Here is a 57439-nt window from a genome sequence, read left to right on the forward strand (position 1 = left end):
CTTTTCCAGCGTGCTACAAATACTCAGGCTTTCCTCAAAGCCGGAATCATGGGGTTTGCCGGAGACGGCAAAACCTACACTGCCAGCGAGCTGGCGATCGGCCTCGTTCTCCTGATGCGCCAGCGTGGGCTTGCGCTGGGTGATAAGCCGGTAATGTTCCTTGATACCGAAACCGGCTCTGACTGGGTCAAGCCCCGTTTCGATGCCGAGAACATTGAGCTTTATACAGCTAAAACGCGTGCTTTTGTGGATCTGCTTGCCGCCGTTAATGAAGCGGAACAAAGCGGTTCAGCACTCATCATCGACTCTATCAGCCATTTCTGGATGTGCTTGTGCGATGAGTACGCAACCCGCCGCAAACGTAAGCGTGGCCTTGAATTCTCGGACTGGGCATGGCTGAAACAGGAATGGCGACGCTTCACCGATCGTTTCGTTAACAGCCAGGCACATATCATCATGTGTGGCCGCGCGGGCTATGAGTATGACTTTTTCGAGGGCGACGACGGAAATCGCCAGTTAGAGAAAACCGGTATCAAGATGAAAGCCGAAACCGAGACGGGTTATGAGCCTTCAATTCTGATCCAGATGGAAAAGCAGATGGATCTGGAGACCGGTCAGGTATGGCGCAACGCACGCATTCTGAAAGACCGCTCTACCCGCATTGATGGCCAAACATTCGCGAACCCAACCTTCAAACATTTTCTGCCGCACATCGAGTTCCTGAACCTGGGAGGGACACATTTAGGCGTGGACACCACCCGCGACAATGGCGAGCTGTTTGCCGACGACGGCCAGCCTACCTGGCAGAAAGAGAAGCGTGCCAAAGAGATCGCCCTCGATGAGATTGTTGAGCTGCTGAACAAACATCACGGCGGCACCAGCAACGACGCAAAACGCGCCAAAGCCGACATTCTGGAAGAGGTATTTTGCTCTCGATCATGGGAACGCATTAAGGGCATGGACTGGCCGACCATTAAAGCCGGTCGTGATGCCCTCTGGTTAAAGCTGGAAAACATGCCGTACCAGTTCCCTGAGCCTTCCACAAAACCGCAGGAAGAAACGGCCCGGGAATTTAATGAGGATGACCGCAATGAGCCTTAAATGCCGACTGAACCATATCCATGAGCGAAATGAAACGCTCTCTTATGTGGTGGCGAGTCGCGGGTTCAACGGTCCGTTGAGCCCATACTGAAACGGGGGGATGTCTCCCTGCTGGTACGTTATGGAGGGCGGCCTACTGGCCGTTGATATTATGGCGCTTACAACGAAGCAAAAAATTATCAATTTTCTCTATTACTTCCCGAAATCCACCATTACGGAAATCTCAGAAAACACCAGCCTTAACGGGCACGCCTGCTACAAGCATGTTTCATCTCTGATCAAGGCGGGCGACGTCACGCTCACAAAAGAGGGGCGGAAATACTTCTATCAACTGGCGCCCGGCTGCGGGCCGGTTCACGCCGGGGCAATGCGATTTCCGGCCGCGACGTCACGAAAAAAAATCGCTGAGTGTGAAGAGAACATACAGAGGCTGCTGGATCGCGGGTTACGCCGTCGCGCTCTGACTGAAATGCGCCGCCTCTCGGCAATGCAGATAACCACACGGGGTGTGGAAAAGGTCGCGCATGGCATCAAAAGTCTGACCACCGTCAGATGATTTTTATGAATCACCGTTGACCGACCGGCATCCATAAAATTACAGCCGGTCATGCAGAGAGAATGATTTATGCATGAACTGACCTTATCACCGCGAGAGATTCAGGAAATTACCGGATATAAGCGGTATACGCGACAACAGGAGCAACTCCGCTGTCATGGCATTCCCTTCACTACCGGCCCGAGGAACGAGCCAATAGTACTGCGCCGGGATTTACAGTCGGGCATTCAGCAAATGCCCAAAATGAACGAGTACATCGCTTTTGAGCCTGATTATGGAGCACTGAGTAATGGGAAGACCACGTAAGAATAAACAGGACAACAGACTTCCTCCCCGAGTCTATAAGTACAAATACAGCTATGTGTGGAAACCTAAAGAGACGGGTTCAAGCGTCACACTTGCCCCGGTAAAGGGAACAACCATGTCAGCGCTCTGGGCGAAATACGAAGCGGAGAAAGCCAAAAATCACGACGTCATGACCGTCGCCAAATTATGGAACCTGTTTCTATCCAGTCCTGCATTCACAGAACTCGCACCGCGCACACAAAAAGACTATCGCCAGCATCAGCGGGCATTGCTTGCCGTGTTCGGCAAGATGAAAGCCGATGCGGTAAAAATCGAACAGGTAAGGGTTTTTATGGATAAGCGAGGACTGCAAAGCAAGACTCAGGCAAACCACGAACTGGCAAGCCTTAGCCGTGTTTATGGATGGGGTTTCGAGCGAGGGTATATAAAAGGAAACCCATGCAAGGGGGTACGTAAATTCACTGCCAAAGCCCGCTCAGTTTATATCACTGATGAGCAATACGCAGCCATTTACCATGAGGCTATACCGGCTTTAAAAATTGCGATGGAGGTGTCGTATCTTTGCGCAGCACGTCTGGGAGATGTACTGGATCTCCGCTGGCGAGAGGTTATGGAAAACGGGATATTTATTGAGCAAAACAAAACCGGAACCAAGCAAATTAAGGAATGGTCGCCGCGACTACGGGCAGCAATTCAGTTAGCACGCAACACCTTCGGCACCTCAGGAGGTTTTGTAGTGTCCACCAGCAAAGGCGGCAAGGTCACAGCTAAAACGCTTAACAACTGGTGGAATGAGGCAAAACGAACCGCCGAGAAAAAAGCCGGGTTAGTCTTTGGTTGCAATTTCCATGACATCAAAGCGAAAAGCATTTCAGACTATGAGGGGTCGAGTCGCGACAAACAGCTTTTCTCAGGTCACAAAACGGAAAGCCAGGTGCTGATTTATGATCGAAAAGTGAAGGTAACCCCCTCACTGGATGCACCACTTCTGACGGGAAACGACTGAAATTTCGAAGGGTAAAGTTCAAAAATATTCCAACAAAATATTCCAACAGTATTCCAATAGCCCCAAAAGGAAAGGGGCTACCTTTCGGTAACCCCTTGAATTGGTTGGCGGAAGCGCAGAGATTCGAACTCTGGAACCCTTTCGGGTCGCCGGTTTTCAAGACCGGTGCCTTCAACCGCTCGGCCACACTTCCGCAATGACGCGAACTATAAACATCCCCCTGCGCCGTGTAAAGCCCGAATGTGTTCGATTGCCTTAAAAACAGCCAAAAGCGCGCTAATTGACTGAAATACCGGCACAACGATCACAAATACAGCAGTTTTACGGGCGATAACGGCACCGCGTTTCGGTTAATGCTTTTTGATGTACATATCTTTGGTGTAGTAAAAGCCCAGGTTATTGGAGTAAAAACCGCCAATCCAGGGTTTCACCATATGGGTGCGCACGTAGTGATAGACCGGAATGGCAGGCACGTCTTCCGCCAGGATAGTCTCCGCCTGCTGGTAATACTTGCCGCGCTCGGTGACATTGGCGGCTTTCGACGCGTTCGCCAGGGCCTCGTCGTACGCTTTGTTGGTATAGCGCGAGGTGTTCTGACTGTCGCCCGTGCGGTAGTTGTTCAGGAAGGTCGAGGCGTCGTCGTAATCGGCGTTCCACGCGTAGCGCACCACGTCGAAATTGCCGGTGTGTTTGTTATCCAGCATGGTTTTCCACTCCTGGTTCTGGAGTTTTACCACTACGCCGAGATTTTTCTGCCACATGGAGCTTGCCGCGATGGCGATGCGCTGGTGCGATTCCAGCGTGTTATAGAGCAGATTAAACGTGAGCGGATGCTGAGCGTTGAAGCCTGCCGCCTCCAGCAGTTTTTTCGCCTCGCCGACGCGTTTTTCCAGCGGCCAGCTCGCATAATCCGGCGGCGCGATTTTCACGCCGCCGATTTCAGGCTGGCTGACCACCCACGCCGGACGTTGCCCCTGCGCCAGCACTTTCTGCGCGATGATGTCTTTATCGAGCGCCATGCTGAGCGCGCGGCGCACGCGCGGATCGTTAAACGGCGGTTTGGTGGTGTTAAATTCATAGTAATACGTCGCCAGCAGCGGCGAGACGTTAACCTGATCGGGTACCGTTTTTTTCAGCTGGGTGAACTGGTTGAGCGGCACGGTGCTGGTGATGTCGATTTCGCCCGCTTTATAGCGATTCAGATCCGCCGTTTCGGCGGCGATTGGCAGGTAAGTGACTTTATTGATGACCGTCTCTTTATCGTTCCAGTAGCGTTGATTACGCTCGGCCACGATCTTTTCATTCACCACCCAGTCGGTGACTTTATACGCGCCGCTGCACACGAAATGTTCCGGCCGCGCCCATTTATCGCCGAAACGCTCAACCGCGGTTTTATCGACAGGCACCAGCGATGGGTGCGCCAGCATCGACAGGAACGCCGCGGTGGGCTGCGTCAGCGTCACCTGAATGGTATTGTCATCCAGCGCCTTCACGCCCAGGGTGTCCGTCGGCTTTTTGCCGTTAGCGATGTCGGCGGCGTTTTCAATGTTCATGTTGCCCGGAAAGGTGGCGTACGGAGAGACGGTTTTCGGATCGACCAGGCGCCGCCAGCTCCAGACCACATCCTCCGCCGTGATTGGCTCGCCGTCAGACCAGGTCACGCCCTTGCGCAGATGAAACGTCCAGACGGTGTTGTCTTTGTTCTCCCAGCTTTCGGCGAGACGCGGCTCGATAGTGCCATCTTTACGCACCGCCACCAGCCCTTCAAAAACGTCGCTGATGATGTTGAATTCGACGTCGCTCTCCACTTTATGCGGGTCGAGCGAGGCAGGCTCGCTGCCGTTGTTGCGCACCAGTTCCTGTTTTGCCGCCAGCTCAACGCCTGCCGGCACCTGCGCCGCATACGCCGTCGCGCATGCGCCGGAAATGACGGCAGCGAGAAGAGAAAAAGCCAGAGCCTTATGATTCACTTTCATTGTCCACGCCTTGTGTGTTGTTGTGATAGTTGTTAACACAGATAGACGCGCGACGGGTTTCACGCAACGGTTTTACGTCATATATAAGAGGGGGATCTGAAAGCACGCCAGCATAGCCCGCTTTTTATGATATAAACGCCTTTTCTGAGTCCTTGTTTTTAGAGAAATAAAGCAGCGTAAAGATGGGTAAAAGCCCTTTTCCCGTTGCGTGCAACCTTCTATGCTCGGAAACTAAACACCTGTAATGAGAGACTACTCATGGATCGCTTAATTACCTCTGCGCGCGACAGACAGTCGCTGCTTAGCACCCATAAGGTTCTGCGTAATACCTATTTTATGCTGAGCCTGACGCTGGCGTTTTCCGCGATCACCGCGACCGCCAGCACCGTACTCGCGCTGCCGTCGCCAGGTTTGATTCTGACGCTGGTCGGCATGTACGGCCTGATGTTCCTGACCTACCGTCTGGCGGATAAGCCAAGCGGCATCCTGGCGGCGTTCGCCTTTACCGGTTTCCTGGGCTATATCCTCGGGCCGATGCTGAATGCGTATCTCTCCGCCGGTATGGGCGATGTTATCGCGCTGGCGCTTGGCGGCACCGCGCTGGTGTTCTTCTGCTGCTCCGCCTACGTGCTGACCACCCGCAAGGATATGTCCTTCCTGGGCGGTATGCTGATGGCGGGCGTGGTGGTCGTGCTGATCGGCATGGTGGCGAACATCTTCCTGCAGCTCCCTGCGCTGCACCTGGCGATTAGCGCCGTGTTTATTCTGCTGTCTTCAGGCGCCATCCTGTTTGAAACCAGCAATATCATCCACGGCGGCGAAACCAACTACATTCGCGCCACCGTCAGCCTGTATGTGTCGCTCTACAACATTTTCGTGAGCCTGTTGAGCATTCTGGGCTTCGCAAGCCGCGACTAACGGTTAGCCGAAACTGCCTTTAAGCCCCGCCCCGTGCGGGGCTTTGTTTTTTCTGGCAGCCGGAATTTGCTACACTGCGCGCTGTTTTAATCAGGGCAAGACTGCGTATGTTAACGTTTGAAGGTAAAGAGTTTGAAACCGACGCCGAAGGCTATCTGAAAGTCTTCGACGCCTGGAGCGAAGGGCTGGCGGAAGCCATCGCCGAAAAAGAAGGCATTACGCTGACGCCGGAGCACTGGGAAGTGGTGCGCTTCGTGCGCGAGTTTTACATCGAATTTAATACGTCGCCGGCGATCCGCATGCTGGTCAAAGCCATGGCGACGAAATTTGGCGAAGAGAAAGGCAACAGCCGTTATCTCTATCGCCTCTTCCCGAAAGGCCCGGCGAAACAGGCCACTAAAATCGCCGGTCTGCCGAAACCGGTGAAGTGCATTTAATAGCGGATGCGGAACTCCCGGTGATCTTCAGCGGGCGAATGCGGCTCCGTCAGCACCTTTTCCACGTGGGCGCTGCGCGGCCCGCCCGCTTTCAGCCAGGCGATAAGTTTCTCCACCTGTTCAGGCTCGCCGCAGGCCAGTACCTCCACGCTGCCGTCGTCCAGATTACGCGCATAGCCGGTCAGACCCAGCCGCATTGCTTCATGCTGCGTGGTGTAGCGAAACCCGACGCCCTGTACCCGGCCGTGTACCCAGGCCATCGTGCATTGTTGAGCCATAGCTGTTCTCCTTTGCGGTAGCGTTGCATTTCCCGGCTGAAGTCGGGAGAATGGCGCCCATTTTCTTTGATTCACAGAATAGCAAATTATGAGCGTACGTTTAGTGTTAGCCAAAGGGCGCGAGAAATCTCTCCTGCGCCGCCATCCCTGGGTCTTTTCCGGCGCCGTCGCGCGCATGGAAGGTAAAGCCGCGCCGGGTGAAACCATCGACATCGTCGACCATCAGGGAAAATGGTTAGCACGCGCCGCCCTCTCCCCGGCCTCGCAGATCCGCGCGCGCGTCTGGACATTCGATCCGAATGAAACCATCGATATCGCCTTTTTCACTCGCCGCCTGAATCAGGCACAGCAGTGGCGCGACTGGCTGGCGAAAAAAGACGGGCTCGACAGCTACCGTCTTATCGCCGGAGAATCCGATGGCCTGCCGGGCGTGACGATTGACCGCTTCGGCAACTTCCTGGTGCTGCAACTGCTCTCGGCGGGCGCGGAATATCAGCGCCCGGCGCTGGTTTCGGCATTGCAGGCGTGCTATCCGGAGTGCTCCATCTATGACCGCTCCGACGTCGCGGTGCGTAAGAAAGAAGGCATGGAACTCGCGCAGGGCCCGGTTAGCGGCGAACTGCCGCCGGATCTGCTGGCGATTGAAGAGCACGGCATGAAGCTGCTGGTGGATATTAAAGGCGGCCATAAAACCGGTTATTACCTCGATCAGCGCGACAGCCGTTTCGCCACCCGCCGTTACGTGGAAGACAAACGCGTGCTGAACTGCTTCTCCTACACCGGCGGTTTTGCCGTTTCTGCGCTGATGGGCGGCTGCCGCCAGGTCATCAGCGTCGATACCTCGCAGGATGCGCTGGATGTCGCGAGGCAAAACGTCGAACTCAACCAGCTGGATTTAAGCAAAGCGGAGTTTGTGCGCGACGATGTCTTTAAGCTGCTGCGCAAATACCGCGACCAGGGCGAGACGTTTGACGTCATCGTGATGGACCCGCCGAAATTCGTGGAGAACAAGAGCCAGCTTCATGGCGCGTGCCGCGGCTATAAAGATATCAATATGCTGGCGATCCAGCTGCTTAACCCTGGCGGCATTTTGCTGACGTTTTCCTGCTCGGGGCTGATGACCACCGATTTATTCCAGAAAATTGTCGCCGACGCCGCAACAGATGCGGGTCGTGATGTACAATTTATAGAGCAGTTCCGTCAGGCCGCCGATCACCCGGTGATCGCGAGCTACCCGGAAGGTCTTTATCTGAAAGGGTTTGCCTGTCGCGTCATGTAACTTGAAAAGGAATACTCCGCCCTTATATACAGGGTATGAATGTTTCCCCGGAGGTGACAATGATTGCCAGCAAATTCGGTATCGGCCAGCAGGTTCGTCATTCTCTTTTAGGGTATTTAGGGGTTGTGGTGGATATCGATCCTGAATACTCGCTGGAAGAACCTGAAGTCGATGAAATGGCGGTTAACGCCGAGCTGCGCGCCGCGCCGTGGTATCACGTCGTGATGGAAGACGACGACGGCCAGCCCGTGCACACCTACCTTGCAGAAGCCCAGCTGAGCGGCGAAATGCAGGAGGAACATCCGGAGCAACCCTCTATGGATGAACTGGCGCGAACCATTCGCCAGCAGCTCCAGGCGCCCCGTCTGCGCAACTAAAAAAACCCGGCAACGCCGGGTTTTTTATTACTGAAAAAGACCGAGGCGCGGAATTTCTATCGCCGGGCAGCGATCCATCACGACCTTCAGCCCTGCATCGCGCGCCAGTACGGCAGCCTCTTCGTTGATGACGCCAAGCTGCATCCAGAGCGTTTTCGCGCCGATGGCAATCGCTTCCTGCGCAACCCCCCACGCGGCTTCGGAGTTGCGGAATACATCCACCATATCGACTTTTTCCGGCACGTCGGCAAGCGTGGCGTATCCCTGCTGGCCGAGCAGCGTTTTGCCCGCCACTTTCGGCGAGACGGGGATCACGTGGTAGCCTTTATCCAGCAGATACGCCATCACGCGATAGCTCGGGCGGTCTGGTTTGTCGCTCGCGCCCACCAGCGCGATCGTTTTGGTGCTCTGCAAAATCTCTGCGATATCAGATTCTTTCATTTTACCTCCCCGTTAACTCAGTCCTTCAAGTGTATGCCAAAGGCGTCGGGCGCACCATGCGAAGCCCGCCTGCGCGGTTTCGCAATGCGAGCACGCAGTTTTGACCGGCTTCGCTTGCAGCCGCCATCACTTCCAGTAATCTGTAGGCAGTTATTTAATCCGGAAAATGATATGGAACTGACAACCCGAACCCTGCCAGCCCAAAAGAAAATCGCCCTCGTGGCGCATGACCACTGCAAATCGATGCTGATGAAATGGGTGGAGCGCCATAAAGCGTTGCTGGCGAACCATACGCTGTATGCGACCGGCACTACCGGCAACCTGGTACAGCGCGCGACGGGCCTTGACGTCAACGCCATGCTGAGCGGCCCGATGGGCGGCGATCAGCAGGTGGGCGCGATGATCGCCGAAGGCAAAATCGACGTGCTGATTTTCTTCTGGGATCCGCTGAACGCCGTGCCGCACGATCCCGACGTCAAAGCGCTGCTGCGTCTTGCCACCGTCTGGAATATCCCGGTAGCGACCAACCTCTCGACCGCGGATTTTATTATCCAGTCGCCGACGTTTAGCGACACGCTGGATGTGTTAATCCCCGACTACCCGCGCTATCTCGCCGATCGCCTGAAATAAATAAATCAGGGCTTACGGGCCGTCGGCACGCCGAGACGCGTCAGCGCCTCGACAAACGCCGACGGCGCCGCTTTGTCATACAGCAGCCAGACGCGGTGCCGCGCGCGGGTCAGCGCCACATAGAGCAGGCGACGCTCTTCGGCATCCGGGAAATCCTCCGGCTGCGGCAGCAACGCCTGCTCCATGATGGATTCCCGCGCCGGGGCCGGAAACCCTTCCCGCCCCTCGTTCAGCCCAAGAATAATCACATAATCCGCCTGCTGCCCTTTGCTGGCATGGATAGTCATATACTCCAGCTGCAGTTTCGGCCAGCGCGTCGCGGCCATCTCCAGCGCCGCCGGGCGCAAATGATGGTAACGCGCCAGCACCAGGATGCGCTCGTCAGGGCGCACGTAGCCGCTCATTTTGTCGAGCAGCGCCTCCAGGTGTTCCTGCGCGAGCAGCGTCACGGCTTTATTGTCGCCCGCGCGCAGGCTGTTAAGCGGTTTCTCACGCTGGTGCGGGTTTTGCTGGATGAAGCGATTCGCGATATCGCCGATACGCCCGTTAAAGCGGTAGGTGGTATCCAGCGCGCATTGATCGCCCTCGCCAAAATGCGCCTCAAACGCCGTCGTCAGTGAAAGCTGCGCGCCGCTAAAGCGGTAGATTGCCTGCCAGTCGTCGCCCACTGCAAAGAGGCTGGTGGCGGAATTCTGACGACGCAGCGCCGCCAGCAGAGCCGCACGCTGCGGTGAGATATCCTGGAATTCATCTACCAGAATATGCTTCCACGGGCTGACGAACCGGCCTTTTTCCAGAACGTTGATGGCCTGATGGATAAGCCCGGAAAAGTCGACCGCCTCTTCGGCTTTCAGCGCGGCTTTCCAGGCTTTCAGCAGCGGCGCCATCAATTTAACGCGCTTCTGGAACTGTTCGCGCACCTCTTCGGGCGCGGCGGCTATCATCTCGGCCTGCGAGCCGCCATGCATGCGCATCAGCCCAAGCCAGCGATCGAGCCGGCTCGCCAGCCGTTTGCCCAGCGCCTCGTCTTCCCAGAAATCACCATCATCGACGTCCCATTCCAGTTCGTCGTTAAGCCACTGACGCCACCCCTTCGCCTGCGCTTTTTTCTCGCGGCACTGTTCCCGCCAGGCGTTCAGCAAAAGCTCATGGCGCGCCGCCGTATCGTTTTCCAGTTCGCTGACGCGCGGCGTTTTCCGCCCGCCCTGGCCGATAATCTGCAACGCCAGCGCATGAAACGTGCGCGCGGTAATGGCATCCGTATGCAGCCGGGTTTGCAGGCGCTCTTCCATCTCTCTGGCGGCCTGACGCCCGAAGGCCAGCAGCAGGATCTGCTCCGCCGTCGCCTCGCCGCGCTCGATAAGCCAGCCTGCGCGCGCCACCAGCACTGAGGTTTTGCCGCTCCCCGCGCCCGCCAGCACCAGCAGTGAACTTTCGCCGTTGACGACCGCCCGCGCCTGCGAGGGATTAAGCGGCGAGCTTTCAATATGCGAGAAGAAATCGGCGTAGCGCGTCAGCATGGCGTCGGTATAGGCCTGATTATGCACCAGACGCTTCGCCTCGCTGTCGGCAAGCCAGGCCTGACATTCACGCCAGGCATCGCGGCAGTTATCGAACGCCTCAAGGCGCGATGTCGGCACCGGCAGCGCCTGCAACGCCCTGCGCAACGCGTGACACAGCGCCTCGCTCTCGTCGCGCTTAAGCCATTTCTCCTGGCATTCGCTACTGCGGAGCTTCTCCTGCCAGGCGTTAAGCACGCCTGCCGCCACCTCGCTCATCTCCTGGCTCCACGCCTGCCAGAGGGTCGTCAGATGGTGATAAAAGCGCTGGGTTTCAGCCCACTCGGTGCCGTGCAGGCGCACCACTTTGTTATCCGGGAGCGTAAATCCCAGCTCCCCCCAGACCAGCCCACGGCGGCATTCGATGCCCAGCAACTGATTAAACGGGATCAGATATTCATGCTTATCGCCGGAGACTTTCACCCCGGCGGTGAGGATTTCCGCACGATCATAGGGGTGCTGCGCCAGACGTTTACCCAGAGAGGTTGCTTTCAGTTCCATGAGGCTGCCAGTAAATGGTGTTATGGCGCTAAGTTTACCCGCCTGCGATATCACGCTCCAGACCCAAAACGCGTTACAATTGTTGTGGTTATCATTCCGGCGCTTTGCCGATGCTTTTGAGGTTTTATGCGTACTGTTTTAAATATTCTGAATTTCGTTCTGGGCGGCTTCGCCACGACGTTCTCCTGGCTTGTGGCGACGCTTGTTAGCATCCTTCTGGTGGTGACGCTGCCGCTGACCCGCTCTTGCTGGGAAATCACAAAGCTTTCGCTGCTGCCGTACGGTAATGAAGCGGTGCATGTCGACGAGCTCGATCCGGCAGGGAAAAACGCGCTGCTGAACACGGGCGGCACGCTGCTGAATATTTTCTGGCTGGTGTTTTTCGGCTGGTGGCTGTGCCTGCTGCACATCGCGGCAGGTATTGCGCAGTGTCTGACCATTATCGGCATTCCGGTCGGCATCGCGAATTTTAAAATCGCCGCGATTGCGCTGTGGCCGGTGGGCCGTCGCGTCGTCTCCGTCGAAACGGCCAGGGCCGCCCGCGAAGCTAACGCGCGCCGCCGTTTCCAGTAATTCCGGATGCGCTCATGATGCTCAACCCTTTGCTTCACCGCCACGCCTGGAACAGCGCGTGGCTGACCAACGTGCGCATTTTTATCGCGCTATGCGGGACGGCGGCGCTGCCCTGGTGGCTTGGCGAGGCGAAGCTGACTATCCCGCTGACGCTTGGCGTTGTGGCCGCGGCGCTCACCGATCTCGACGACCGCCTGACGGGCCGCTTGCGCAATCTGCTCATAACGCTGGTCAGTTTTTTTATCGCCTCCGCCTCGGTGGAGCTCCTCTTTCCGTGGCCGTGGCTGTTTGCTATCGGGCTGACGGTCTCGACTATCGGTTTTATTTTGCTGGGCGGTCTCGGCCAGCGCTACGCCACGATCGCCTTCGGCGCGCTGCTGATCGCCATCTACACCATGCTCGGGGTTTCATTGTATGAGCACTGGTATCAGCAACCGCTGCTGCTGCTCGCGGGCGCAGTCTGGTACAACCTCCTGACGCTTACGGGCCATCTGCTCTTTCCGGTGCGCCCGCTCCAGGAAAACCTCGCCCGTTGTTATGAACAGCTGGCGCATTATCTGGAAATCAAATCGCGCTTTTTCGACCCGGACATTGAAGATGAAAGCCAGGTGCCGATGATGGAGCTGGCGATGGCGAACAGCCAGCTGGTCGCGACGCTGAATCAGACCAAAGCTTCACTACTGACCCGTCTGCGCGGGGATCGTGGACAGCGCAGCACGCGGCGTACCCTGCACTACTATTTCGTCGCGCAGGATATTCACGAACGCGCCAGCTCGTCGCATATCCAGTACCAGACGCTGCGCGACACCTTCCGCTACAGCGACGTGATGTTTCGCTTCCAGCGGCTGCTTTCGATGCAATCGCAGGCGTGTCAGCAACTGGCGCGCTCTGTCCTGCTGCGCGCGCCCTACCAGCACGATCCGCGTTTCGAACGCGCTTTTACGCATCTCGACGCGGCGCTCGATCGCACCGCGGCGGCGGGCGGTTCGGCATCGGAAATCAAAGCCGTGCGCTTTCTGGTCGCTAATCTGAAAGCGATCGACGCCCAGCTCGCCACCATTGAATCAGAGCAGCCGTTTACGCAGCCCGTCGCCAGCGAGAGCGAGCACAGCCTGTCGGATGACGGTCTGAACGGCTTCAGCGATGTCTGGTTTCGCCTGACCCGCAACCTGACGCCGCAGTCCGCCCTCTTTCGCCATGCGGTACGCATGTCCGTGGTGCTGTGCGTGGGCTACGCCTTTATCCAGTTCACCGGGATGAATCACGGCTACTGGATATTGCTGACCAGCCTGTTTGTGTGCCAGCCGAACTATAACGCCACGCGCCATCGCCTGACGCTGCGCATTATCGGCACGCTGGCGGGTGTCGCGGTCGGCATTCCGGTGCTCTACTTCGTGCCTTCGCTTGAGGGGCAACTGGTGCTGATCGTTATCACCGGCGTGCTCTTCTTTGTCTTCCGGACCGTGCAATATGCGCACGCCACGCTGTTTATCACGCTGCTGGTATTGCTGTGCTTTAACCTGCTGGGCGAAGGGTTCGAGGTGGCGCTGCCGCGCGTGGTGGATACGATAATCGGCTGCGCTATCGCCTGGTGCGCGGTGAGCTTTATCTGGCCTGACTGGCGGTTTCGCCGGTTGCCCGTGGTGCTGGAGCGCGCGCTGAACGCTAACTGCCGTTATCTCGATGCGATCCTTGAGCAGTATCACCAGGGCCGCGATAACCGTCTGGCGTATCGTATCGCCCGTCGCGACGCGCATAACAGCGATGCGGAGCTGGCGTCAGTGGTATCCAATATGTCCAGCGAGCCGCGGGTGAGCGCGCAGATGCGCGATATCGCCTTCCGGTTTCTGTGCCTGAACCATACGCTGACCAGCTATATTTCGGCGCTTGGCGCGCACCGTGAAAAACTGACGCGTCAGGAGATCCTTTCTCTGCTCGACGACGCCGTCTGTTATGTCGACGACGCGCTGCATCATCAGCCCGCGGATGAAACGCGCGTGGAGAAATCATTGACGGAGCTGGCGCAGCGCATCGAACAGATTGAGCCGCGCCAGGAGAGCAAAGAGCCGCTGGTGCTTCAGCAAATCGGGCTGTTGATTTCCCTTTTACCGGAAATCAGCCGTCTCCAGCGTCAGCTCGCTCAGGAGTGATTCTGTACAGAGAGCTGCATAAACCACTCCAGCAGCTCTTCGCGGATATGGACGGGTAATGCCGCTTCATGGGTGCCGATAATGGCGCCCTGTAGCGCATAGAGCACTTGCAGGCTGAGGTTTTTCCGTGCTTTACGCAGCTTCAGCCAGCACTCTTTCGCGCCATATGCGCAGAGCGTCTCCACATCGCGGATCCCGGCTTCCCATAATGACACCTCAAGCTGAACATTAAGGTTGGGCATATCTTTAACCCGCCGCTCTCGGGCGCGCTCGGTTTTCTCCGCCTGCGCGCAGGCCAGCGCCGTTCGGGCGTGTTCGCGCAGCAAGGGCGGCGAATTCCATAACGCTTCATCCACCAGATAATAATTGAGGCTGATGTGACGCCCGCGTCGGGTACAGACCAGCATCGGCGGGTTATGGGCGAGCTGATAGTCGCGACTCTGGTTGCTGGCGCGCAGGTAAAACCGCCCTTCGACGAGCATAGCGAACACGGCGTCATTAATGGCGAGGCTGTAGCCGCCGAACAGTGAACGATGGGTGACATTTCCCAAAGATGAAAGAGTATTCTGCACCCGAACAAGAGTGTCAGACGAGGATTTATCCATGATTATTCCTTTTATATCAACAAGTAACGGATAAAAAATTCCATTAGCTTTTCCCTTAACAGGAACATATGAAAGTTGTGCCCCATGAGCAATCCGAATTTCGTTTTCCGCCGATCGAGATGCAAAATTTGCGAGATGCTTTCCGAAATTTCGATTGATCTTTGGTCGCGCCAGCATTACTGTATATGCATACAGTAACTAGCGAGGCTGGACCTTTATGTACTTTTCTCATCAAAATCGCGCGCATGGCTCACGTCGTCTGGCAAAAGAAACGGCTGATGCTTTGGCTCAGGCTGAAACAAGAGGCCTGATCAGTGAAGTGATGTACAACGAAGACCAGCCGTGGATGACGCAAATGGTGTTGCTGCCGCTCCTGCAGCAGCTCGGATTGCAGTCCCGCTGGCAGCTGTGGCTGACCCCGCAACAGCGTCTGAGCCGCGAGTGGGTCGAATCCGCGGGTCTGCCGCTGACGAAAGTAATGCAGGTCAGTCAAATGAACCCACAGGTGACGCTGGATTCCATGATCCGTGCGCTGGAGACCGGTAACTACAGCGTGGTGATCGCCTGGCTGCATGATGATTTAACGGATGATGAGCATCGCCGTCTGACGGAAGCGGCGGAGAAAGGCAACGCGATGGGTTTCTTAATGCGCCCCGTTCAGCCCTCGCTTCCCGGTGACCGACCACGTTCTGGCTTAAGAATTCACTCAAGAATGGTGCATTAATCCTTTTTAGGATAAATCCTGGCAAAAATTTGTTCGTGTCTCTTTAGCAGAAGCGATAGTGGCGAATGAACGGCCAGACGGGCGCTAATGTCCGGTTCTGCACTTTACGAGTGTTTAAAATTGACGCAAAAATGTTAAATTTTGCTTTCGCAAGTTGTTTTTTTTCATATGCCTGACGGACTTCACACTTGTAAGTTTTCAACTACGTTGTAGACTTTACCTCGCCAGGGTGCTCATCAATAAACCGACAATATCGGTAGAGTAACCATTGAGCTATACCCCGGTGAAGGATTTAACCGTGAACTTTTCCTCAGGAAAAGCGCATGGCCTTTTTGGATGATAACGAGGCGCAAAAAATGAAAAAGACAGCTATCGCGATTGCAGTGGCACTGGCTGGCTTCGCTACCGTAGCGCAGGCCGCACCGAAAGATAACACCTGGTATGCAGGTGGCAAACTGGGTTGGTCCCAGTTCCACGATACCGGCTTTATCCCTAACGACGGCCCGACTCACGAAAGCCAGCTGGGCGCAGGCGCGTTCGGTGGTTACCAGGTTAACCCGTACGTTGGTTTCGAAATGGGCTACGACTGGCTGGGCCGCATGCCGTATAAAGGCGACACTGTAAACGGCGCTTTCAAAGCACAGGGCGTACAGCTGACCGCTAAACTGGGTTACCCGGTAACCGACGATCTGGACGTTTACACCCGTCTGGGCGGCATGGTATGGCGTGCTGACTCCTCTTCTAACATCGGCGGCGACGACCACGACACTGGCGTTTCTCCGGTATTCGCTGGCGGCGTTGAGTGGGCAATGACCCGTGACATCGCTACCCGTCTGGAATACCAGTGGGTTAACAATATCGGTGACGCGCAGACTGTTGGCGCTCGTCCGGACAACGGCATGCTGAGCGTAGGTGTTTCCTACCGTTTCGGTCAGCAGGAAGATGCAGCTCCGGTTGTAGCTCCGGCTCCGGCTCCGGCTCCGGAAGTACAGACCAAGCACTTCACTCTGAAGTCTGACGTTCTGTTCAACTTCAACAAAGCGACCCTGAAACCGGAAGGTCAGCAGGCGCTGGATCAGATGTACTCTCAGCTGAGCAACCTGGATCCGAAAGACGGTTCCGTCGTGGTTCTGGGCTTCACCGACCGTATCGGTTCTGACTCTTACAACCAGGGTCTGTCCGAGAAACGTGCTCAGTCTGTTGTTGACTACCTGATCTCCAAAGGTATCCCGTCCAACAAGATCTCCGCACGTGGTATGGGCGAATCCAATCCGGTCACTGGCAACACCTGTGACAACGTGAAACCTCGTGCAGCTCTGATCGAGTGCCTGGGTCCGGATCGTCGCGTAGAGATCGAAGTTAAAGGCGTTAAAGACGTTGTAACTCAGCCTCAGGCTTAAGTTAAACGTTAAGAAAAACCCCGCCACGGCGGGGTTTTTTGTTTTCTGGAAGCGTTATGACAGGGATGGGTTTCATAAGAAGCGCGTGTAATCCTTGTTACCTTTGGCCTGAACCGTGCGGTTCAGCCAGCAGAGCGTTATCAACGAGCAGTAAAACGAATAACTGCATTACACCTTTCAAACCCCGCTCGGGTTACTCTTTCTTGCCCAGCAATGCCTGTAAATCCTGCTTCAGCGTCGACATGTGGTTTTCATATTTCTCTTTACGCTCGGCGTCTTCTATCAGCTGAACAATCGTTTCTGAAAGCGTGACGCCGCGACGCTGCGCGAGCCCCGCGAGCCGCTGCCAGACCATAAACTCCAGGTCGATGGACTTTTTACGGGTATGCTGATGCTCAGCATTAAAATGCCGCTTACGACGGGCGCGAATCGTCTGCTTCAGGCGGTTTTGCAGCGCCGGATTCATATGCTGATCAATCCAGCCCAGCACTCTTACCGGTTCGTTTTCCATACCCAGCAAGAGATCCACCGCCTCTTTCGCCGCGCTGGCTTCGACATAACGGGTAATGAGCTCGCCTTCACGATGCTTCTTCACCAGATATTTCCACTTCCAGCCGCTTTCGAGGTTTTCGAGTTGTTGGTATTTCATTGCGATCTCAGGATGACCGTGTAACTCATTTCAGGATAACAGTTTTTTTTCGTTTCGCTGAGGGGAAATAATCGTCTGTGACGCATGGGGAGATTCTGCAGGGCAATATTGGCTTTTCCGGTGTGTTGACCCGCCCATTACGCTATAATCTCGCCTTTTACATCTGACTAAAAAACCTCGACATTGACCATTAACAGACTTACATCACAAGCGCTTGTACCCGATACGGAGACCTTCCAGTCCCGGTTCGCTGAAATGGATGCCGGTTTTGCGGCCGCGCTTGATTTTGAGGCGCTTCAGCCTCGCCTTTACGACGGACTGAGCCAGCTATGCGCTCCACGTCCTTTAAATGATTTCATGCTGGTAAAGGCTGACGAAGAGAAGCCTTTACTGGAGCTTATCGCCAGCACCGCGAAAGCCCTGTTGCCGCCCCAGCCAGAGCTGGTCGGCGGTCACTATCTTATTGAAAACCAAAATATCACCCTGACACCACCCACCGGAACGCCGGGCGATTTCGCAGTGCTTCGCGACGTGGTTGTCGCCAACTGGGCTGAAGCAGGCGAGCTGTTCGGTTGCGTCAGACAGTTTGCTGGCCAGATTTCACTTGAGCCCGGCCTCGTGCATAAAGCGAACGGCGGCATTCTGGTCGTGTCGCTGAAAACGCTGCTGCTGCAACCGCTTTTGTGGCTGCGCCTGAAGCAGATGGTCATCACTAAACGCTTCGACTGGGTCGCGCCGGACGAGACGCGCCCGCTGCCGGTGTCTGTCCCTCCCCTGCCTCTTAATCTTCGCGTCGTGCTGGTAGGCGATCGCGAATCGCTGGCGGATTTCCAGGAGATGGAGCCTGTGCTCGCGCAGCAGGCCATCTACAGCGAATATGAAGACGATCTGCAAATCAGTGATGAAGAAGATATCACGCTCTGGTGCAACTGGGTCTGCGCGCAGGCAGCGGAGCAGCAGTTGCCCGCGCCGGCAAGCGACGCCTGGCCCCTGCTCATCCGGGAAGCCGTGCGCTACACCGGCGACCAGGAAACGCTGCCGATCGACCCGCTCTGGATGGCGCGTCAGTTAACGGAAGTCGCCGCCTTCTGCGACGAGGCGACGTTCAGCGCGGCGCAATTTTCCGACATGCTGGCGCGCCGCGCCTGGCGTGAAGGCTATCTTGCAGAGCGTATGCAGGATGAAATTCTGCTCGGACAGCTTCTGGTTGAAACCGAAGGCGAACGTATCGGTCAGATTAACGCGCTCTCGGTGGTTGAATTTCCGGGGCATCCGCGCGCGTTCGGCGAGCCGTCGCGTATCAGTTGCGTAGTGCATGTCGGCGATGGCGAATTTACCGATATCGAACGCAAAGCGGAACTCGGCGGGAACATTCACGCCAAGGGCATGATGATCATGCAGGCGTTTCTGATGGCGGAGCTGGATCTTGAGCAGCAGATGCCCTTCTCCGCCTCGCTGACGTTCGAGCAGTCCTACAGCGAAGTGGACGGCGACAGTGCCTCGATGGCGGAACTGTGCGCGCTTATCAGCGCGCTGGCCAATGCGCCGCTTAACCAGCAGATTGCCATTACCGGCTCGGTGGATCAGTTTGGCCGCGCGCAGCCGGTCGGCGGGCTTAATGAGAAAATCGAAGGCTTCTTTACCGTCTGTCAGGCCCGCGGCTTAACAGGCAAACAGGGCGTGATTATTCCTTCCGCCAACGTGCGTCATTTATCGTTATGTCAGGCGATTCTGGACGCAGTCGATGAAGGGCAATTTTCCATCTGGGCCATTGATGATGTCACAGATGCGCTACCCTTATTAACCACTCTCCCGTGGGATGGCGAAGGCCAGACGACGCTGCTTGGGATTATTGGCGAGCGAATCGCTCAGGCGACGCAGCAGGATATCCGCCAGCGTCCGTGGCCGTTACGCTGGATGAACTGGTTTAACCACAACTGATCGGACTTGTTCAGCGTACACGTGTTAGCTAACCTGCGGGCTTCACTAAAATAAGGCATACTGAGAACATGGTAGACAAACGCGAATCCTATACGAAAGAAGACCTTCTTGCCTCCGGGCGCGGCGAACTGTTCGGCGCGAACGGCCCGCAACTGCCGGCACCCAACATGTTGATGATGGACCGCGTGGTGAAAATGACCGAAGCCGGCGGTAACTTTGATAAGGGTTACGTGGAAGCGGAACTGGATATCAATCCTGATATGTGGTTCTTTGGTTGCCATTTTATCGGCGATCCGGTGATGCCGGGCTGCCTCGGTCTCGATGCCATGTGGCAGCTGGTCGGCTTCTATTTAGGCTGGCTGGGCGGCGAAGGTAAAGGCCGTGCGCTGGGCGTGGGCGAAGTGAAATTTACCGGCCAGATACTGCCGACGGCGAAAAAAGTGACCTACCGTATCCACTTCAAACGCATCGTAAACCGTCGTCTGGTGATGGGCATTGCCGATGGCGAAGTGCTGGTGGACGGCAAACAGATTTACACCGCGACTGACCTGAAAGTGGGCCTATTCCAGGACACGTCTGCATTCTGATAGCCTCTCACGGCTCCTCAGAAAGGCGAAACCTCCGCAGTGCGGAGGTTTCTTTTTAAAGAGACAAGCTCACGCAATCTGAGCCCTGTCCTCCATGGCTTCTCGCCAGCCTCCCAGCCAATAAGACCTCTGATTCAGGGTCTGGTAAGGACACATTTCTTTGGAGCGTCCGGTGATACCGGCCTGATAACCACGATGATGTGCCCGTTCCAGGCGATCTCTTTTTTGTCTCTTCATGCCTCGTTTCCCTCATTTCAGGTCTGGTGGAAAAGAAAACAGTGATTACATTTTGCGCAATCACCCTTTACGAATACCTGCAAAGTCCAGGAACGTCAATGCGCAAAATTCACGCCAATGTCATATTTGTGAGCTACTTTGGATAACATTTATACAAAAAATGAGGGCGCGATGAGCTTATCTGACTGGCATAAAACAAAAAGCCGCCGCCCTCTTTAAGAAGAAGACGACGGCTTTTAACATCATTCAAATTTTTTATGGCTGACGAGCAACCTCATCAGCAATAGTTTTCGCCTGCTGCTGCCAGGCTTGTGCGAGGGTTTTCACCATCGCGTCATAACCATCCTCTTGCTGCTTAAGTTCGGTATAGAAAGGCCGCTTAATGAGCTGCCCCTTATGCTTAAGCAACCATTCCCCGCTCACGATCACCCGCCCGTCATACCGGCCATGAAAGCCGGTCACGTTGACGTTCAGCGTATCCTGCTCCGCCCCCAGCGGCTGAGCGGAAACCACCCAGCCCGGCAGCGTGGCGCTCAGGTTGGTCACCAGCGTATTGCGTAGTTGCTGATCCAGCGGGCTCGCCCACAAGTTCTGACTGGCAATCACATACTGCACGTCGGTGGTCTGATAGACCACGCCGTTACCTGCCAGGTAATCGGGCACCGATACCTGTTCCACCCACAGCAGGTGCTGGCTGTTCATTGAGGCACTGTGCGCCACCGGCGCGGTAGACGCCGGGAGCTGATACCAGGTGGTTTCCTCTGTGCTGCTACAGGCGCTCAGTAGCGCAACGGCGACAAGCGGGAGCCATTTTTTCATTCTTTCGCCCTCTTCGGCTGCGGGTCCTTTTTCTCTTTCGATTCGAATACCAGCGCGTTGCTCTTCTCATTAAGCGTACGCAGTACCGGCTGAAGCTCACGCAACACCTGATCCAGACGCTGCATATCCGCCACCATTTTGTTATAGGCGGCAGAGCCTGGCTGGAAGCCCTGCATGCTGCGATTAAGCTCGCGCAGCGTTTTTTGCATGTCCGCTGGCAAATCCTGCGCCGACTGGCTGGACGTCAGTTGGTTCAGGTTATCAAGCGTCGTCTGCAGACGGCGCATGGTGCGCTGGCTTTCCGAGAGCGTATTCGTGGCCTGTTCAATCATCGGGTTGAGCGGCAGATTGTTTATCTTATCCAGCGTATCCATCAGACGCTGCTGGATCTGCGCCAGTCCGCTACTTACCGTCGGGATCACCGGGTAGCCGTTGAATGTCGCCATGTCAGTGACCGGCGGCGCTTTCGGGTAGAAATCCAGGTCGACAAACAGTTGCCCGGTCACCAGATTGCCGGTTTTGAGCGTCGCGCGAAGACCTTTCTTCAGCAGATCGTGCATATGGCTGGCGATATTCGGGTCTTCGCCAATCTGATTCGCCAGCCGTTCCGGCTCAATGCGTACCAGTACCGGAATACGGTAATCGGTCGTCACCGCCTGATGCAGGCCAGGCACAAAGAACGGCACCTGCGCGACAGTCCCGAGACGAATGCCGCGGAATTCCACCGGCGCGCCGGGCTGCAGGCCGCGAATGGTATCTTTAAAGAACATCAGATAGTCGATATGTTCGGTATAGAGCGATTCCTGAATGCTGCGCTGGTCATCATAGAGGGTAAAAGCGGTTTTCTCAGCTACCGGCTGCCCGAGTTCCCAGCCATCCGGCACGTCAAAGCTGACGCCGCCGCTAAACAGCGTACTGAGCGAGCCCATCTCCACGCGCATACCGGAAGAACTGAGATCGACCGCGATCCCGCTGTCTTTCCAGAAACGCACGTTGCTGGTCACCAGACGATCGTTCGGCGCATTGATAAAGAGCTGATAACTGATGGAGCGTTTTTGCGGGTCGAACGTGCTGGTTTCTACCGAGCCGACGCGATAACCACGGAACAGCACCGGATCGCCAGGATTAAGTTGTCCGGCTTTGCTGCTGTCGAGGATAACCCGAATGCCTTTAGCATCCGGCGGCGCCAGCGGCGGCGCATCCAGCAGTTTGTAGGACTCCGGCGCGCTGCCTTTCGAGCCCGGCTGAAGTTCAATGTAGGCGCCGGACAAAAGCGTGTTCAGCCCGGTAACGCCCTCGCGTCCGATCTGCGGCTTGACCACCCAGAAGGCGGTATCGCCGTACAGGAGTTTTTCCATGCCAGGGTTCATACGCGCTTTGATTTCGACGTGATGTAAATCGTCGGTCAGTACGGCGCTTTCCACCACGCCGACATCCACGCTGCGGCTCTTGATGGTGGTTTTCCCGCCTTCGATGCCTTCTGCGTTGGTGGTCATCAGCGTCACCACCGGCCCCTGATGGCTGTAGTGATAAAACAGGATCCAGGCGCCGATAAGCGCGGTAATTATTGGGAAGATCCAGACCGGCGACCAGTTTTTCACCTTCTTAATCTTCGCTTCCCCGCGATTATTTTCCATGTTCGGGTAACTCCTCATAACTTGAATCAGGCACACGGTCCCAGGAAAGACGCGGGTCGAAGGTCATGGCGGCGAACATGGTGATAATCACCACCATCGCAAACATAACTGCTCCCCAGGCCGGGTAAATATTCATCAGCGCGCCCATGCGCACCAGCGCGGAGAGCACGGCAATCACAAAGACGTCGATCATCGACCAGCGGCCGACGAACTCCACTACTTCATACATCAGATGCATTCGTTCGCGCTCCTGACGCCCGTAACCTTTGGCGTCAAGGCACAGCCAGCCGAGGGCGATCATCTTAAGCGTCGGCACCATAATACTGGCGATGAAAATCACCAGCGCTACCGGGTAAGAGCCTTCATTCCAGATGAGGATCACGCCCGCGATAATGGTGGAGGGCATTCTGTCACCCAGCAGATCGGTAATCATGATGGGCAGCAGATTCGCGGGCAGATAAAGCATGATGGAGCAAATGAGCAGCGAGACGGTCCACTGCAGGCTGTGTTTACGGCGTACATGGGCGTGGGTATGGCAGCGCGGGCAGCGGCCCTCATCGCCGGGAAGGATGGCGGTGCAGCACGGACAGGCCCGCAGTCCCTGACGGATACCGGCGACGCCCACTTTTAGCGGCTGAGCCACCGGCGGCATCGGCGCGATATCATCCCAGAGCCAGCGGCGATCCACGCACTGGAAAGCGCGCAACTGTAATATGCAGAACAGACACCAGGGGATAAAGCTGCTGCCAATGCCGATATCGCCATAGGCAATCAGCTTCACAAAGCTCACCAGCACGCCCGCGAGGAAGATTTCGGCCATGCCCCAGCTACGTAGCTGAAACAGCACGCGGGCCATGGCGATTTTAAGCCGCGGCGGCAGCGTGACGCGGTTGACCAGCAACAGGATTGTGACCAGACAGAACGCCGGCACGAGCTGGACAAACAGCATGAACAGCGAGCCAAGGCTCGCATAGTCTTCATTAAACAGGACGCGAGGGATTTCCAGCAGCGTCACTTCGCTGCTAACGCCCGCCGCTTCCATATTGACGAAGGGAAAAAGGTTAGAGAGCAGCAGCATGAACAGCGCGGCCAGCGCATATGCCGTAGGGCGCTGGCGGGGTGCCGCCCACTCGACAACCAGCGTCGTGTCGCAGCGGGGGCAATGCGCCTTTTGCCCCGGCGCCAGCGCCGGGAGCTTTACCAGAAGATCGCATTGCGGGCAGAGCATATGCTCGCCCGCATGATGACGTTCACGCATGCGGGTTCCTGAATAATCAGCTGTTTTTAAGTGATTCAAGATATTCCCAGCGCTCGAACGCTTCTTCCAGCGCGGCTTCGGCGGCGCTCAGCTGCGCCAGCACATCCTGCGTAACGTCATGAGGCTGGTTAAAGAACGCCGCATCGCTGACTTTCGCCTGCAGGGCCTCAAGCTCTGCCTCCAGCGTCTCCAGACGGGCGGGCAGCTGTTCCAGTTCGCGCTGCAAGTTATAGCTTAGTTTGTTGCTGCCTCGTTTAACAGTTTCTGCCTTCGACTCCGCAGCGGGCTCCGCTTTTTTCGCTGTCGACTGCTGCATCGTGCGCGATGAGGCCTGCTGGCCGCGGGCGTCGTGATAGCCGCCTACATACTGACCGATGCGGCCTTCGCCTTCGAAAATCCAGCATTCGGTTACGGTGTTGTCCACAAACTGACGGTCATGGCTCACCAGCAGTACGGTGCCCTGATAACTGTCGATAAGCTCTTCCAGCAGCTCGAGCGTTTCCACGTCGAGGTCGTTGGTCGGTTCATCGAGGATCAGCAGGTTGCTGGGCTTGAGGAACAGACGCGCCAGCAGCAGGCGGTTACGTTCACCGCCGGAGAGCGCGCGCACCGGCGTCATGGCGCGCTTCGGATGGAACAGGAAGTCCTGCAGATAGCCAAGCACGTGGCGCGGCTTGCCGTTCACCATTACTTCCTGTTTGCCTTCGGCGAGGTTGTCCATCACCGTGCGTTCCGGATCCAGCTCCGCGCGGTGCTGGTCGAAGTACGCGACTTCCAGCTTAGTGCCGCAATGCACCCGGCCGCTGTCGGCCTTAAGCTGGCCGAGCATCAGTTTGAGCAGCGTGGTTTTACCACAGCCGTTCGGCCCCACCAGCGCGATTTTATCGCCGCGCTGCACCTGGGCGGAGAAATCGCTCACCAGCACTTTCTCGCCGACACGGTAGTTGACGTTTTCCATCTCAAAGACGATTTTGCCGGAGCGGGTCGCCTCTTCCACCTGCATCTTCGCGCTGCCCATCACTTCACGGCGCTCGCCGCGTTCGCGACGCATCGCCTTGAGCGCGCGCACGCGGCCCTCGTTACGGGTACGACGCGCTTTGATGCCCTGGCGGATCCACACTTCTTCCTGCGCCAGCTTGCGGTCGAACTCCGCGTTTTGCAGATCTTCGACGCGCAGCGCTTCTTCCTTCGCCACCAGATACTTATCGTAGTCGCCCGGATAAGAAACCAGTTTGCCGCGGTCGAGATCGACGATGCGTGTCGCCATGTTGCGAATAAACGAACGGTCGTGCGAGATAAACACGATGCTGCCGGAGAACGATTTCAGGAAGTTCTCCAGCCAGTCGATAGTCTCGATGTCCAGATGGTTAGTCGGCTCGTCGAGCAGCAGCACGCGCGGCGCGCTGACCAGCGCCCGGCCCAGCGCCGCTTTACGCAGCCAGCCGCCCGAGAGCGACGCCAGCGGCGTATCGGCATCCAACTCCAGCTGCGCGAGGACTTCGGTGATGCGGTTTTCAAGCTGCCACAAGTCGTGGTGCTCCAGCATCTCCTGCACTTTTGCGAGTTCTGACAGGTTTTTATCGCTTGGATCGCTCATGACCAGATGCGAAATCTGATGATAACGCTTCAGGTATTCAGCCTGCTCCGCCACGCCTTCCGCGACGAAATCATAAACGGTGCCCGCAACGTTACGCGGCGGATCCTGTTGCAGACGCGCCACGACCAGATCCTGCTCATAGATCAGGCGGCCATCATCCAGCGGCAACTCATGGTTGAGGATTTTCATCAGGGTCGATTTACCGGCCCCGTTGCGCCCCACCAGGCAGACACGCTCATTTTCTTCGATATGCAGTTCGGCATTATCGAGCAGCGGCGCATCGCTGAAAGAGAGCCAGGCGCCATGCATACTGATTAACGACATAATTCTTTATTCCTTGGTCTGGTGAGTAACAAGCCAGCAGTTGTGGATCTGGCGGTTGCGCGCGAAGTCCTGAGAGAGCGTTTTTTGTGTGATGTCTTGCGCTTTCAGGCCCAGGGCCGCAAGCCCTTCGTGATCCATCTTGAACCCACGCTTGTTATTGGAAAACATAATCGTCCCGTCGCGACGCAGCAGACGCTTGAGATCTTTCATCAGACGCAGATGATCGCGCTGCACGTCGAACGTCTCTTCCATACGTTTGGAGTTAGAGAACGTCGGCGGATCGATAAAGATCAGGTCGAACTGCTCATCGCTCTCGGCAAGCCAGCTCAGGCAGTCGGCCTGAATCAGACGATGCGCGCGGCCGCTCAGCCCGTTAAGGCGTAAGTTGCGCTCCGCCCACTCCAGATAAGTGCGTGACATATCCACCGTGGTGGTAGAGCGCGCGCCGCCGAGGCCCGCATGGACGCTGGCGCTGCCGGTGTAGGAGAAGAGATTCAGGAAATCTTTGCCTTTGCTCATCTGGCCGAGCATCCGGCGCGCGATGCGGTGATCGAGGAACAAGCCGGTATCGAGATAATCCGTCAGGTTGACCAGCAGGCGCGCGTTAAACTCATGCACTTCCATAAACTCGCCCTTCTGGGCCAGTTTCTCATACTGATTTTTGCCTTTCTGGCGTTCGCGGGTTTTCAGCACCAGCTTATTCGGCGCCAGGCCAAGCACCGACAGCGTGGCGGCAATCACGTCAAACAGACGCTGACGCGCTTTTTCGGGCTCAATGGTTTTAGGCGGCGCATATTCCTGAATCACGACCCAGTCGGCGTAGCGGTCTACCGCCACGTTGTAGTCCGGCAGGTCGGCATCATACAGGCGATAACATTCAATGCCTTCCTGTTTCGCCCACTTATCCAGCTTCTTCAGATTTTTACGCAGGCGATTGGCGTAATCTTCCGCCACCTGGGCTGGCGCGGCGCCCGGCTGCGTCGGCGCCAGACGATAGTTTTTCTGTACGCAATCAAGCGGGCCGTTTTTCGCTTTGAACTGGCGGTCAGCGCGCAGTTGCAGGCAGCTCAAGAGCTCCGGCGAGGCGCTAAACAGCGACAGGTTCCAGCCGCCGAACTGGTTTTTCATGATGCGGCCCAGCAGGCTGTGCAGCGCAATCAGCGCCGGTTCGCTCTCCAGACGCTCGCCGTAAGGCGGGTTGCTGATAACGGTGCCGGTCGGCCCTTCCGGCAGCGGGTTGGTCAGATTCGCCACATCCTGAGCTGAGAACGCAATGATGTCGGCAAGCCCGGCGCGACGGGCGTTGGTGCGGGCGCGCTCAATCACGCGCGGATCGTTATCGGAGCCATAGAAGCGCGAGGCGTACTCGCTGAGGCCGCGACGCGCACGCACCTGCGCCTCGGTTTTCACTTCTTTCCAGACGCTCTCGTCATGCTGCGCCCAACCGTTAAAGCCCCAGTGGGTGCGGTGCAGTCCTGGCGCGCGATCGGTGGCTATCATCGCCGCCTCAATCAGCAGCGTGCCGGAGCCGCACATCGGGTCAAGCAGCGGGGTGCCTGGCTCCCAGCCGGAGCGCATCACAATCGCCGCCGCCAGGTTCTCTTTGATGGGCGCCTGGCCGGTGCGATCGCGATAGCCGCGCTGGTGCAGGCCTTCGCCGCTAAGATCGATAGCGATGCTGGCGGTGTCTTTATTCAGCCAGACATTAATACGCAGATCCGGCAGCTCGCGATCGACGCTCGGACGCGGCAGATTTTTACGGGTAAAGGCGTCGACAATCGCGTCTTTAACCTTCATGGCGCCATACTGGCTGTTGCGAATGGTGTCGTTAAGACCGCTGAAATGAACGGCAAACGTGGCGTCGGGCGCGAAAATGCTCGTCCAGTCGATAGCCTGAACGCCCAGATAAAGATCCAGGTCGCTGTAAACCGCGCATTCGCCAAGCGGCAGCAGGATACGCGACGCCAGGCGACTCCACATCAGGCTTTGATAAACCAGAGCCGCATCGCCCTGAAAATGCACGCCTCCCTGAACCACCTGGCACTCTTGCGCGCCCAGGTTTTCCAGTTCAGTTTTTAACAGCTCTTCGAGCCCACGCGCCGTACTGGCAAACAAAGCATTCATATCGTCACTTCAGTAAAAAGAAAATAGTGGCGCATTATAGCCAATCCCGCACGCATGTCATAAAGTTGCCCTTCTATTTCTTATGCCGGGAGGGCATACGCCATGGTTTTATCGCAGCTTTTTATTCATCCGGTGAAATCGATGCGTGGGTTGCAGGTCTCCCACGCGCTGGCGGACGTGAGCGGCCTCGCCAGTGACCGCGCGTTTATGGTGACGGAAACCGATGGCACCTTTATTACCGCGCGCCAGTATCCGCAAATGGTGCTCTTCACGCCCGCACTGCTGCCGGACGGGCTGCACCTCACGGCACCCGATGGCAGCTGCGCCGCGGTTCGCTTCAATGATTTTGAAGCCGCCCCCGCGCCGACGGAAGTCTGGGGCAACCATTTCACCGCGCTTATCGCGCCTGCGAGCATCAACCAGTGGCTGAGCGGCTTTTTCGGCCGTGACGTGCAGTTGCGCTGGGTTGGCCCGTCGCTCACGCGCCGCGTGAAACTCCATCCCGGCGTGCCGCTCGGTTTCGCCGACGGCTTCCCGTATCTGCTCGCTAACGAGGCCTCGCTGCGCGATCTGCAAAAGCGCTGTCCGGCGGGCGTGGCGATGAATCAGTTTCGCCCGAATCTGGTCGTTTCTGGCGTTGAGGCGTGGGCGGAGGATACCTGGAAAGTGATCCGCATCGGCGAAGTCGTGTTTGACGTCGCCAAACCGTGCAGCCGCTGCGTCTTTACCACCGTCAGCCCCGAGCGCGGGCGTAAACACCCGAGCGGCGAACCGCTGGCGACGCTGCAAAAATTCCGCACGGCGCTGGATAACGGCGATGTCGACTTCGGCCTGAACCTGATTGCCCGTAATAGCGGCGTGATCCGCGCAGGCGATCGCGTTGAAGTCCTTTCGACCGGCCCGGCACGGCTTTATGGCGCAGGCGACGTGGAAGAGAGCGTCATGCCGGTAACAAGCGCGGCGGCGCAGGTGTCTGTCGAATGGGAAGGCAAGTGCTTTAACGGGAATAATCAGCAGGTGGTGCTGGAGCAGCTTGAACAGCAAGGCATTCGGGTGCCCTACTCCTGCCGCGCCGGGATTTGCGGCAGCTGCCGCGTGACGCTGCTGGAAGGGGAAGTGACGCCGCTTAAGAAAAGCGCGCTGAGTGACGATGGCACCTTCTTAAGCTGTAGCTGCGTGCCGGCAGGCCCGGTACGGCTCGCGCGTTAAACGGCCTGATCGAGGCTCAACGATGGCGCGCTCGCCAGCGGTTTGAGCCTGTCGTTCATCACTTTAATCGCATCTCCTAACTGCATCGCGCGGCCCGCGAGCGTCAACCCAGGCTGCGCCAGAAGGCAGAGCGTGGCGTTATCGCCAGGTTCAACCACCAGCAGATTCACGGCCTCGCCGCTGTCGCTCAGCCACACGCACGCGGCATCGCCGCAGCCAGGCGACCATTCAGCGTCGTCATGGGCTAAGAAGTGCCAGCTTTTCGGCATCTGGGGTTTAAGAAAACGGATAGCGACGAGGGCGTTCAGTACCAGTTCGGCGCGCTGTTCAGCGGCAAGGGGAAGGTCACGGCATTTTTCATCGAAGGAGAACCAGAGCGCGGCGTCATCCACGCAGAATCCAGCAGGATCGAACGCGTCGGGGGTCAACATTTTGCGGGCAAAACGCGAGCGAAACAGCATGCCGTTGGCCAGATCGAGCATCATCCGGTCGTGCTCATCATCGTAATACCATCGCCAGTTATCGTCCGGCTTTATGCGCATCATTACCCCCTGGTGCGATGAAACTCAAAATTATTTCCCTTATTTTGCCGCTTCGTTTATTCCCTCATTACGCTAATGACAATGACGTTTAAATTAGCAACAACCGCGGAATATAAAACAACCAGGGCTGAAAATAAAGCCCTGGTGGTCTCATATAGGGAAATGCTTAAAGGTGGGTCACAATTTCTTTAACGAGCGGCGGGCCTTTGAAAATAAAGCCGGAATAGATCTGAATAAGCGAAGCGCCAGCCGCCATTTTTTCGCGCGCGGCGATGACGGAATCAATACCGCCGACGCCGATAATCGGCAGACGCCCTTGCAGCTCCTGATTTAACAGGCGAATGATTTCCGTACTTTTTAATTGCAGAGGACGACCGCTTAATCCGCCCGTTTCATCGCAATATTTCATGCCCTGCACCAGACTGCGATCCAGCGTGGTATTGGTCGCAATAACCCCATCAATATTATGGCGCACCAGGCTGTCAGCCACCTGGATCAATTCTTCTACAGAAAGATCCGGCGCGATCTTTACGGCTACCGGCACATATTTATGGTGCTTTTGCGAAAGCACTTGCTGCTGATTTTTAATGGCGGCGAGAAGATCGTCCAGCGCTTCGCCATATTGCAGCGAACGCAGACCGGGGGTATTCGGCGACGAGATATTGATTGCGATATACCCGGCATAGGGAAACACCTTCTCCATACAGATCAGGTAGTCATCTTTTCCCTGCTCTACGGGCGTATCTTTATTTTTCCCGATATTAATGCCGAGCACGCCGTCAAAATGCGCTTTTTTGACGTTCTCCACCAGGTTGTCCACGCCGAGATTATTAAAGCCCATGCGGTTAATCAGCCCCTCCGCCTCGACCAGACGGAACAGACGCGGCTTGTCGTTGCCCGGCTGCGGACGCGGCGTCACAGTGCCTATCTCAACGGCGCCAAACCCCATCGCGCCAAGCGCGTCGATGCACTCGCCGTTTTTATCAAGGCCAGCGGCGAGCCCCAGCGGGTTCTTAAACGTCAGCCCCATGCAGGTAACCGGTTTTGACGGCACTTTCTGGCGCAGCAGCGCTTCAAGTGGCGTGCCGGTGATGCGGCGCATCTGCTGGAAGGTAAATTCGTGAGCGCGCTCGGGGTCGAGCTGAAACAGGGCTTTTCGAACGAAGGGGTAGTACATGAACTCTCCTGGATTCCCGGTGTGCAAACCGGGGCGCTATTATCTGCGATCCGCTTCACAAAGGGAATTGACCTGCGGCAAAAAAGGCCCTGAGAAAGCAAACGTTTTCCTTTTTCTGCCCGAATATGCGTTTTTCGGCAAAGCATCGCCGATATTTTTAGTTTCTCACGGCCAGCCCCTCTGCCACTATCCTCTCATATTGTTATTAATGTTAATTAAAAACCGTATTTTGGTTATAAGGAGGTGGTATGCGGGTTATTACTCTGGCGGGAAGCCCACGCTTTCCTTCACGCTCCAGCGCCCTGCTCTCATATCTGGCGGGTGAACTTACCCGGCTGGATGTCGAAGTCTGTCACTGGCATATCCAGAATTTCGCGGCAGAGGATCTGCTCTACGCGCGCTTCGACAGCCCGGCGCTGCAGACGCTTATTGAACAGCTTCAGCAGGCCGACGGCGTCATCATCGCCACCCCTATCTATAAAGCGTCGTTTTCCGGCGCGCTGAAGACGCTGCTCGATCTGCTGCCCGAACGGGCTCTTGATAAGAAAGTGGTGCTGCCGGTCGCGACCGGCGGCTCGGTAGGCCATCTGCTGGCGCTGGACTACGCGCTCAAACCCGTGCTCAACGCGTTGAAGGCGCAGGAGATCCTGCATGGCGTCTTCGCCGATGACAGCCAGGTGCTGGATTATCACCACCAGCCGCGCTTTTCCCCCCTGTTACAAACGCGTCTTGACGACGCGCTGGAGACTTTCTGGCAGGCGCTGACACGCCGCCATCTGGCGACCCCTGCGCCGCAATCCACAAGGAGAACGTTACATGCTTAATCTTTTGCGCCGCCGCGCCGCGCCGCTGTTGGCAGCCAGCCTCACGCTTTTCGCCGCGGGCGTCAGCGCCGCTGCGCCGCAGCCGGAAGCGCTGCGCATCGGTTATCAGAAAGGGTCCGTCAGTATGGTGCTGGCGAAAAGCCATCATCTGCTTGAGCAACGTTATCCGCATACCACAATCACCTGGGTTGAATTCCCGGCGGGCCCGCAGCTGCTTGAGGCGCTGAATGTCGGCAGTATCGATCTCGGCAGTACCGGCGACATTCCGCCGATCTTCGCCCAGGCGGCGGGCGCAGACCTGGTCTATATCGGCAGCGAGCCGCCGAAGCCGAAAGCCGAGGTGCTGCTGGTTGCTGAAAACAGCCCGATTAAAAGCGTCGCCGAACTGAAAGGCCATAAAGTCGCGTTCCAGAAAGGCTCCAGCTCCCACAACCTGCTGCTGCGCGCGCTGCAAAAAGCCGGGCTGAAATTTACCGATATTCAGCCGGTGTACCTGACGCCCGCCGATGCGCGCGCCGCGTTTACGCAGGGTAATGTCGACGCCTGGGCTATCTGGGATCCTTACTACTCCGCCGCGCTCATTCAGGGTGGCGTGCGGGTGCTGACCGACGGCACCGATCTCGATCTCACCGGATCGTTCTATCTCGCCTCTCGCCCCTACGCGCAGAAATATGGCGAATTCCTGACCGGCGTGCTGGAGAGCTTCAGCGAAGCGGACGCCCTGACCCGCAGCCAGCGCAAAGCGAGCGTGAAACTGTTCGCGCAGAGCATCGGGCTGCCGGAGCCGGTGATTGAGCTCTATTTCGATCACCGTCCGCCGACGCGCATCACGCCGGTCAATGAAGAAACGGCCGTGCGCCAGCAGCACACCGCCGATCTGTTTTATGACAACCATCTGGTTCCAAAGAAAGTTGATATCCGCAGCCGCATCTGGTCCGGCGCTACTGAAGGAGCGAAATCATGAGTCTGAATCTGTTCTGGTTTTTACCGACCCACGGGGATGGCCACTATCTCGGTAGCGACGCGGGCGCCCGCCCGGTGGATCACGGTTACCTGCAACAAATCGCGCAGGCCGCCGACCGTCTTGGATTTACGGGCGTGCTGATCCCGACCGGGCGTTCCTGCGAGGATGCGTGGCTGGTGGCAGCCTCCATGATCCCGGTGACCCAGCGGCTGAAGTTTCTGGTCGCGTTGCGCCCGTCGGTGGTGTCGCCGACCGTCGCGGCGCGTCAGGCGGCGACGCTGGACAGGCTTTCCAACGGCCGCGCGCTCTTTAACCTGGTGACCGGCAGCGATCCGCAGGAGCTCGCCGGTGACGGCGTGTTCCTCGATCACACCGCGCGTTATGAGGCGTCGGCGGAGTTCACCCGCGTCTGGCGCCGCCTGCTTGAAGGCGAAAAGGTCGATTTTGAAGGCAAGCATATCAAAGTGCGCGGCGCGCAACTCTTGTTCCCCCCGGTACAACAGCCGCGTCCGCCGCTCTACTTCGGCGGCTCGTCCGATGTGGCGCAGGATCTGGCCGCCGAGCAGGTCGATCTCTATCTGACCTGGGGCGAGCCGCCGGAGCAGGTGAAGGAGAAAATAGCCCAGGTGCGCGCCAAAGCGGCGGCCCACGGGCGCACGGTACGCTTCGGCATTCGCCTGCATGTGATTGTTCGTGAAACCAGCGAAGAAGCCTGGCAGGCCGCCGACCGGCTGATCGCCCATCTCGACGATGACACGATCGCCAAAGCGCAGGCGGCGTTCGCGCGTCAGGATTCGGTCGGCCAGCAGCGCATGGCGGCGCTGCACGGCGGGCGCCGCGACCAGCTTGAGATAAGCCCTAATCTCTGGGCGGGCGTAGGGCTGGTGCGCGGCGGCGCAGGCACGGCCCTGGTGGGCGATGGCCCGACGGTGGCGGCGCGCATTAATGAGTACGCGTCGCTTGGCATCGACAGCTTTATTCTCTCCGGTTACCCGCATCTCGAAGAGGCGTACCGCGTAGGCGAGCTTTTATTCCCGCATCTCGATGTCGCCATCCCCGACGTGCCGCAGCCGCGCGCACTGACGGCGCAAGGCGAAGCGGTAGCCAATGAATTTATACCGCGCCGGGTGGCGCAGAGTTAAGGAGGCCGCATGACAAGCGCTTCGCAAAAATGGTTGCAGCGCGCCGCCCCGTGGGTGGTGCCGGTGGGAATTATCGCCGTCTGGCAGCTCGCCTCCCAGACGGGCTGGCTGTCGACGCGCATTCTGCCGTCGCCGGAAAGCGTGGTGGAAACATTCTGGCGGCTGACGGCGAGCGGCGAGCTCTGGCAGCATCTGGCGATCAGCAGCTGGCGCGCGCTGGTGGGCTTTTCCATCGGCGGTTTGATTGGGCTGGCGCTCGGGCTTATCAGCGGGCTGTCGCGCTGGGGCGAGCGGCTGCTAGACAGCTCCATTCAGATGCTGCGCAACGTGCCGCATCTGGCGCTGATCCCGCTGGTGATTTTGTGGTTCGGCATCGACGAGAGCGCCAAAATTTTTCTGGTGGCGCTCGGCACGTTGTTCCCGATTTATATCAACACCTGGCACGGCATCCGCAATATCGATAGCGGTCTGCTGGAGATGGCGCGCAGCTACGGGCTTTCGGGCTTCAGTCTGTTCCGGCAGGTGATTTTACCAGGCGCCCTGCCCTCGATTATGGTCGGCGTGCGCTTTGCGCTCGGGCTGATGTGGCTGACGCTTATCGTGGCGGAGACGATTTCGGCGAACTCCGGCATTGGCTATCTCGCGATGAACGCGCGCGAATTTTTGCAAACCGACGTGGTGGTGGTGGCGATTATTCTCTACGCCCTGCTCGGCAAGCTCGCGGATCTCAGCGCCCGCCTGCTTGAGCGCGTCTGGCTGCGCTGGCACCCCGCTTACCAGATTAAAGAGGCGAACGCATGACGACATCACGACTCAACCAGGGAACGCCGCTGCTGCTGGAAGGCGTGACCAAGCGCTACGGCGAGAAGACTATCCTTAACGCGCTGGATCTGCATGTTCCCGCCGGGCAGTTTGTGGCGGTAGTCGGGCGCAGCGGCGGCGGCAAGAGTACGCTGCTGCGCCTGCTCGCCGGGCTTGAAACGCCAGAGGACGGCGAGCTGCGCGCCGGAAACGCGCCGCTTGCCGACGCGCGCGAAGATACCCGGATGATGTTTCAGGATGCGCGACTGCTGCCGTGGAAAAAGGTGCTGGATAATGTCGGGCTGGGGCTTAGAGGCGACTGGCAGCCTGCGGCGCGCCGGGCGCTGGAGGAAGTGGGCCTGGCCGACCGCGCGAACGACTGGCCCGCCGCGCTTTCCGGCGGGCAGAAACAGCGCGTGGCGCTGGCGCGCGCGTTGATTCACCGCCCCGGCCTGCTGCTGCTTGATGAGCCGCTGGGCGCGCTGGACGCCCTCACGCGTCTTGAGATGCAGGAGTTGATTGTATCGCTGTGGCGCGAGCACGGGTTTACGGTGTTGCTGGTGACGCATGACGTGAGCGAGTCGGTGGCGATGGCGGAACGGGTGTTGTTAATCGAAGACGGGAAGATCGGGCTCGATATGGCGGTGGATCTGCCGCACCCGCGTCATCACGGCACGCCGCGGCTGGCGGAGCTGGAAGCGCGAGTGTTGAACCGGGTGATGCGTAAAACGCCCGCGCCGGTACGCGCAATGAAAGTTGGGTGAGGCGTTATCGTCAAAAGAAAGGCGGGTGCGCTGTGCTTACCCGCCCTACAAACCTTGCCAGGGTGTTATGTGGGGTCGGTAAGCGCAGCGCACCCACCATCACAATGCCACCGTAGGGCGGGTAAGCGCAGCGCACCCGCCATCACAATGCCACCGTAGGGTGGGTAAGCGCAGCGCACCCACCGCCCCATGTCAGCACATCACGCCAGCGCCTTGCTCACTTTCTCGTACAGATCGCCGGACAGCTTCGGCAGCGCTTTGAGCTCCTCCAGCGCCGCGCGCATCAGCGCCTGACGTTTTTCGTCATAACGCTTCAGGCGGATCAGCGGCTCAATCAAGCGCGACGCCACCTGCGGGTTGCGGGTGTTGAGCTCAATCAGCATATCCACCAGGAAACGGTAGCCGCTGCCATCCTCGGCATGGAACGCCGCCGGGTTGTTGGTGGCGAACGCCCCCACCAGCGCGCGCACGCGGTTCGGGTTGCCCAGCGTGAAAGCGCGGTGCTCCAGCAGCGCGCGGACATTGCTGACCACCGCTTTCGCCGGACTCATCGCCTGCAACATAAACCACTTATCCATTACCAGACCGTCGTGGTGCCACTTGTCGTCATACTCGGCAAGCAGCGTATCGCGGCACGGCAGTTGCGCCGCCACGGCGGCCGCCAGCGCGGCCAGCGCGTCGGTCATGTTGTCCGCGTCGTGATACTGGTTTGAAACCAGTTTATCCGCCAGCTGCGCATCGCCAAACGCCAGATAATGCAGGCAGGTGTTACGCAGCGCGCGCTTGCCGATATCGGCGTGATCGATACGGTAGCCGGTAAGTTTATGCGCGTTGTAGACCGCCAGCAGTACATCGGCAAGTTCGGTCGCCAGCGTGCGGGTCAGCGCGTCGTGCACCGCCGCGATGGCCTGCGGATCGATGGTCTGGAACAGCTCGGCGATTTCGTTTTGCGACGGCAGCGTCAGGATCTCCGCCGCCAGCGCCGGATCGATGGTCTCGTCAAGCAGGATCGCGCGGAAGGCGTCCGCCACGTGCAGCGGCAGCGACAGCGGCTGTTGCTGCTGGTAGCGCGCGACGTTGAGCTTGATATGGGTGGCGAGCAGGCTCTGCGCCGCATCCCAGCGTGAGAAATCGTTCCGCGCATGGCGCATCAGGAACGTTAACTGCTGGTCGCTCCATTTATATTCCAGCTTCACCGGTGCGGAGAATTCGCGCAGCAGCGACGGCACCGGCTGGAAGTAAACATTATCAAAGACGAACGTCTGCTCCGCCTGCGTCAGGTTCAGCACGTGGTGCACCGGATGACCGTCTTTTTGCAGCGGGATAACCTTGCCTTCGTTGTCATACAGCTCGATATCGAACGGAATATGCAGCGGCAGTTTTTCCGGCTGGTCCGCCGTCGGCGGCGTGCGCTGGCTTAATGTCAGCGTGTACTGCTCGGTCTGCGGGTTGTAATCATCCTGCACGGTGACAATCGGCGTGCCGGACTGGCTGTACCAGCGGCGGAAATGGGAGAGATCGACATTCGACGCGTCTTCCATCGCCTGTACGAAATCGTCGCAGGTCGCGGCGCTACCATCGTGACGTTCGAAGTAGAGCTGCATCCCTTTCTGGAAATTCGCTTCGCCAAGGAGCGTATGCAGCATGCGGATCACTTCGGAACCCTTCTCATACACGGTCAGGGTGTAGAAGTTGTTCATCTCGATGACCATGTCCGGGCGAATCGGGTGCGCCATCGGGCTTGCGTCTTCGGCGAACTGCATCGCGCGCATGGTACGCACGTTGCTGATGCGGTTGACCGCGCGGGAGCCGAGATCGGAGCTGAACTCCTGATCGCGGAACACCGTCAGCCCCTCTTTCAGGCTCAACTGGAACCAGTCGCGGCAGGTGACGCGGTTGCCGGTCCAGTTGTGGAAATATTCGTGGCCGATAACGCGCTCAATGTTGAGATAGTCTTTATCCGTCGCGGTTTCAGCGCGCGCCAGCACGAATTTGGAGTTGAAGACGTTAAGCCCTTTGTTCTCCATCGCGCCCATGTTGAAGAAATCCACCGCGACAATCATATAGATGTCGAGATCGTACTCCAGGCCGAAGCGCTCTTCGTCCCACTTCATGGAGTTTTTCAGCGAGGTCATCGCCCAGCCGGCGCGGTCCAGATTGCCGCGGTCCACATAGAGCTCCAGCGCCACATCGCGGCCGGAACGGGTGGTGAAGGTATCGCGCAGCACGTCGAAATCGCCCGCCACCAGCGCAAACAGGTAGCACGGTTTCGGGAACGGATCTTCCCACTGCATCCAGTGGCGGCCATCGTCCAGCTCGCCCTGCGCCATGCGGTTGCCATTGGAGAGCAAATAGGGGTATTTCGCTTTATCGGCGATGATTTTGGTGGTGAAGCGCGCCAGCACGTCCGGGCGGTCCAGATACCAGGTGATATGACGGAACCCTTCAGCTTCGCACTGGGTGCAGAGCGCCTCGCCTGACTGATACAGGCCTTCCAGCGCGGTGTTCGCTGTCGGGTTGATGTCGTTGACGATTTTAAGCGTGAAGCGCTCCGGCAGGTTTTCCAGCACCAGCGCGCCCTCTTCCAGGCGGTGATGCGTCCAGGGCTGTCCATCCACCTCGACCGAAATCAGGGTAAGGTCTTCGCCATCCAGACGCAGCGGCGCGTTTTCCGCCACGCGGCGGTTGATCTGACTGACAGCGGTGACCCGCGTTCTGGCGGCGTCGAGGTCAAAGGTCAGATCAATGTCGGTAATCAGGTAATCCGGCGCACGGTAATCGTGGCGGTATTTTGCTTGTGGCTGTTGAGTCATAAAAAACCTTATCCAGGGTCCGTATGGTTACGACTCCAGTCTATTCCTGTTGCGTTAATGTTGCCACGCAGAATCTTTCACTTTTCAGCGGCTACCGCGCAGATTGTTACATTTTTTGAACATCATTATTCGCGGCGCGCGGCGCAAATCTCGAACGCTTGGCTTTACACCGCTGGGCGCCCGTTTGGTGGTGACAGCTCAGGAGTCTACCGCCGTGGTGATGTATAAGGATCTTCGCCGCATCCGTGCGGTTTCGGCCCCCCTTCTTAGCGCATTCGACTGTTTTGATTACAGGCGAGCAGGCCGCCATCCCCCCACACGGACTGCCAGTCACATGGCCTGCTTCATCAGAAAGCAAAAATAGCTGTTTTTACCTGAAAATCGTGCCATCTCTCTTCTCCGTATTAAGAAAGCATTATCACCGTCCTCTTATGAGCCTTAACAGGCAAGCAACGCCGCGGTGTGATATATACAGGCATGTCTGAGGCATCCACGTTATATGCCAGAGTGTCTTATTTACACGTTGTACTATGAATGATTGATCGCCTCTGAATATTCAATCGACTTGGTTGCGCAGGCGACGCAATTATTACCCGTAGCATTAAACCCGAAATTTGACAACATGACTTAAAACTATGTTTAGTAGGTTCGCGCGTTGTGAGGGCTTGCTACACTGCATTCCTCTGTTTGAATTTTTCTGATAACAGCGATAAAAAGCGATTATGAACAGTAAAGCCTTCAGCGCCATCATTCCTCTTTATGAGAAACATGCCTCCGCGTTTGCCAAAATGCGCCCTACGAATTTGTCAGAAAAAGTATGGCTGGACAAATTCATAAGCCATCTTCCTCCGGAAGGGCATATTCTTGATCTGGGTTGTGGCAATGGCTCACCGATTGCAGAATACCTGCTTAGTCAGGGAGTTAACGTCACTGGCGTTGACTCATCACCGTCTATGATTGCCCGATGCAAAGAAAAATTCCCTCAGGGAACCTGGCGGGTCGCCGACATGCGGGAGCTGCGCCTGGACATACAGTTTGACGGCCTTCTTGCATGGGATAGTTTTTTTCATTTATGTCATGCCGATCAACGTAAGATATTTGCGCTTTTCTCTGCTTATACAAAAGAGGGCGCGCCTCTGATGTTCAATGCCGGGCCAGAAGAAGGTGAAGCTATCGGCGAGTTTCAAGGCGAACCACTTGCTCACTCCAGTCTGTCGTCCCTTGAATACGAATCGTTGATGCAAAAATATAACTTTCATTTAATTGAGCATGTTGTTGAAGATAAACAATGCAATGGCCGCACCATATGGCTTGCGGCAAAAAATAACACCTGACCAGGGGCATTATTTTTACCAGCACAAGGCGTCATCAAATTATAATACCTTCAGAGGCATCAATAGCTGATGTATTAATAACGAGGCAACCTGAACATCATTTTTATCAGTGGTGATGGAATCGCTGTTGATAAAGGGTGAAGCCGTAAGGGGGCCGTTTGCCCGTTGCCATCCCCGTATATCAGGAAGGCCCGTTTTCAGCCAGACCATAATGCCAGGTCGCTATGCTCCACCCAAAACTGGCTGCTTGCCCCCACTCATGCCAAAAGCGGAACGGGAGGAGAGAAACACGTGTCGGATCCACCGTGTTACAGGGCCTGTTGCTACATTTAAGTAACATGCGGCACAAATTGCCCTCGACCCGCCTCGTCGGTTGTGTTGTGATCCTGCTTCAATAAACCGATAATCAGGGTATACTCCTGCGTCTTTATCTGCTTATGCCACTGATAGATACGCGCCTGTGAGAGGATGCCAGTTCGCACCATGACACAATACGCTTCCCCCCTATTGCAAACGCTGCTGGATACGGACGCCTATAAGCTGCATATGCAGCAGGCGGTTTTTCACCACTATTATGACGTGCATGTCGCAGCGGAATTTCGCTGCCGGGGTGACGATCTGCTGGGCATCTATGCTGACGCGATTCGCGAACAGGTAGATGCCATGCAGCATCTGGCGCTCTCTGACGCGGAGTATCAGTGGCTCTCCGGCCTGCCGTTTTTCCGGGCCGACTATCTGCAGTGGCTGAAAACGTTCCGTTATGATCCGACGCAGGTGCAGATCCGCAACGACGGCGGCAAACTGGACATCCGCTTAAGCGGCCCGTGGCGCGAAGTGATCATGTGGGAAGTGCCGCTGCTGGCCGTAATCAGCGAGCTGGTGCACCGCTACCGCACCCCGGAGGCGAGCGTCGATCAGGCGCTGGCGCATCTCGACGTAAAACTGAACGATTTCCGCGCCATGACCGACGGGCTGGATTTAAGCGCCTTCCGTCTGATGGATTTCGGCACCCGCCGCCGCTTCTCTCGCGATGTTCAGCAGGCGATTGTTGAACGCCTTAAGCTGGAACCGTGGTTTATCGGCACCAGCAACTACGATCTCGCCCGCCGTCTCTCTCTCACGCCGATGGGCACGCAGGCGCATGAATGGTTCCAGGCGCATCAGCAAATCAGCCCGGATCTCGCCAACAGCCAGATTGCGGCATTGCAGGCGTGGCTTGACGAATACCCGGATATGCTCGGCATTGCGCTGACCGACTGCATTACGATGGACGCCTTTCTGCGCGATTTCGGCCCGGAATTCGCGGGCCGTTATCAGGGCCTGCGCCACGACTCCGGCGACCCGGTGCAGTGGGGCGAGAAAGCCATCGCGCACTATCAGCAGCTCGGCATCGATCCGCTCAGCAAAACACTCATTTTCTCCGATAACCTCGATTTCGCGAAAGCGATTGAGCTCTATCGCCACTTTGCCGATCGTGTGAAGCTGGGCTTTGGCATCGGCACCCGTCTGACCTGCGATATCCCACACGTGAAGCCGCTCAACATCGTGATTAAGCTCGTTGAGTGTAACGGTCGCCCGGTGGCAAAGCTCTCCGACAGCCCCGGCAAAACGATTTGTCACGATAAGGCGTTTGTGCGCGCGCTGCGCAAAGCCTTCGATCTTCCTCAGGTGCGTAAAGCAAGCTGATGTTTTCTCAAAGGGAGCCGCGCGCTCCCTGCTTTTCCCTCTCCTTTGCGATTTCTTTTTCCCGCACCGCGAATTCTGCTTGTCTGATGGCGTATGCCAGGTAACATAGATATCCCCCCGTCGGGGTGGAAAATGTTATTTTTGACCATTAACCAGAGAGAAAATTATGAGCGTTGTGCCTGTAGCCGACGTACTCCAGGGCCGCGTTGCCGTTGACAGTGAAGTCACCGTGCGCGGGTGGGTGCGTACCCGAAGAGATTCAAAAGCTGGCATCTCCTTCCTCGCCGTTTATGACGGTTCCTGCTTTGATCCGATACAGGCTGTCATTAATAATTCTCTGCCCAATTATAATGAAGAGGTTTTGCACCTCACGACGGGCTGCTCAGTTATCGTCACCGGCAAGGTGGTTGAATCCCCGGGCGAAGGCCAGAGCTTCGAACTGCAGGCAACGCAGGTTGAAGTGACCGGCTGGGTGGACGATCCGGATACCTACCCGATGGCGGCCAAGCGCCACAGCATCGAGTATCTGCGTGAAGTGGCGCATCTGCGTCCGCGCACCAACCTGATTGGCGCCGTGGCACGCGTACGCCACACGCTGGCGCAGGCGCTGCACCGTTTCTTCCACGAGCAGGGCTTCTTCTGGGTCTCCACGCCGCTTATCACCGCGTCTGATACCGAAGGCGCGGGTGAAATGTTCCGCGTGTCGACGCTGGATCTGGAAAACCTGCCGCGCGACGATCAGGGCAAAATCGATTTCGATAAAGACTTTTTCGGCAAAGAAGCGTTCCTGACCGTTTCCGGTCAGCTGAACGGCGAAACCTACGCCTGCGCGCTGTCGAAAGTCTATACCTTCGGCCCGACCTTCCGCGCTGAAAACTCCAACACCAGCCGCCACCTGGCGGAGTTCTGGATGCTGGAGCCGGAAGTGGCGTTCGCCAACCTGAACGACGTGGCAGGCCTCGCGGAAGCGATGCTGAAATATGTCTTCAAAGCGGTGCTGGATGAACGCATGGACGACATGAAGTTCTTCGCCGAGCGTGTGGATAAAGAAGCCATCGACCGTCTGGAGCGTTTCATCTCCGCAGACTTCGCGCAGGTGGACTACACCGACGCGGTCGCCATTCTTGAGAAATGCGGCGAGAAATTCGAGAACCCGGTTTACTGGGGCGTTGATCTGGCGTCCGAGCATGAACGTTATCTCGCCGAGAAACACTTCAAAGCGCCGGTGGTGGTGAAAAACTACCCGAAAGACATCAAGGCGTTCTATATGCGCCTTAACGAAGATGGCAAAACCGTGGCCGCGATGGACGTCCTCGCGCCGGGCATCGGTGAAATCATCGGCGGCTCCCAGCGTGAAGAGCGTCTCGACGTGCTGGATGCGCGCATGGAAGAAATGGGCCTTAATAAAGAAGACTACTGGTGGTATCGCGATCTGCGCCGTTACGGCACCGTGCCGCACGCCGGTTTTGGTCTCGGCTTTGAACGTCTGATCGCCTACGTAACCGGCGTTCAGAACGTGCGTGACGTTATCCCCTTCCCGCGTACTCCGCGCAACGCGAACTTCTAATCCTCAGAGGGCCAGCTTGCTGGCCCTTTTTTCTGTCAGCCTCTTATTGTTCATTTTTTATTACGGTTTCGATGAATCTTGCCGTGCGTAAAAATTCATCAATTATCTAATGGCTTTTTTGACGCCGCTTCGCTATAGCATATTTGCACACAACTTCCACAGACTTCTGGACTTCCATCCGTCCCATCCTGAAAAAAACAGCTGTTGCTTACAATTGTATAAAAATGCGTCTTATCTAAATTAATGATAAGTTTTTCATATATATAAGAAAGGAATGAGCAAAATTTATTCACCTAAGTAATAAATTTGAGGTCTCTCACAAAGTTCCCTTCCATTAATAAATTCTTACACAATATTTCTTTTTGTTACTCGATTTAGACATTTGTAGCACTTTCAGGGTAGCGAAACGATTATATGAATGGAAAGATGCCAGACAGACACAGAAAGACACCAAACTCTCATCAATAGTTCCGTAATGAATTATTGACGGCAGTGGCAGGTGTTCAAAAAAACCAATGAGGGTAATAAATAATGATGAAGCGCAATATCCTGGCAGTGGTTATCCCTGCCCTGCTGGTAGCCGGTGCAGCAAACGCTGCTGAAATCTATAACAAAAACGGCAACAAACTGGATCTTTACGGAAAAGTTACTGCTGAACACGATTTCGTGACTTCAGGCGATAACACCAGCAACGGCGACGCCACCTATGCGCAGCTGGGCTTCAAAGGTGAAACTCAGATCAACGATCAGCTGACCGGTTACGGCCAGTGGGAATACCGTGCCTATGCAAGCAGCGCTGAATCTGAGCAGGGTGAAAATAACTCTAACCGTACCCGTCTGGCCTTTGCTGGTCTGAAAATTGCGGACGCGGGCTCCATCGATTACGGCCGTAATTACGGTATCGTTTACGATGTTGAATCTTACACCGATATGGCACCGTCTTACTCCGGTATGACCTGGGCTAACTATTCTGATAACTTCATGACCGGCCGTACCACTGGCGTTCTGACCTACCGTAACACTGGCTTCTTCGGCCTGGCTGATGGTCTGAACTTTGGTATCCAGTATCAGGGTAAAAACGACCGTGATAACGCTGCCACTTCTAACGGCGATGGCGTTGGTTACTCACTGGGTTACGATTTTGGCGAAGGCTTCAGCGTTATTGGTGCTTACAGCAATGCTGACCGCACCACTCGTCAGGAAAATCTGATTCACGAAGTTAAAGATTCACAAGACAGAGTCATTGGTACTCGCGGCAGCGCGCGTGGCGGTGATGCAGAAGCCTGGGCGGTTGGCGCTAAATACGATGCTAACAACGTATATCTGGCAACCGTGTATGCAGAGACCCGCAACATGACCCGCGAAGCTGATAACACCTTCGCCAACAAAACTCAGAACTTTGAAGCGATCGCTCAGTACCAGTTCGATTTCGGTCTGCGCCCGTCCATCTCTTACGTGCAGTCCAAAGGTAAAGATCTGGCTGCATCGTACAATGGCAAGTTCTCTGGCGGCGATGCTGACCTGCAGAAATATGTTGAAGTTGGTGCTTACTACTACTTCAACAAAAACTTCAACGTATACGTTGACTACCAGATCAACCTGATCGACGACGACGCTTACGCTCGTAACGTGGGTATCGTTAACGGTCGTGACGACCAGGTTGCACTGGCTGCGACCTACCAGTTCTAATCAGCACAACCGTGTTGTCTGATAGCGAAAAAACAGGGCTTCGGCCCTGTTTTTTTATGCGTAAAAGAAAATTCTGCCAACTTTTGCGATCCACATAACTTTTCCGGGCAAACGGTTGGCATTTTGTAAATCTCCCGTTAACCTGATAGCGAATTTCCCTTCTGAAATCACAATGGAACCTCGTCATGTTTGAGAACATTACCGCCGCCCCAGCCGACCCGATCCTTGGCCTGGCCGATCTGTTTCGTGCCGACGATCGCCCAACCAAAATTAACTTAGGCATTGGTGTTTACAAGGATGAAACCGGTAAGACCCCGGTTCTGACCAGCGTTAAAAAAGCAGAACAATATCTGCTGGAAAATGAAACCACCAAAAACTACCTCGGCATTGACGGTATTCCCGAATTCGGCCGCTGCACGCAGGAACTGCTGTTCGGTAAAGGCAGCCATATTATTAGCGATAACCGCGCCCGCACGGCGCAGACCCCAGGCGGCACCGGCGCGCTGCGTGTCGCGGCGGATTTCCTCGCCAAAAATACCGACGTCAAACGCGTCTGGGTCTCTAACCCGAGCTGGCCGAACCATAAAGGCGTGTTCAATTCCGCCGGGCTGGAAGTGCGTGAATACGCTTACTATGACGCCGCGAACCATACGCTCGATTTCGACGGCCTGTTAAGCAGCCTGCAGGAAGCGCAGGCGGGTGACGTGGTGCTGTTCCACGGCTGCTGCCATAACCCGACCGGCATTGACCCGACGCTGGATCAGTGGGAACAGCTGGCGAAGCTGTCTGTCGAAAAAGGCTGGCTGCCGCTGTTTGACTTCGCCTACCAGGGCTTTGCCCGCGGTCTGGAAGAAGATGCTGAAGGCCTGCGCGCGTTTGCCGCTCTGCATAAAGAACTTATCGTCGCGAGCTCTTACTCCAAAAACTTCGGCCTGTACAACGAGCGCGTCGGCGCCTGTACGCTGGTGGCGGCAGAAGCCGACGCCGCAGACCGCGCGTTCAGCCAGATGAAATCCTGCATTCGCGCCAACTACTCCAACCCCCCGGCACACGGCGCGTCGGTCGTGGCGACCATTCTCAGCAACGAGGCCCTGCGCACCATGTGGGAGCAGGAGCTGACCGACATGCGCCAGCGCATCCAGCGTATGCGTCAGCTGTTTGTGAACACGCTGGCGGAGAAAGGCGCAAACCGCGATTTCAGCTTTATCACCAAACAGAACGGCATGTTCTCGTTCAGCGGCCTGACCAAAGAGCAGGTGCTGCGTCTGCGTGAAGAGTTTGGCGTGTATGCGGTGGCGTCCGGACGTGTGAACGTGGCGGGCATGACGCCGGATAACATGGCGCCGCTGTGCGAAGCTATCGTCGCTGTGCTGTAATGACGACGTAAAAACAAAAGGGCCGCACTGTGCGGCCCTTTTTTATTGGCAAGACATTACCAGACCGGCATTTCATCCTGCAGGAAAGGATTGTGCAGGCGCTCGTGACCGAGCGTTGACATCGGGCCGTGGCCGGGAATAAAAGTGACGTCATCGCCGAGCGGCAGCAGCTTACGCTTGATGGCGTCGATAAGCTGGCTGTGATCGCCGCGCGGGAAATCGCTGCGCCCCACCCCGCCTTTAAATATCACGTCGCCGGAAACCAGCAGACGGGACTGCGCGTCGAAAAAGACGATATGGCCCGGCGTATGACCAGGACAGTGCAGCACGGCAAGCGTTATATTGCCGACATTCACCGTATCGCCTTCATTAAGCCAGCGATCCGGCGTGAGCGGCTGGCACTCATCAAGGCCAAACATGCGGCTTTGCGCAGGCAGGCCCTGCAGCCAGAACTCATCTTCTTTTTCCGGGCCGATAATGGGGATGCCGTAGTGCGCCGCAAGCTCCGCCGCCGCGCCGACATGGTCGAGATGACCATGCGTCAACAGGATCTGCTGCAGCGTCACGCCCATCCGGGCGACTTCTTCCTTGATACGCTGCGCATCGCCGCCGGGATCTACCAGCGCCGCCTGTCGCGTCCCCTCACACCAGATTAACGAGCAGTTCTGGGCGAACGCCGTTACCGGAATAATATGATAGTTCATACCGCTCCTTTTACCCGGCACGCTGCCGGGGTCGTTAATTACCAGTGCCTTAGCGGCCCGGTATCAATATGCACAAAGTTACTGCTGGGGTAGTATCCTACACCACCGGCGCGCAGAGATAACGCCGCTTTGCGAATATTGCTTAACGAAATGCCTTCGATATGAAAATCCATGGCCTGGCCTTTGGTGTGGTAGCTGTGCTTCGCCACGCCGCGGCTTTTGGATCGCAATTCGTTATTGGTATCAACGGAGCGATAGCCGGAAATCAACTGTACCGGTTTACGGGTGCCGAGCAGCCCCTGCAAACGGAAAAGCTGATCGAATAATCGGGGGTCAATCGCTTTTACCTTATTTGCCCGGTAATCACGAAAGAAATGGTTTAGCTTTGCTAATTCATCCTGAATATAGCCCCGGCCATCAAAAAACTCGGCCTTAATGGATTCGCCAGTATGTAAATTATTGAGCGTAAGAATACGCGGTCGTGGCGTCGACAGGGTTGCAAATGCAGGCGTGGGCAGTATCGCAGCGCCTAAAGCGGCGCCGCCGAACGCCAGCAGTTTGCGGCGATGAGCGTCAATTTTATCCATGATATTCAGGTCTACAATCAAATGAACAATAACTATGCACTTCTGGCGCACGAGTGGCACCTTAACCGCCAGCCGGGGGGGAGTCAATACAGGTCAAAGCCGCGAATAACGGGCCTTTTTTTACGTTTGGCCCGTTTTCGCTTCACATTGAGCAGGTTAAGTCCGCGGAATTAAACCTGTTAGCGGATGAGTTGTTCCACTTTTGGGAGGATTTGTGCGCCCGATCGCGCGGTGTGATCGTAATTGTAAATATCTGTACGATATTGCGGACGCCCGTCTTCACCGATAAAGGCGGTCAGATAATAGAGGTTCACCGGAATGGTCTGCGGAATATTCACATAACGCGTATTCCCCTCTTTCAGCGTCTGCGAAATACGCGAATCGTTCCAGCCTGCATCCTGCAGCAGCATATTAGCCAATTCAGACGCCTTATTCACACGCACGCAGCCGGAGCTGAGCGCCCGGGAATCACGCTGGAAGAGATTGTGGTTCGGCGTATCGTGCAGATAGATAGCGTCAGAGCTTGGCATATTGAACTTATACCGCCCCAGCGAGTTATGCGCGCCAGGCGCCTGCTGGAAACGGAAAGGCAGGTTAGACGGCGTGATCGTCGCCCAGTCCACCATCCACGGATCCACCACGTCAGCGTTGCCCCCCCAGCCGTTCAGCACTGTATAGCCGTGGCTTTCCAGATACCCCGGGTCATTCCAGACTTTCGGCAGAATATCTTTGCGCGCCAGCGTCGGCGGCACATTCCACGGCGGGTTCACCACCACGTTATTGAGCGCGCTGCTCATCAGCGGCGTTTTACGATCGGGCCTGCCGACAATCACGCGCGACGCCAGCACCGGGTTCCCGTTCTGGTAATAAACCAGCGAATACTCGGGAATATTCACCATAATGCCGGTGCTGAGTTTGCCAGGCAGCAGGCGCAGACGCTGGATATTGAGCGCCAGCAGCGCGGCGCGCTGCGCGGGCGTCACGTTCAGCCAGTCGCGCGTCGACTGACCAATCACGCCATCGGCGCCCAGCCCCTGCCACTTCTGAAAACGTTTCACCGCCGCGACGAGGTCTTTATCGTAGACAGCGCGCGCCGGTTTTGGCGTGCTGGTCTGGCTTGCGGATTGCGGAGCCGCGGACGGGCTTACGACGCCGTTGTTATCGCCCGGCAGCACAATATCCGGGCCGCCGTCCAGCATCCCGGTGCGCTGTAAAATCTCTTTCAGGGCCGGAACATCGCTGCTCCACTGACCAGGGCGCAATTTTTCTTTGCCGGTCATCTGCGGCCACGGGCGGGTATCCGCCACCAGTTGCAACAGCGAGGCGTGCATCGCGGCATAGTGCGGGTGCACAGGCGCCAGCGAACGCACGAACGCCGGTACCGAGCCATTATCCAGCGCGACCTGCCACTGGTTAAGCACGTTCAGCGCGGGCATTTCCGGTTTGTACGGTTTTTCGCTGTAGAGCCAGCGGTTGCCCTGGCTTGGGATACCGGAAATAAACTGCAGATACCCGACCATCGCGTCGCTCAGCACGATATCGCGCGCGAGCCCGGTGACGGCAGGATCAGTAAGCTGTTCCACCCAGGCGGTAAACTGCGGCTGGAAACCGGCCAGCGCCACTTCCGCGAGCTGCTGCTGGAAGGCCTGTACCGCGTCGCGGTTCTCCCACATCGGTTTAAGATCGCGCGCAGCGTAAAGCCCTACCAGCGCGTTCATATACACAGGCGTAAAGCCCGCCGGCAGCGCCGCCTGTAACTGCGTACGCACGCTCGCGAGGCGGCTTGCGGCATCGGGCGCCGCATTCGCTGCGAGGAACACCATGCCCGGCGACAGCGCCAACGGCTGCGCGCTGAGCGTCGTGACGCTGTCAGTGGTGATCAGTTCTGGTTCGTCGGCATACGCGTTAAACAGTGGAGCGATACTGAGAGCCAGGCACAAACTCAGCGCTGACCGTCGAAAACCATGCATATTAAGCACCATCCCTTGCCCCCTGTTTTTCAGAATAGTTCGGCACTCAGGCTTATTGTGAGTATATAAAGAGAAAAAACCATTTGCCTGACCGAATGTAAAGAAGTTTAAAGATTTACCGGCCAAAAAGAAAGCGGGCCGAAGCCCGCTCTTTTAGGTGATGACGTTACGACACTTCCGCCGCGCCCGGCAAGGCCTCAACCGGCGGAGCGGCAAAGCCGCGCAGGCCAACCACATGCACATGCTCATGGTTCTGGAAGACTTTACGCACCAGCTTGTAGGTCGTGCCTTTTTCCGGGCTGATGTTTTCCGGCGCCGCGATGATGAGCTGCATCTGTAAACGTTCGCAGAGCTCAAACAGCGTGGCGATGGAACGGGCGTCAAGACGCGCCGCTTCGTCGAGGAACAGCAGACGGCATGGCGAAATATCTTTACCGCGCAGACGGCTCGACTCATCTTCCCAGCTCTGCACCACCATCACCAGGATCGACATCCCGGTCCCGATCGCCTCACCGGTCGAGAGCGCGCCGCTTTCCGCGCGCAACCAGCCATCAGAGCCGCGGTTGACCTCAACTTCCATCTCCAGATAGTTACGGTAGTCGAGCAGCTCTTCGCCGATGGTCTGCGCGGTGCGCTGGCCCATGTCGATCTGCGGATTCAGGCGTTGCCAGAGTTTCGCCAAGGCTTCCGAGAACGTCAGGCGGTTGCTGTTAAACAAGTCCTGATGCTGCTCATGCTGCTCGGCGAGCACTTCCAGCAGGGTCGCATGGCTTTCACGCACGTTGACGTTGAGGCGCACGCTGTTGACCTGGCCGAACGACACGCTTTGCAGGCCCTGGTTGAGCATGCGGATACGGTTCTGCTCGCGCTGGATCGTCTTGCGAATAATGTTCGCCACGCTGCGGGAGCTGATGGCAAGCTTCTGTTCGCGTGAGGTGAGCTCTTCCGTCAGACGGCCAAGCTCAATTTCCATCTGTTCAATCGCCTCGACCGGATCGTCGGTGCGGATAATATCCTGGCGGATACGCTCGCGCAGATGCTGATAAACCGCCACGAAGAACTGGATTTTACGCTCCGGACGTTTCGGATCTTCGGACAGGCGCAGCACGTCGCGCAGGTGCTCGTTATCCGCCACGGCCAGACGCAGCGCGCCGAGGGCTTTATCCGACATCGAACGCAGATCGTCGCCGGAGTGATACGCCAGCTCGCGACGGTGCAGGCGGCGCTCCACTCCGTTGTCTTTCACCATACGCATCACCGCGCACCAGCCCGCTTTCGCGCTGACGACCTGCTCGCGCATCTCGTGGTAGTTACGCTCAAGGCGCTTCAGGCTGCGGGTCAGGTTATCCATCTCCGCTTCGCACAGCGTCAGCTGTTTCTCCAGCTGATTGCGGCGAGAACGGTTATTGCTGAGGCGCATATGCAGTTCGTCGCGACGCTGACGCGCGCGCTCTTCAGCCCCGGCATCGGCGCGCACGCCGATATCCTGCAGTTCACGTTGCAGATCGCCCAGCAGCTCTTTCTTGGTGTCGAAGGAGCTTTTCAGCGACGCCAGCACCTGATGATACTGGCTGAGCTTCGCGGCATGGGTGCGCAGCGCTTCGCGGGCGCGGGTACGCTCGCCTTCCGCCTGCTCCAGACGCTGGCGCAGCTTCTCATTGAGATCGGTGTTGCCGTTAAGCATCTGCGCCGAATCGCTGTAGCTGAAGTGCGCGCGACGCTGCACCACTTCGCTCAGCGCAAAGGCCTGCTGACGGGCGTCGCGCTGGGTCTGGCGCGCCTGTTCGTAATCCTGTTTCAGCTGATCGAACTGCTCAGGATCGCTCTGCAATACAGACGCCATCGGCTCAAGTTTCGCCAGCGCATTGCCATGCTGGGAGAAGAAGCGCGCGGCGTCCTGGGCTTCCGCCAGACGTTCCTGAATCTCCTCCACGCGGTCGGCCAGGCTGTCATCGGCCAGCAGGCTCAGGCGCGGCAGCAGGCGGTTAAGCTGGGCCACGCCCTCTTTCGCCTGTTCAAACTGCACGCGTTGCTGCTGGTTGTCGTTTTCGTGCTGGCTAATCGCACGTTCGATTTCGCTGCGGCGCGTGTTGAGCTTACGGATTTCCGCTTCCGGATCCGCCTCAAACGCAACGGCGAGATGCTGGCCGACAAAGCGGCTGAACGCCTGGTGCAGGCGCTGCGTTTTCTGTACGTCGAATGAGAGCGTCGCGTAGCGCTCAGACAGCGCTTCGCGCTCGGCATGCAGGCTCTCGATGCGGCTTTCGCGCGCGGCGCGGCCAAACAGCGGCACCGACGGGAATCGGGAGTAGCGCCACTGGCGCTCGGCCACTTTCACCACCACCGCTTTTTCCAGCTCTTCGACGCTGAAGACGCTGTCATCGAAGGACTGCGGATCCCCTTCGATCAGATAGAGATCTTCCGGGCACTCTTCGAGGCCGTCGAGCAGATCGCGCACGCGGGACAAATCCGGCACCACAATCGCGTGACGCGACGGGCCGTAGAGCGCGGAGAAGTACGGCGCGTCATCGAACGACACATCGTCATAAATTTCAGAGAGCAGCACGCCGCCGAAACGCTCCGCCAGTGCATTCAGGCGCGCATCTTCGGCGCCGCCCGGCTGGCTTAAGCGTTCAATCTCTTCATCGACCGTACGCTTGCGCGCGCCCACTTCGTCACGTTCAACGATGGCCTCGCGCTCGCGCTCCAGCAACTGCTGGAGAAATTCGGTGACCTGCTGGCCGGACTCAAACGTCTCGCCGCCCTGCTCGCTAATCTGGTTGAGGCTGTTTTGCGCCGCAAGCCAGGCTGGCGCATGACTGGTGAGTGTTTTAACGCGGCTCTGGATCTGCTCCAGCTCCTGGCGCAGCGTCATGCGCTGTTCGCCCGCCTGCGAGACGCTGTCGGAGAGCGCCGCGATGCGCGCTTCCAGTTCATCGTTCAGCGCTTCGAGTTCTTCCGGATCGTACTCTTTACCCTGACGCTTACAGAATTCGGCCAGCAGGCGTTCGGCGTCCTGCTGTTCGCGCAGACGCTGCTCCAGCTCAGACAGCCGCATACGCAGCGGCTGCACCTGTTCGGCCAGATGGCGCTGCTGGCTGGCGTCGCGCAGCAGTTCGCGCGCCACGTCCCACGCCTCTGCGCGGCTCACCGGGCCGTTAATGCTGGCGACCAGCTGATAAGCCTGCTCGAACTGGCTGTGCGCGGTCTGCGCGACGCTCATTTTCTGCTCAAGCGACAGCAACCGTTCGGTGGCTTCCTGCTCTTTGGCCTGGAAGGTATCCAGCCATTCGTCGGCGCTTTCCGCGCTCAGATCCGGCAGATGGCACAACTCGCGCGCGCGCTCCAGCGCGGTGAGCGCCTGCTGATACTGAATGGCGCGGGTCTGCTGTACATCGAGCGCCTGCTGATAGTCGGCAAGCTGGTTTTTCAGCTCGTCCACTTCAAGCTCGGCGGCTTCGGCGCGGGCCTCGTTCTCTTCCTGCTGCTCGACCGCTTCCGCGACGACTTCGCTCTGTTCTTCAAGGCGAATCTGCAGCTCTTCGAGATCGGCCTCGTAGCGCTCGATTTTCTCCTGCTGACGCAGTGCGGTCTGCACCAGATTCAGGTGATCGCTCGCCGCCTGATAATCGGTTTCGAGATCGCCTTCCGCACCGGCGTGCTCGGAGAGCTCGCGCGCCATATCGACATGCTTATATTGCTCGGCGGCAAGCTGCTTGCGGCTGCTGAACAGCTCGCGGCGCAGCTCAAGCGCCTGGTCGAGATGAATACGACGCTCATTGGCGTGGCGCATGTAATCCGCCGCCACGTAGTTGGTGGCTTCGGAAATCAGGTGTTTGAAGAGATCGCGGTCCGACTGGGTCACGCGGATCGCCTCAAGCGTCATGCGGTTTTCGCGCAGCGCCGCTTCCATATCCTGGAACGCTTTACGCACGCCGCCGTTTTCCGGCAGCAGATAGTCGCGCAGCGAGCGGGTGATGGCGCTGGAGATCCCGCCGTACAGCGAGGCTTCAATCAGGCGATAATATTTGCTGCGATCGGACGCCGAACGCAGACGACGCGCCACCACGCCCAGATCGAACATTAATGAATGGTAATCGGTGATGGAGTTGAACTGCTTAAGCTGCACCCCTTCCATCGCGTCGATTTTATCTTTCAGCTCGTTGAGGCTCAGCACGCGCGCCTGACGATCGTTCAGGGTTTCCGTCAGCAGCTGTGTGGGCAGCATCGCGCTCGGCAGGCCCTGAATGGCGAACGGTTTGATGTCCACTTTACGGTCGCGCCCGGCGACCTGCTGCAGACGTACGCCCACCAGCACGCGCTGATGGCGCGAATTGACGACATCCAGCACCGAATAACAGACACCCGCTTTCAGCTTGCCGTGCAGGCCTTTATCACGCGAGCCGCTGGTGGCGCCCGCCTCGGTGGTGTTACGGAAATGCAGCAGCGTCAGGTCAGGAATAAGCGCCGTGACGAACGCCGCCATCGTGGTTGATTTACCGGCGCCGTTACCGCCGGAAAGCGTGGTGACCAGCTCGTCGAGATCAAACGTGCGGGCAAAAAAGCCGTTCCAGTTGATAAGCGTTAGCGAGCGAAACTTACCGCGTTCAATCATTGTCATCCTCCGCGTTATCCTGCTGGGTATCGTCGTTCTCATCATTGAGCTGCAGGTGGCTTTCCACCGGCATCGCTTCGCCGTCGCGGATCATGCGCAGCTGCGCGTCGCGCGGATCGTCGCCGGCGCGCACGTCAGCGCCGAAGCGAAACACCGACTCGGTGATGCGGAATTTGCTGCTGTCATGCCCCATAAACCAGACCATGCCCAGACGGCGCAGGCGGCTTAACGAAGCGCGCACTTTTTCCTGCAGCTTCTGACGATCGAGATCGGAGCCGGTTGAGCGGTTATTCACAAGCTTGAGCAGTTTGGTTTCGTCCGCCAGCGCCATCAGCTCGTCATAGAGCTCCTGCTGGGTGAAGATCCCTTCGTTCGCCAGCCGCTCCGGGCTCAGGTAGAGATAACAGAGGATTTTACCCACCATCATATCCAGCTCAGACAGCACCGAGCGCGGGATAAGCGTGGTGGAGCGTGGGCGCAGATAGAAAAAACCTTCCGGCGCGCGGATAAGCTCCACGTTATAGCGGCTGTAAAACTCTTCCAGTTCGCCCTGGTAATCCATCAGAAAAGCGTGATTATCCAGCTCGTCCAGGCCAATGTGACGCCCGGCGCGCAGCTGGCTGTCGAGCGCCGGAAACAGCGGATTCGCGAGCGCCAGCGCCAGCTTGACGGGCATCACGTGTTCAATATTTGTCGATGACATTCGCCTGTACCTTGGCTCCATGATCATTAATGGGCTGCCATTTAGCTGGCAGGCCGGTAAAGTCCGCTTCAGCGACGCCCAGACGCACCGCCTGGTCTACCACGATACGCGCCACGTCAAAGTGGCGGGCTCGCGGGAACTGGGCCAGGTAATCGCGCATCACGACGCTCAGGTCGAGCGGCTGCTGACGCTCCCGGTAGACGTTGAGTTGGGCCTCAATCATCGCCGCCAGTTGTTCGCGGATCTCGTTAAACTCTTCAAACTCCAGATCCGGCGGCAGTTCGCCGGTCACTTCTTCGTCGCGCAGCGTCATCTCTTCATCGCGCATATCGAGCAGGCGATCGGCGCTGGCGTAGGTAAGCGCCCAGGGCGCATCGAAATAGTTCTGCACCGACTGGCGCAAACGCTGGGCGAAGACGCGGTTTTTATCCATATCGATAGCGGTACGGATAAATTTATGGACGTGGCGGTCGTAGCCAATCCACAGGTCAATCGCCTGCTGGCCCCAGCTGATAATGCGGTCCAGCTTGCTTTGCAGGTCATACGTCAGGCGGTCGACGAAATGGAGATCGTCGCGGCCCAGCGTCGCTTCCTGGATTTGCAGCAGGTTGGCCTGCAGCTTGTCGCCCGCCGCCTCCAGCGTATCCTGGAGCTCACGCAGCGTGCCGGAGGTCTCTGAGAGCAGCAGTTCGCAGCTGGAGATCGCCGCGCGCCAGTCCTTATTCAGCAACTGGGCGATATCGTCTTTCACCAGCTGTTGCTGCTCGTCCATAATGCGCTGGGTGAGATCAATACTGTCGAAAATTTCCGCAACAGAGTATTTCAGCGGCGCGTAAACGTTGCGGTGCCAGTGGAATTCGTCGCCCCCTTCCTGCGCGGCGTCTGCGGCGCGCTTAAGCTCGCTTGCCACGATGGACAACTGCATCGACAGGCGCAGCGTGGAGAATTCGCGCTGACGGATATAGTAATCAGTGATGCCGATACCCAGCGGCGTCAGGCGGTAAATCGCGTTGCCTTCCGCCTGCTCGCTGGTAAAGCGGTTAATCAGACGCTGGCGCACCATATCGTTGATAGCGTTGTTGGCGCGCTGAGCGACGGTTTCGGTGGATTGTTCGAAGGCGTCGCTGACGTGGCGAAACGCGTCCACCAGCTCCCCTTCGCTCATTTCGCCATCCAGCCTTTCGCCGTTTAGCGTGGCGATAGCCAGCAAAAAAGCCAGCCTGTCTACCGGAAGCTGGATCGAAAAATCGTTTTTCCTGGCCCAGGCAACCAGTTCAGGGACTGTCTGGGAAAAAGTACTCATAGTTTATCCTTGGATCTCCGGCTTAAACGCAGTGACATGGATGTATCGGCCCAGGCTCACCCAGGGCTCCTGTCGGCAGTAACGCGTTTCAAGCTCAAGCAGCGTCTCATACTCGTCGCGCTGCTGATGTTTTTCACGCAGATAGTCATGAAACACCCGCACGCCGGTTTTGCTGTGGATCCGCCAGCCCATCTCTTCAAGCCAGCGGTAGACCTGCTGCGGCTCGCGCGGGTAGTCCGGCGAAAGGGTGCGTTTTTTCTTTTTGGGCATCCCCTGCTGCACATAGGCGAAATTACCCGCCACCATGTTATGCATCAGAAGGCCATTGGCGTTGTAGAACATCAGCGAGAGCGCGCCGCCCGGCGCCAGACATTGCCATAAATGGCGCAGCGCCGCCTGCGGATCGGCCACCCATTCCAGCACAGCGTGAAACAATATCAGATCAACCGGGCTTTCCAAATGCTGACCTGCCTCCTGCGCGGCGCATTGTACAAAATGCATGTTGCCGCTCACACCTTTCTCCTGCGCCGCTTTACTGGCGCGGGCTATCATTTCTGCGGAGAGATCGCACAGCACCACCTGATGGCCCCGCTCCGCAATGCGGCACGCGGTTTGGCCTTCCCCGCCGCCCGCATCCAGCACGCGCAGCGGGCGGTCAGGCAACCGGCTTAACAACGCGTCGAGATCCTGCCAGAGGATGGCCTGACGCAACTGGCCTTTTGTTGTACCGTAAATGTTGCGCGCAAACTTTTCGGCGATGTCGTCAAAATTGCGATCCCGCATGGGCACACTCTCCAGGTGATAAGCGCATCCGGCAAAACCGCTATTTTGTCACAGCCGGAGGGAGAATGAACCCATCTCGCGTAAGATAGGCTGCGTTTACCTGCCGTATGGTTAAAAAAGGACCCATAACCGATGCTTTTTATTCTGAAAAAACTCACCGGCACGCTGCTGCTGCCGCTGCCGTTTCTGCTGCTTATGATGGGCATCGCGCTTGCGCTGCTGTGGTTCACGCGATTTAAGAAAAGCGGCAAGGTTTTAATGACCGCCAGCTGGCTGGTATTGCTGCTGCTAAGCCTGCAGCCGGTGGCCGATGGCCTGCTGAAACCGGTAGAAGATGACTACCCGACCTGGAACGGTCAGAAAGCGGATTACATCGTGGTGCTGGGCGGCGGTTATACGTGGAATGACAAATGGGCGCCGAGCTCAAATCTGGTCAATAACAGCCTGCCGCGCGTGACCGAAGGCGTGCGTCTGTGGCTGGCGAACCCTGGCGCGAAGCTGGTCTTCACCGGCGCGCGCGCCACCACGAATCCGGTCAGCACCGCGGAGGCAGGCGCCCGCGTGGCGGAAAGCTTAGGCGTGCCGCGCAGCGATATCATCACGCTCGATACGCCGAAGGATACGGAGGAAGAAGCCGCGGCCGTCGCCGGCGCGCTCGGCAAACAGCCGTTTTTACTGGTGACATCGGCGTCGCATCTGCCGCGCGCGATGATTTTCTTTAAACGCCAGGGGCTGAACCCCATCCCGGCGCCAGCCAACCAGATGGCGATCGACTCGCCGCTGAATCCGTGGGAGCGCGTGTATCCGTCCTCGCTGTGGCTGATGCACAGCGAACGCGCTGGCTATGAACTGCTCGGTCGCGCCTGGCAGTGGGTTAAGGGTGTAGGCTCAGGCGA

At 57.3% G+C, this 57439-nt stretch carries 50 protein-coding genes and 1 tRNA gene (2 of these 51 running past the window's edge); 27 read left to right on the plus strand and 24 right to left on the minus strand.

All coding sequences use genetic code 11. The annotated features are described in order from the left end of the window. The 4 genes from AACV31_RS20420 to AACV31_RS20435 all read left to right on the plus strand — a co-directional run. On the plus strand, positions 1–1101 hold a 1101-nt coding region (locus AACV31_RS20420; RefSeq protein WP_255491223.1), incomplete at its 5' end, for an AAA family ATPase. A gap of 121 nt (positions 1102–1222) precedes the next feature. Next, positions 1223–1657, plus strand: a complete 435-nt coding sequence (locus AACV31_RS20425; protein WP_165153555.1) for a winged helix-turn-helix domain-containing protein — start codon at positions 1223–1225, stop codon at positions 1655–1657. A gap of 69 nt (positions 1658–1726) precedes the next feature. After that, positions 1727–1963 (plus strand): DUF4224 domain-containing protein, encoded by a 237-nt coding sequence (locus tag AACV31_RS20430; protein ID WP_255491222.1) that lies wholly within the window; start codon positions 1727–1729, stop codon positions 1961–1963. Further along, positions 1947–2969 (plus strand): tyrosine-type recombinase/integrase, encoded by a 1023-nt coding sequence (locus AACV31_RS20435; protein ID WP_255491221.1) that lies wholly within the window; start codon positions 1947–1949, stop codon positions 2967–2969. The genes AACV31_RS20430 and AACV31_RS20435 overlap by 17 nt, the downstream gene beginning before the upstream one ends. A gap of 105 nt (positions 2970–3074) precedes the next feature. Here AACV31_RS20435 and AACV31_RS20440 read toward each other — a convergent pair. Continuing rightward, positions 3075–3162: transfer RNA gene (locus tag AACV31_RS20440), tRNA-Ser, on the minus strand. A 157-nt stretch (positions 3163–3319) separates the two neighbouring features. Further along, positions 3320–4945, minus strand: coding sequence for an ABC transporter substrate-binding protein (locus AACV31_RS20445; RefSeq protein WP_165153553.1), 1626 nt, complete (start codon positions 4943–4945; stop codon positions 3320–3322). Between the two features lie 258 nt (positions 4946–5203). On the opposite strand from AACV31_RS20445, the gene yccA reads away from it, so the two are divergent. Further along, positions 5204–5863 carry an FtsH protease modulator YccA gene (gene yccA, locus AACV31_RS20450; protein ID WP_007768438.1) on the plus strand — a complete coding sequence of 220 codons (660 nt, stop codon included), beginning with the start codon at positions 5204–5206 and terminating at the stop codon, positions 5861–5863. A 107-nt stretch (positions 5864–5970) separates the two neighbouring features. Then, the gene (gene tusE / locus AACV31_RS20455; RefSeq protein WP_007768440.1) at positions 5971–6300 is read left to right on the plus strand and encodes a sulfurtransferase TusE; all 330 of its coding nucleotides are present in this window, start codon (positions 5971–5973) and stop codon (positions 6298–6300) included. On the opposite strand, the gene yccX is transcribed toward tusE, so the two are convergent. Next, positions 6297–6578 (minus strand): acylphosphatase, encoded by a 282-nt coding sequence (gene yccX, locus AACV31_RS20460; RefSeq protein ID WP_007707629.1) that lies wholly within the window; start codon positions 6576–6578, stop codon positions 6297–6299. The two genes, tusE and yccX, sit on opposite strands and share 4 nt — an antisense overlap. 88 nt (positions 6579–6666) lie before the next feature. Between yccX and rlmI the strand changes: the two genes are divergently transcribed. Beyond that, positions 6667–7857, plus strand: coding sequence for a 23S rRNA (cytosine(1962)-C(5))-methyltransferase RlmI (gene rlmI / locus AACV31_RS20465; protein WP_165153551.1), 1191 nt, complete (start codon positions 6667–6669; stop codon positions 7855–7857). A 59-nt stretch (positions 7858–7916) separates the two neighbouring features. After that, positions 7917–8234, plus strand: coding sequence for a heat shock protein HspQ (hspQ, locus tag AACV31_RS20470; protein WP_075198818.1), 318 nt, complete (start codon positions 7917–7919; stop codon positions 8232–8234). A 27-nt stretch (positions 8235–8261) separates the two neighbouring features. Here hspQ and AACV31_RS20475 read toward each other — a convergent pair whose 3' ends face one another. Continuing rightward, positions 8262–8675, minus strand: a complete 414-nt coding sequence (locus tag AACV31_RS20475; protein WP_015740767.1) for a CoA-binding protein — start codon at positions 8673–8675, stop codon at positions 8262–8264. A 171-nt stretch (positions 8676–8846) separates the two neighbouring features. Here AACV31_RS20475 and mgsA point away from each other — a divergent pair, with 171 nt between their 5' ends. Further along, complete coding sequence (mgsA, locus tag AACV31_RS20480; RefSeq protein WP_075198817.1) at positions 8847–9305, plus strand: methylglyoxal synthase; 459 nt, start codon at positions 8847–8849, stop codon at positions 9303–9305. A 5-nt stretch (positions 9306–9310) separates the two neighbouring features. Here mgsA and helD read toward each other — a convergent pair whose 3' ends face one another. Further along, positions 9311–11365, minus strand: coding sequence for a DNA helicase IV (gene helD / locus AACV31_RS20485; protein WP_165153549.1), 2055 nt, complete (start codon positions 11363–11365; stop codon positions 9311–9313). Positions 11366–11491: 126 nt separating this feature from the next. On the opposite strand from helD, the gene AACV31_RS20490 reads away from it, so the two are divergent. Next, positions 11492–11938 carry a YccF domain-containing protein gene (locus tag AACV31_RS20490; protein WP_007768453.1) on the plus strand — a complete coding sequence of 149 codons (447 nt, stop codon included), beginning with the start codon at positions 11492–11494 and terminating at the stop codon, positions 11936–11938. Between the two features lie 17 nt (positions 11939–11955). After that, entirely contained in the window at positions 11956–14088 is a 2133-nt protein-coding gene (yccS, locus tag AACV31_RS20495) for a YccS family putative transporter (RefSeq protein WP_165153610.1), read from the plus strand. On the opposite strand, the gene AACV31_RS20500 is transcribed toward yccS, so the two are convergent. Beyond that, positions 14079–14693 (minus strand): TfoX/Sxy family DNA transformation protein, encoded by a 615-nt coding sequence (locus AACV31_RS20500; protein WP_041923405.1) that lies wholly within the window; start codon positions 14691–14693, stop codon positions 14079–14081. The genes yccS and AACV31_RS20500 overlap by 10 nt on opposite strands. Before the next feature lie 217 nt (positions 14694–14910). On the opposite strand from AACV31_RS20500, the gene sulA reads away from it, so the two are divergent. Together sulA and ompA are read left to right on the plus strand one after the other, a co-directional pair. After that, the gene (gene sulA / locus AACV31_RS20505) at positions 14911–15417 is read left to right on the plus strand and encodes an SOS-induced cell division inhibitor SulA (protein WP_007768910.1); all 507 of its coding nucleotides are present in this window, start codon (positions 14911–14913) and stop codon (positions 15415–15417) included. Positions 15418–15773: 356 nt separating this feature from the next. After that, a complete protein-coding gene (ompA, locus tag AACV31_RS20510; protein ID WP_105538005.1) occupies positions 15774–16817 on the plus strand; it encodes a porin OmpA in 1044 nt (347 codons plus the stop codon). Between the two features lie 193 nt (positions 16818–17010). On the opposite strand, the gene matP is transcribed toward ompA, so the two are convergent. After that, positions 17011–17466, minus strand: a complete 456-nt coding sequence (matP, locus tag AACV31_RS20515) for a macrodomain Ter protein MatP (protein ID WP_007768907.1) — start codon at positions 17464–17466, stop codon at positions 17011–17013. Between the two features lie 183 nt (positions 17467–17649). Between matP and AACV31_RS20520 the strand changes: the two genes are divergently transcribed. Both AACV31_RS20520 and fabA read left to right on the plus strand, forming a co-directional pair. Next, positions 17650–19407 (plus strand): AAA family ATPase, encoded by a 1758-nt coding sequence (locus AACV31_RS20520; RefSeq protein WP_185155292.1) that lies wholly within the window; start codon positions 17650–17652, stop codon positions 19405–19407. A 68-nt stretch (positions 19408–19475) separates the two neighbouring features. Continuing rightward, the gene (fabA, locus tag AACV31_RS20525; RefSeq protein ID WP_007768901.1) at positions 19476–19994 is read left to right on the plus strand and encodes a bifunctional 3-hydroxydecanoyl-ACP dehydratase/trans-2-decenoyl-ACP isomerase; all 519 of its coding nucleotides are present in this window, start codon (positions 19476–19478) and stop codon (positions 19992–19994) included. A 69-nt stretch (positions 19995–20063) separates the two neighbouring features. Here fabA and rmf read toward each other — a convergent pair whose 3' ends face one another. The 6 genes from rmf to rlmKL all read right to left on the minus strand — a co-directional run bounded on the left by rmf (position 20064) and on the right by rlmKL (position 27990). Next, the gene (gene rmf / locus AACV31_RS20530; protein ID WP_004385424.1) at positions 20064–20231 is read right to left on the minus strand and encodes a ribosome modulation factor; all 168 of its coding nucleotides are present in this window, start codon (positions 20229–20231) and stop codon (positions 20064–20066) included. Positions 20232–20486: 255 nt separating this feature from the next. Continuing rightward, positions 20487–21050: a membrane integrity-associated transporter subunit PqiC gene (pqiC, locus tag AACV31_RS20535; protein ID WP_015740754.1), complete on the minus strand. Its 564-nt coding sequence runs from the start codon at positions 21048–21050 to the stop codon at positions 20487–20489. Continuing rightward, positions 21047–22687: an intermembrane transport protein PqiB gene (pqiB, locus tag AACV31_RS20540; RefSeq protein WP_075198812.1), complete on the minus strand. Its 1641-nt coding sequence runs from the start codon at positions 22685–22687 to the stop codon at positions 21047–21049. The genes pqiC and pqiB overlap by 4 nt, the downstream gene beginning before the upstream one ends. Beyond that, on the minus strand, positions 22677–23945 hold the full coding sequence (gene pqiA / locus AACV31_RS20545) for a membrane integrity-associated transporter subunit PqiA (RefSeq protein ID WP_165153545.1): 1269 nt from the start codon (positions 23943–23945) through the stop codon (positions 22677–22679). Before pqiA ends, pqiB begins: the two co-directional genes overlap by 11 nt. Before the next feature lie 16 nt (positions 23946–23961). Continuing rightward, the gene (locus AACV31_RS20550) at positions 23962–25866 is read right to left on the minus strand and encodes an ABC transporter ATP-binding protein (protein WP_007768892.1); all 1905 of its coding nucleotides are present in this window, start codon (positions 25864–25866) and stop codon (positions 23962–23964) included. Between the two features lie 6 nt (positions 25867–25872). After that, on the minus strand, positions 25873–27990 hold the full coding sequence (gene rlmKL / locus AACV31_RS20555) for a bifunctional 23S rRNA (guanine(2069)-N(7))-methyltransferase RlmK/23S rRNA (guanine(2445)-N(2))-methyltransferase RlmL (RefSeq protein WP_165153543.1): 2118 nt from the start codon (positions 27988–27990) through the stop codon (positions 25873–25875). Positions 27991–28092: 102 nt separating this feature from the next. Here rlmKL and AACV31_RS20560 point away from each other — a divergent pair, with 102 nt between their 5' ends. After that, positions 28093–29199, plus strand: coding sequence for a YcbX family protein (locus AACV31_RS20560; protein ID WP_165153541.1), 1107 nt, complete (start codon positions 28093–28095; stop codon positions 29197–29199). Here AACV31_RS20560 and zapC read toward each other — a convergent pair. Continuing rightward, complete coding sequence (gene zapC / locus AACV31_RS20565; RefSeq protein ID WP_075198808.1) at positions 29196–29741, minus strand: cell division protein ZapC; 546 nt, start codon at positions 29739–29741, stop codon at positions 29196–29198. The two genes, AACV31_RS20560 and zapC, sit on opposite strands and share 4 nt — an antisense overlap. 166 nt (positions 29742–29907) lie before the next feature. Then, positions 29908–30918, minus strand: a complete 1011-nt coding sequence (gene pyrD / locus AACV31_RS20570; RefSeq protein ID WP_105537979.1) for a quinone-dependent dihydroorotate dehydrogenase — start codon at positions 30916–30918, stop codon at positions 29908–29910. 248 nt (positions 30919–31166) lie between these two features. On the opposite strand from pyrD, the gene ssuE reads away from it, so the two are divergent. Genes ssuE through ssuB form a run of 5 tightly spaced genes read left to right on the plus strand, consistent with a single transcriptional unit; the run spans position 31167 to position 35413 of the window. Continuing rightward, on the plus strand, positions 31167–31742 hold the full coding sequence (gene ssuE / locus AACV31_RS20575; RefSeq protein WP_165153539.1) for an NADPH-dependent FMN reductase: 576 nt from the start codon (positions 31167–31169) through the stop codon (positions 31740–31742). Beyond that, the gene (locus tag AACV31_RS20580; protein WP_105537981.1) at positions 31735–32706 is read left to right on the plus strand and encodes a sulfonate ABC transporter substrate-binding protein; all 972 of its coding nucleotides are present in this window, start codon (positions 31735–31737) and stop codon (positions 32704–32706) included. Before ssuE ends, AACV31_RS20580 begins: the two co-directional genes overlap by 8 nt. Further along, a complete protein-coding gene (gene ssuD, locus AACV31_RS20585; RefSeq protein WP_075198804.1) occupies positions 32703–33848 on the plus strand; it encodes an FMNH2-dependent alkanesulfonate monooxygenase in 1146 nt (381 codons plus the stop codon). The genes AACV31_RS20580 and ssuD overlap by 4 nt, the downstream gene beginning before the upstream one ends. Positions 33849–33857: 9 nt before the next feature. Beyond that, the gene (gene ssuC / locus AACV31_RS20590; protein ID WP_165153537.1) at positions 33858–34649 is read left to right on the plus strand and encodes an aliphatic sulfonate ABC transporter permease SsuC; all 792 of its coding nucleotides are present in this window, start codon (positions 33858–33860) and stop codon (positions 34647–34649) included. Next, the gene (gene ssuB, locus AACV31_RS20595; RefSeq protein ID WP_165153535.1) at positions 34646–35413 is read left to right on the plus strand and encodes an aliphatic sulfonates ABC transporter ATP-binding protein; all 768 of its coding nucleotides are present in this window, start codon (positions 34646–34648) and stop codon (positions 35411–35413) included. Before ssuC ends, ssuB begins: the two co-directional genes overlap by 4 nt. Before the next feature lie 200 nt (positions 35414–35613). On the opposite strand, the gene pepN is transcribed toward ssuB, so the two are convergent. Next, entirely contained in the window at positions 35614–38226 is a 2613-nt protein-coding gene (pepN, locus tag AACV31_RS20600; protein WP_165153533.1) for an aminopeptidase N, read from the minus strand. Positions 38227–38948: 722 nt separating this feature from the next. Here pepN and AACV31_RS20605 point away from each other — a divergent pair. The 5 genes from AACV31_RS20605 to AACV31_RS20625 all read left to right on the plus strand — a co-directional run bounded on the left by AACV31_RS20605 (position 38949) and on the right by AACV31_RS20625 (position 45878). Then, on the plus strand, positions 38949–39560 hold the full coding sequence (locus tag AACV31_RS20605) for a class I SAM-dependent methyltransferase (RefSeq protein WP_165153531.1): 612 nt from the start codon (positions 38949–38951) through the stop codon (positions 39558–39560). Positions 39561–40043: 483 nt separating this feature from the next. Continuing rightward, the gene (pncB, locus tag AACV31_RS20610) at positions 40044–41246 is read left to right on the plus strand and encodes a nicotinate phosphoribosyltransferase (RefSeq protein WP_105537986.1); all 1203 of its coding nucleotides are present in this window, start codon (positions 40044–40046) and stop codon (positions 41244–41246) included. A 166-nt stretch (positions 41247–41412) separates the two neighbouring features. Next, on the plus strand, positions 41413–42813 hold the full coding sequence (asnS, locus tag AACV31_RS20615) for an asparagine--tRNA ligase (RefSeq protein WP_007768855.1): 1401 nt from the start codon (positions 41413–41415) through the stop codon (positions 42811–42813). A 531-nt stretch (positions 42814–43344) separates the two neighbouring features. Next, the gene (locus AACV31_RS20620; RefSeq protein WP_105580971.1) at positions 43345–44502 is read left to right on the plus strand and encodes a porin; all 1158 of its coding nucleotides are present in this window, start codon (positions 43345–43347) and stop codon (positions 44500–44502) included. A 185-nt stretch (positions 44503–44687) separates the two neighbouring features. Next, entirely contained in the window at positions 44688–45878 is a 1191-nt protein-coding gene (locus AACV31_RS20625) for an amino acid aminotransferase (RefSeq protein WP_165153529.1), read from the plus strand. 56 nt (positions 45879–45934) lie between these two features. Here AACV31_RS20625 and AACV31_RS20630 read toward each other — a convergent pair whose 3' ends face one another. From AACV31_RS20630 to cmoM, 7 genes are all read right to left on the minus strand, one after another. After that, positions 45935–46582, minus strand: coding sequence for an MBL fold metallo-hydrolase (locus tag AACV31_RS20630; protein WP_165153527.1), 648 nt, complete (start codon positions 46580–46582; stop codon positions 45935–45937). Between the two features lie 38 nt (positions 46583–46620). After that, positions 46621–47169 carry a YcbK family protein gene (locus AACV31_RS20635; protein ID WP_032805302.1) on the minus strand — a complete coding sequence of 183 codons (549 nt, stop codon included), beginning with the start codon at positions 47167–47169 and terminating at the stop codon, positions 46621–46623. A gap of 179 nt (positions 47170–47348) precedes the next feature. Beyond that, positions 47349–49151 (minus strand): L,D-transpeptidase, encoded by a 1803-nt coding sequence (gene ldtD, locus AACV31_RS20640; protein ID WP_165153525.1) that lies wholly within the window; start codon positions 49149–49151, stop codon positions 47349–47351. Positions 49152–49305: 154 nt separating this feature from the next. Continuing rightward, positions 49306–53754, minus strand: coding sequence for a chromosome partition protein MukB (gene mukB, locus AACV31_RS20645; protein WP_165153607.1), 4449 nt, complete (start codon positions 53752–53754; stop codon positions 49306–49308). Continuing rightward, entirely contained in the window at positions 53747–54457 is a 711-nt protein-coding gene (gene mukE, locus AACV31_RS20650) for a chromosome partition protein MukE (protein ID WP_071820281.1), read from the minus strand. Before mukE ends, mukB begins: the two co-directional genes overlap by 8 nt. Then, the gene (mukF, locus tag AACV31_RS20655) at positions 54438–55760 is read right to left on the minus strand and encodes a chromosome partition protein MukF (RefSeq protein ID WP_007768838.1); all 1323 of its coding nucleotides are present in this window, start codon (positions 55758–55760) and stop codon (positions 54438–54440) included. Before mukF ends, mukE begins: the two co-directional genes overlap by 20 nt. Before the next feature lie 3 nt (positions 55761–55763). After that, entirely contained in the window at positions 55764–56543 is a 780-nt protein-coding gene (gene cmoM / locus AACV31_RS20660; protein WP_165153523.1) for a tRNA uridine 5-oxyacetic acid(34) methyltransferase CmoM, read from the minus strand. 132 nt (positions 56544–56675) lie between these two features. On the opposite strand from cmoM, the gene elyC reads away from it, so the two are divergent. Next, positions 56676–57439 carry the 5' portion of an envelope biogenesis factor ElyC gene (gene elyC, locus AACV31_RS20665; protein WP_165153521.1) on the plus strand. 16 nt of this gene lie beyond the right edge of the window, so only the first 764 of its 780 coding nucleotides appear in the window; it begins with the start codon at positions 56676–56678; the stop codon falls past the right edge of the window. Continuing rightward, on the minus strand, positions 57432–57439 hold the end of the coding sequence (locus tag AACV31_RS20670) for a YcbJ family phosphotransferase (RefSeq protein ID WP_075198790.1). It continues 886 nt past the right edge of the window; 8 of the gene's 894 nt are visible here — the last part of the coding sequence; its start codon lies off the right edge, out of view; its stop codon occupies positions 57432–57434. The genes elyC and AACV31_RS20670 overlap by 24 nt on opposite strands.

This window comes from Cronobacter sp. EKM101R, from assembly GCF_963888145.1.
GTDB classification, from domain to species: Bacteria; Pseudomonadota; Gammaproteobacteria; order Enterobacterales; family Enterobacteriaceae; genus Cronobacter; species Cronobacter turicensis.

Excerpts from the sequence above, each read along its gene's own strand:
- mukB (WP_165153607.1), bottom strand. The coding sequence starts at position 53,754 with ATGATTGAACGCGGTAAGTTTCGCTCGCTAACGCTTATCAACTGGAAC.
- pyrD (WP_105537979.1), bottom strand. The coding sequence starts at position 30,918 with ATGTACTACCCCTTCGTTCGAAAAGCCCTGTTTCAGCTCGACCCCGAG.
- AACV31_RS20500 (WP_041923405.1), bottom strand. The coding sequence starts at position 14,693 with ATGGATAAATCCTCGTCTGACACTCTTGTTCGGGTGCAGAATACTCTT.
- rlmI (WP_165153551.1), top strand. The coding sequence starts at position 6,667 with ATGAGCGTACGTTTAGTGTTAGCCAAAGGGCGCGAGAAATCTCTCCTG.
- pqiC (WP_015740754.1), bottom strand. The coding sequence starts at position 21,050 with ATGAAAAAATGGCTCCCGCTTGTCGCCGTTGCGCTACTGAGCGCCTGT.
- AACV31_RS20635 (WP_032805302.1), bottom strand. The coding sequence starts at position 47,169 with ATGGATAAAATTGACGCTCATCGCCGCAAACTGCTGGCGTTCGGCGGC.
- AACV31_RS20425 (WP_165153555.1), top strand. The coding sequence starts at position 1,223 with ATGGAGGGCGGCCTACTGGCCGTTGATATTATGGCGCTTACAACGAAG.
- AACV31_RS20475 (WP_015740767.1), bottom strand. The coding sequence starts at position 8,675 with ATGAAAGAATCTGATATCGCAGAGATTTTGCAGAGCACCAAAACGATC.
- pepN (WP_165153533.1), bottom strand. The coding sequence starts at position 38,226 with ATGACTCAACAGCCACAAGCAAAATACCGCCACGATTACCGTGCGCCG.
- ssuB (WP_165153535.1), top strand. The coding sequence starts at position 34,646 with ATGACGACATCACGACTCAACCAGGGAACGCCGCTGCTGCTGGAAGGC.
- AACV31_RS20620 (WP_105580971.1), top strand. The coding sequence starts at position 43,345 with ATGATGAAGCGCAATATCCTGGCAGTGGTTATCCCTGCCCTGCTGGTA.
- rmf (WP_004385424.1), bottom strand. The coding sequence starts at position 20,231 with ATGAAGAGACAAAAAAGAGATCGCCTGGAACGGGCACATCATCGTGGT.
- AACV31_RS20625 (WP_165153529.1), top strand. The coding sequence starts at position 44,688 with ATGTTTGAGAACATTACCGCCGCCCCAGCCGACCCGATCCTTGGCCTG.
- ssuD (WP_075198804.1), top strand. The coding sequence starts at position 32,703 with ATGAGTCTGAATCTGTTCTGGTTTTTACCGACCCACGGGGATGGCCAC.
- sulA (WP_007768910.1), top strand. The coding sequence starts at position 14,911 with ATGTACTTTTCTCATCAAAATCGCGCGCATGGCTCACGTCGTCTGGCA.
- pqiB (WP_075198812.1), bottom strand. The coding sequence starts at position 22,687 with ATGGAAAATAATCGCGGGGAAGCGAAGATTAAGAAGGTGAAAAACTGG.
- rlmKL (WP_165153543.1), bottom strand. The coding sequence starts at position 27,990 with ATGAATGCTTTGTTTGCCAGTACGGCGCGTGGGCTCGAAGAGCTGTTA.
- zapC (WP_075198808.1), bottom strand. The coding sequence starts at position 29,741 with ATGCGCATAAAGCCGGACGATAACTGGCGATGGTATTACGATGATGAG.
- AACV31_RS20490 (WP_007768453.1), top strand. The coding sequence starts at position 11,492 with ATGCGTACTGTTTTAAATATTCTGAATTTCGTTCTGGGCGGCTTCGCC.
- AACV31_RS20630 (WP_165153527.1), bottom strand. The coding sequence starts at position 46,582 with ATGAACTATCATATTATTCCGGTAACGGCGTTCGCCCAGAACTGCTCG.
- helD (WP_165153549.1), bottom strand. The coding sequence starts at position 11,365 with ATGGAACTGAAAGCAACCTCTCTGGGTAAACGTCTGGCGCAGCACCCC.
- pqiA (WP_165153545.1), bottom strand. The coding sequence starts at position 23,945 with ATGCGTGAACGTCATCATGCGGGCGAGCATATGCTCTGCCCGCAATGC.
- AACV31_RS20560 (WP_165153541.1), top strand. The coding sequence starts at position 28,093 with ATGGTTTTATCGCAGCTTTTTATTCATCCGGTGAAATCGATGCGTGGG.
- ldtD (WP_165153525.1), bottom strand. The coding sequence starts at position 49,151 with ATGGTGCTTAATATGCATGGTTTTCGACGGTCAGCGCTGAGTTTGTGC.
- tusE (WP_007768440.1), top strand. The coding sequence starts at position 5,971 with ATGTTAACGTTTGAAGGTAAAGAGTTTGAAACCGACGCCGAAGGCTAT.
- mukF (WP_007768838.1), bottom strand. The coding sequence starts at position 55,760 with ATGAGTACTTTTTCCCAGACAGTCCCTGAACTGGTTGCCTGGGCCAGG.
- ssuE (WP_165153539.1), top strand. The coding sequence starts at position 31,167 with ATGCGGGTTATTACTCTGGCGGGAAGCCCACGCTTTCCTTCACGCTCC.
- cmoM (WP_165153523.1), bottom strand. The coding sequence starts at position 56,543 with ATGCGGGATCGCAATTTTGACGACATCGCCGAAAAGTTTGCGCGCAAC.
- AACV31_RS20430 (WP_255491222.1), top strand. The coding sequence starts at position 1,727 with ATGCATGAACTGACCTTATCACCGCGAGAGATTCAGGAAATTACCGGA.
- fabA (WP_007768901.1), top strand. The coding sequence starts at position 19,476 with ATGGTAGACAAACGCGAATCCTATACGAAAGAAGACCTTCTTGCCTCC.
- asnS (WP_007768855.1), top strand. The coding sequence starts at position 41,413 with ATGAGCGTTGTGCCTGTAGCCGACGTACTCCAGGGCCGCGTTGCCGTT.
- yccS (WP_165153610.1), top strand. The coding sequence starts at position 11,956 with ATGCTCAACCCTTTGCTTCACCGCCACGCCTGGAACAGCGCGTGGCTG.
- yccX (WP_007707629.1), bottom strand. The coding sequence starts at position 6,578 with ATGGCTCAACAATGCACGATGGCCTGGGTACACGGCCGGGTACAGGGC.
- AACV31_RS20605 (WP_165153531.1), top strand. The coding sequence starts at position 38,949 with ATGAACAGTAAAGCCTTCAGCGCCATCATTCCTCTTTATGAGAAACAT.
- matP (WP_007768907.1), bottom strand. The coding sequence starts at position 17,466 with ATGAAATACCAACAACTCGAAAACCTCGAAAGCGGCTGGAAGTGGAAA.
- AACV31_RS20550 (WP_007768892.1), bottom strand. The coding sequence starts at position 25,866 with ATGTCGTTAATCAGTATGCATGGCGCCTGGCTCTCTTTCAGCGATGCG.
- hspQ (WP_075198818.1), top strand. The coding sequence starts at position 7,917 with ATGATTGCCAGCAAATTCGGTATCGGCCAGCAGGTTCGTCATTCTCTT.
- AACV31_RS20445 (WP_165153553.1), bottom strand. The coding sequence starts at position 4,945 with ATGAAAGTGAATCATAAGGCTCTGGCTTTTTCTCTTCTCGCTGCCGTC.
- AACV31_RS20435 (WP_255491221.1), top strand. The coding sequence starts at position 1,947 with ATGGGAAGACCACGTAAGAATAAACAGGACAACAGACTTCCTCCCCGA.
- AACV31_RS20580 (WP_105537981.1), top strand. The coding sequence starts at position 31,735 with ATGCTTAATCTTTTGCGCCGCCGCGCCGCGCCGCTGTTGGCAGCCAGC.
- mukE (WP_071820281.1), bottom strand. The coding sequence starts at position 54,457 with ATGTCATCGACAAATATTGAACACGTGATGCCCGTCAAGCTGGCGCTG.
- yccA (WP_007768438.1), top strand. The coding sequence starts at position 5,204 with ATGGATCGCTTAATTACCTCTGCGCGCGACAGACAGTCGCTGCTTAGC.
- pncB (WP_105537986.1), top strand. The coding sequence starts at position 40,044 with ATGACACAATACGCTTCCCCCCTATTGCAAACGCTGCTGGATACGGAC.
- mgsA (WP_075198817.1), top strand. The coding sequence starts at position 8,847 with ATGGAACTGACAACCCGAACCCTGCCAGCCCAAAAGAAAATCGCCCTC.
- ssuC (WP_165153537.1), top strand. The coding sequence starts at position 33,858 with ATGACAAGCGCTTCGCAAAAATGGTTGCAGCGCGCCGCCCCGTGGGTG.
- ompA (WP_105538005.1), top strand. The coding sequence starts at position 15,774 with ATGAAAAAGACAGCTATCGCGATTGCAGTGGCACTGGCTGGCTTCGCT.